This window comes from Lentzea roselyniae, from assembly GCF_039537795.1.
Classification (GTDB): domain Bacteria; phylum Actinomycetota; class Actinomycetes; order Mycobacteriales; family Pseudonocardiaceae; genus Lentzea; species Lentzea atacamensis.
Genome location: NZ_BAABBE010000005.1, coordinates 222,346 through 280,016, shown reverse-complemented (window position 1 = coordinate 280,016; position 57,671 = coordinate 222,346). Strand labels below are relative to the sequence as shown.

Annotated in this window: 50 protein-coding genes, 1 pseudogene and 1 riboswitch (1 of these 52 running past the window's edge); of the genes and pseudogenes, 24 read left to right on the top strand and 27 right to left on the bottom strand. The window is 68.8% G+C overall.

Going from position 1 to position 57,671, the window contains the following annotated elements:
- A protein-coding gene (locus ABFX45_RS11230; protein ID WP_346129455.1) for a transcriptional regulator crosses the window boundary here: on the top strand, positions 1-123 show its end. Its footprint begins 186 nt before the window's first position; 123 of the gene's 309 nt are visible here — the last part of the coding sequence; its start codon lies off the left edge, out of view; its stop codon occupies positions 121-123.
- Here the strand turns inward: ABFX45_RS11230 and ABFX45_RS11225 are convergent.
- The gene (locus ABFX45_RS11225) at positions 120-524 is read right to left on the bottom strand and encodes a hypothetical protein (protein ID WP_109639302.1); all 405 of its coding nucleotides are present in this window, start codon (positions 522-524) and stop codon (positions 120-122) included. The two genes, ABFX45_RS11230 and ABFX45_RS11225, sit on opposite strands and share 4 nt — an antisense overlap.
- A 71-nt stretch (positions 525-595) precedes the next feature.
- Here ABFX45_RS11225 and ABFX45_RS11220 point away from each other — a divergent pair, with 71 nt between their 5' ends.
- From ABFX45_RS11220 to ABFX45_RS11215, 3 genes and pseudogenes are all read left to right on the top strand, one after another.
- Positions 596-1,246: a TVP38/TMEM64 family protein gene (locus tag ABFX45_RS11220; RefSeq protein ID WP_146231716.1), complete on the top strand. Its 651-nt coding sequence runs from the start codon at positions 596-598 to the stop codon at positions 1,244-1,246.
- 660 nt (positions 1,247-1,906) lie between these two features.
- Positions 1,907-2,059 (top strand): annotated as a pseudogene (locus tag ABFX45_RS46410) (HNH endonuclease); the annotation flags it as partial.
- Positions 2,060-2,233: 174 nt separating this feature from the next.
- Positions 2,234-2,608 (top strand): winged helix-turn-helix transcriptional regulator, encoded by a 375-nt coding sequence (locus ABFX45_RS11215; protein ID WP_233439998.1) that lies wholly within the window; start codon positions 2,234-2,236, stop codon positions 2,606-2,608.
- A 1-nt stretch (position 2,609) separates the two neighbouring features.
- On the opposite strand, the gene ABFX45_RS11210 is transcribed toward ABFX45_RS11215, so the two are convergent.
- Both ABFX45_RS11210 and gcvH read right to left on the bottom strand, forming a co-directional pair.
- Complete coding sequence (locus ABFX45_RS11210; protein ID WP_346129451.1) at positions 2,610-3,974, bottom strand: L-serine ammonia-lyase; 1,365 nt, start codon at positions 3,972-3,974, stop codon at positions 2,610-2,612.
- A gap of 30 nt (positions 3,975-4,004) precedes the next feature.
- A complete protein-coding gene (gene gcvH, locus ABFX45_RS11205; protein ID WP_346129449.1) occupies positions 4,005-4,385 on the bottom strand; it encodes a glycine cleavage system protein GcvH in 381 nt (126 codons plus the stop codon).
- 64 nt (positions 4,386-4,449) lie between these two features.
- A riboswitch (glycine riboswitch) is annotated at positions 4,450-4,542 on the bottom strand.
- A gap of 137 nt (positions 4,543-4,679) precedes the next feature.
- Between gcvH and ABFX45_RS11200 the strand changes: the two genes are divergently transcribed.
- Both ABFX45_RS11200 and ald read left to right on the top strand, forming a co-directional pair.
- Positions 4,680-6,923, top strand: coding sequence for an alpha-L-fucosidase (locus tag ABFX45_RS11200; protein ID WP_346129447.1), 2,244 nt, complete (start codon positions 4,680-4,682; stop codon positions 6,921-6,923).
- 103 nt (positions 6,924-7,026) lie between these two features.
- The gene (gene ald / locus ABFX45_RS11195; RefSeq protein WP_346129445.1) at positions 7,027-8,139 is read left to right on the top strand and encodes an alanine dehydrogenase; all 1,113 of its coding nucleotides are present in this window, start codon (positions 7,027-7,029) and stop codon (positions 8,137-8,139) included.
- Between the two features lie 191 nt (positions 8,140-8,330).
- On the opposite strand, the gene ABFX45_RS11190 is transcribed toward ald, so the two are convergent.
- From ABFX45_RS11190 to ABFX45_RS11180, 3 genes are read right to left on the bottom strand one after another with little or no spacing between them, the layout of a single operon-like run.
- Positions 8,331-8,531 carry a hypothetical protein gene (locus tag ABFX45_RS11190; RefSeq protein ID WP_109639296.1) on the bottom strand — a complete coding sequence of 67 codons (201 nt, stop codon included), beginning with the start codon at positions 8,529-8,531 and terminating at the stop codon, positions 8,331-8,333.
- Entirely contained in the window at positions 8,528-9,211 is a 684-nt protein-coding gene (locus ABFX45_RS11185) for a TetR/AcrR family transcriptional regulator (protein WP_109639295.1), read from the bottom strand. The genes ABFX45_RS11190 and ABFX45_RS11185 overlap by 4 nt, the downstream gene beginning before the upstream one ends.
- Positions 9,212-9,221: 10 nt before the next feature.
- Positions 9,222-10,670: an MFS transporter gene (locus ABFX45_RS11180; protein ID WP_109639294.1), complete on the bottom strand. Its 1,449-nt coding sequence runs from the start codon at positions 10,668-10,670 to the stop codon at positions 9,222-9,224.
- A gap of 624 nt (positions 10,671-11,294) precedes the next feature.
- Between ABFX45_RS11180 and ABFX45_RS11175 the strand changes: the two genes are divergently transcribed.
- The 7 genes from ABFX45_RS11175 (at position 11,295) to ABFX45_RS11145 (ending at position 22,695) form a co-directional block, all read left to right on the top strand.
- Positions 11,295-11,735, top strand: a complete 441-nt coding sequence (locus ABFX45_RS11175; RefSeq protein WP_233439996.1) for an AraC family transcriptional regulator — start codon at positions 11,295-11,297, stop codon at positions 11,733-11,735.
- A 21-nt stretch (positions 11,736-11,756) separates the two neighbouring features.
- Positions 11,757-12,713, top strand: a complete 957-nt coding sequence (locus ABFX45_RS11170) for an ABC transporter ATP-binding protein (RefSeq protein ID WP_109639293.1) — start codon at positions 11,757-11,759, stop codon at positions 12,711-12,713.
- Complete coding sequence (locus tag ABFX45_RS11165) at positions 12,713-13,585, top strand: ABC-2 transporter permease (RefSeq protein ID WP_109639292.1); 873 nt, start codon at positions 12,713-12,715, stop codon at positions 13,583-13,585. The genes ABFX45_RS11170 and ABFX45_RS11165 overlap by 1 nt, the downstream gene beginning before the upstream one ends.
- A 56-nt stretch (positions 13,586-13,641) precedes the next feature.
- Positions 13,642-17,337, top strand: a complete 3,696-nt coding sequence (locus ABFX45_RS11160) for an ABC transporter ATP-binding protein (RefSeq protein ID WP_346129441.1) — start codon at positions 13,642-13,644, stop codon at positions 17,335-17,337.
- 247 nt (positions 17,338-17,584) lie between these two features.
- Positions 17,585-18,424 carry a hypothetical protein gene (locus ABFX45_RS11155; RefSeq protein WP_346129439.1) on the top strand — a complete coding sequence of 280 codons (840 nt, stop codon included), beginning with the start codon at positions 17,585-17,587 and terminating at the stop codon, positions 18,422-18,424.
- A gap of 328 nt (positions 18,425-18,752) precedes the next feature.
- Entirely contained in the window at positions 18,753-22,430 is a 3,678-nt protein-coding gene (locus ABFX45_RS11150; RefSeq protein WP_109639289.1) for a multifunctional oxoglutarate decarboxylase/oxoglutarate dehydrogenase thiamine pyrophosphate-binding subunit/dihydrolipoyllysine-residue succinyltransferase subunit, read from the top strand.
- A gap of 82 nt (positions 22,431-22,512) precedes the next feature.
- The gene (locus ABFX45_RS11145; protein ID WP_109639288.1) at positions 22,513-22,695 is read left to right on the top strand and encodes a DUF6104 family protein; all 183 of its coding nucleotides are present in this window, start codon (positions 22,513-22,515) and stop codon (positions 22,693-22,695) included.
- A 10-nt stretch (positions 22,696-22,705) separates the two neighbouring features.
- On the opposite strand, the gene ABFX45_RS11140 is transcribed toward ABFX45_RS11145, so the two are convergent.
- Positions 22,706-24,895, bottom strand: a complete 2,190-nt coding sequence (locus ABFX45_RS11140) for a hypothetical protein (protein ID WP_346129436.1) — start codon at positions 24,893-24,895, stop codon at positions 22,706-22,708.
- A gap of 357 nt (positions 24,896-25,252) precedes the next feature.
- Positions 25,253-26,245, bottom strand: coding sequence for an aldo/keto reductase (locus tag ABFX45_RS11135; protein WP_109639286.1), 993 nt, complete (start codon positions 26,243-26,245; stop codon positions 25,253-25,255).
- Positions 26,246-26,578: 333 nt separating this feature from the next.
- On the opposite strand from ABFX45_RS11135, the gene ABFX45_RS11130 reads away from it, so the two are divergent.
- Positions 26,579-27,754: a S8 family peptidase gene (locus ABFX45_RS11130; protein ID WP_346129434.1), complete on the top strand. Its 1,176-nt coding sequence runs from the start codon at positions 26,579-26,581 to the stop codon at positions 27,752-27,754.
- A gap of 120 nt (positions 27,755-27,874) precedes the next feature.
- On the opposite strand, the gene ABFX45_RS11125 is transcribed toward ABFX45_RS11130, so the two are convergent.
- From ABFX45_RS11125 to ABFX45_RS11090, 8 genes are all read right to left on the bottom strand, one after another.
- Complete coding sequence (locus tag ABFX45_RS11125) at positions 27,875-28,753, bottom strand: hypothetical protein (protein ID WP_146231714.1); 879 nt, start codon at positions 28,751-28,753, stop codon at positions 27,875-27,877.
- A 67-nt stretch (positions 28,754-28,820) separates the two neighbouring features.
- Positions 28,821-29,954: an imidazolonepropionase gene (gene hutI / locus ABFX45_RS11120; protein WP_346129431.1), complete on the bottom strand. Its 1,134-nt coding sequence runs from the start codon at positions 29,952-29,954 to the stop codon at positions 28,821-28,823.
- Positions 29,951-31,228 (bottom strand): formimidoylglutamate deiminase, encoded by a 1,278-nt coding sequence (locus ABFX45_RS11115; protein ID WP_346129429.1) that lies wholly within the window; start codon positions 31,226-31,228, stop codon positions 29,951-29,953. Before ABFX45_RS11115 ends, hutI begins: the two co-directional genes overlap by 4 nt.
- Positions 31,225-32,394: an allantoate amidohydrolase gene (locus ABFX45_RS11110; RefSeq protein WP_346129427.1), complete on the bottom strand. Its 1,170-nt coding sequence runs from the start codon at positions 32,392-32,394 to the stop codon at positions 31,225-31,227. The genes ABFX45_RS11115 and ABFX45_RS11110 overlap by 4 nt, the downstream gene beginning before the upstream one ends.
- Entirely contained in the window at positions 32,394-34,034 is a 1,641-nt protein-coding gene (gene hutU, locus ABFX45_RS11105; RefSeq protein ID WP_346129425.1) for a urocanate hydratase, read from the bottom strand. The genes ABFX45_RS11110 and hutU overlap by 1 nt, the downstream gene beginning before the upstream one ends.
- Positions 34,034-35,539, bottom strand: coding sequence for a histidine ammonia-lyase (hutH, locus tag ABFX45_RS11100; protein ID WP_346129423.1), 1,506 nt, complete (start codon positions 35,537-35,539; stop codon positions 34,034-34,036). The genes hutU and hutH overlap by 1 nt, the downstream gene beginning before the upstream one ends.
- A gap of 73 nt (positions 35,540-35,612) precedes the next feature.
- A complete protein-coding gene (locus ABFX45_RS11095; protein WP_346129421.1) occupies positions 35,613-36,554 on the bottom strand; it encodes a hypothetical protein in 942 nt (313 codons plus the stop codon).
- A complete protein-coding gene (locus ABFX45_RS11090; protein ID WP_109639278.1) occupies positions 36,551-37,078 on the bottom strand; it encodes a SigE family RNA polymerase sigma factor in 528 nt (175 codons plus the stop codon). Before ABFX45_RS11090 ends, ABFX45_RS11095 begins: the two co-directional genes overlap by 4 nt.
- A gap of 113 nt (positions 37,079-37,191) precedes the next feature.
- Between ABFX45_RS11090 and ABFX45_RS11085 the strand changes: the two genes are divergently transcribed.
- Genes ABFX45_RS11085 through ABFX45_RS11070 form a run of 4 tightly spaced genes read left to right on the top strand, consistent with a single transcriptional unit; the run spans position 37,192 to position 39,463 of the window.
- A complete protein-coding gene (locus ABFX45_RS11085) occupies positions 37,192-37,974 on the top strand; it encodes an IclR family transcriptional regulator (RefSeq protein ID WP_109639277.1) in 783 nt (260 codons plus the stop codon).
- Positions 37,975-38,010: 36 nt separating this feature from the next.
- Entirely contained in the window at positions 38,011-38,433 is a 423-nt protein-coding gene (locus tag ABFX45_RS11080; RefSeq protein ID WP_346129418.1) for a MarR family winged helix-turn-helix transcriptional regulator, read from the top strand.
- Between the two features lie 12 nt (positions 38,434-38,445).
- Positions 38,446-39,291: a haloalkane dehalogenase gene (locus ABFX45_RS11075; protein ID WP_346129416.1), complete on the top strand. Its 846-nt coding sequence runs from the start codon at positions 38,446-38,448 to the stop codon at positions 39,289-39,291.
- 4 nt (positions 39,292-39,295) lie between these two features.
- Positions 39,296-39,463, top strand: coding sequence for a hypothetical protein (locus ABFX45_RS11070; protein ID WP_346129414.1), 168 nt, complete (start codon positions 39,296-39,298; stop codon positions 39,461-39,463).
- Positions 39,464-39,493: 30 nt separating this feature from the next.
- On the opposite strand, the gene ABFX45_RS11065 is transcribed toward ABFX45_RS11070, so the two are convergent.
- The 4 genes from ABFX45_RS11065 to ABFX45_RS11050 are packed head-to-tail and all read right to left on the bottom strand — an operon-like array spanning position 39,494 to position 42,774.
- Positions 39,494-40,393: an ABC transporter substrate-binding protein gene (locus ABFX45_RS11065; RefSeq protein WP_346129412.1), complete on the bottom strand. Its 900-nt coding sequence runs from the start codon at positions 40,391-40,393 to the stop codon at positions 39,494-39,496.
- Positions 40,390-41,052, bottom strand: a complete 663-nt coding sequence (locus ABFX45_RS11060; protein ID WP_346129410.1) for an ABC transporter permease — start codon at positions 41,050-41,052, stop codon at positions 40,390-40,392. Before ABFX45_RS11060 ends, ABFX45_RS11065 begins: the two co-directional genes overlap by 4 nt.
- A gap of 4 nt (positions 41,053-41,056) precedes the next feature.
- Positions 41,057-41,695 carry an ABC transporter permease gene (locus ABFX45_RS11055; RefSeq protein ID WP_112226961.1) on the bottom strand — a complete coding sequence of 213 codons (639 nt, stop codon included), beginning with the start codon at positions 41,693-41,695 and terminating at the stop codon, positions 41,057-41,059.
- Positions 41,692-42,774 (bottom strand): ABC transporter ATP-binding protein, encoded by a 1,083-nt coding sequence (locus tag ABFX45_RS11050; protein ID WP_346129408.1) that lies wholly within the window; start codon positions 42,772-42,774, stop codon positions 41,692-41,694. The genes ABFX45_RS11055 and ABFX45_RS11050 overlap by 4 nt, the downstream gene beginning before the upstream one ends.
- Positions 42,775-42,907: 133 nt before the next feature.
- Here ABFX45_RS11050 and ABFX45_RS11045 point away from each other — a divergent pair, with 133 nt between their 5' ends.
- Positions 42,908-44,455, top strand: a complete 1,548-nt coding sequence (locus ABFX45_RS11045) for a bis-aminopropyl spermidine synthase family protein (protein WP_346129406.1) — start codon at positions 42,908-42,910, stop codon at positions 44,453-44,455.
- On the opposite strand, the gene ABFX45_RS11040 is transcribed toward ABFX45_RS11045, so the two are convergent.
- The 3 genes from ABFX45_RS11040 to ABFX45_RS11030 all read right to left on the bottom strand — a co-directional run bounded on the left by ABFX45_RS11040 (position 44,452) and on the right by ABFX45_RS11030 (position 50,161).
- On the bottom strand, positions 44,452-45,228 hold the full coding sequence (locus ABFX45_RS11040) for a pentapeptide repeat-containing protein (RefSeq protein ID WP_346129404.1): 777 nt from the start codon (positions 45,226-45,228) through the stop codon (positions 44,452-44,454). The two genes, ABFX45_RS11045 and ABFX45_RS11040, sit on opposite strands and share 4 nt — an antisense overlap.
- 347 nt (positions 45,229-45,575) lie before the next feature.
- Positions 45,576-48,740, bottom strand: a complete 3,165-nt coding sequence (locus ABFX45_RS11035; RefSeq protein WP_346129402.1) for a sensor domain-containing protein — start codon at positions 48,738-48,740, stop codon at positions 45,576-45,578.
- 224 nt (positions 48,741-48,964) lie between these two features.
- Entirely contained in the window at positions 48,965-50,161 is a 1,197-nt protein-coding gene (locus ABFX45_RS11030) for an NAD(P)-dependent malic enzyme (protein WP_407656986.1), read from the bottom strand.
- 332 nt (positions 50,162-50,493) lie between these two features.
- Between ABFX45_RS11030 and ABFX45_RS11025 the strand changes: the two genes are divergently transcribed.
- A complete protein-coding gene (locus ABFX45_RS11025) occupies positions 50,494-51,093 on the top strand; it encodes a dTDP-4-dehydrorhamnose 3,5-epimerase family protein (protein WP_109639269.1) in 600 nt (199 codons plus the stop codon).
- Here the strand turns inward: ABFX45_RS11025 and ABFX45_RS11020 are convergent.
- Positions 51,083-51,385, bottom strand: coding sequence for a S24 family peptidase (locus ABFX45_RS11020; RefSeq protein ID WP_267899855.1), 303 nt, complete (start codon positions 51,383-51,385; stop codon positions 51,083-51,085). The genes ABFX45_RS11025 and ABFX45_RS11020 overlap by 11 nt on opposite strands.
- A 72-nt stretch (positions 51,386-51,457) precedes the next feature.
- On the opposite strand from ABFX45_RS11020, the gene sodN reads away from it, so the two are divergent.
- Complete coding sequence (sodN, locus tag ABFX45_RS11015) at positions 51,458-51,865, top strand: superoxide dismutase, Ni (RefSeq protein ID WP_109639268.1); 408 nt, start codon at positions 51,458-51,460, stop codon at positions 51,863-51,865.
- A gap of 181 nt (positions 51,866-52,046) precedes the next feature.
- Here the strand turns inward: sodN and ABFX45_RS11010 are convergent, their stop codons facing one another.
- The 3 genes from ABFX45_RS11010 to ABFX45_RS11000 form a co-directional block, all read right to left on the bottom strand.
- Entirely contained in the window at positions 52,047-52,781 is a 735-nt protein-coding gene (locus ABFX45_RS11010; RefSeq protein WP_346129399.1) for a class I SAM-dependent methyltransferase, read from the bottom strand.
- Between the two features lie 201 nt (positions 52,782-52,982).
- Positions 52,983-55,502 carry an alpha/beta hydrolase family protein gene (locus tag ABFX45_RS11005; RefSeq protein WP_346129397.1) on the bottom strand — a complete coding sequence of 840 codons (2,520 nt, stop codon included), beginning with the start codon at positions 55,500-55,502 and terminating at the stop codon, positions 52,983-52,985.
- A 321-nt stretch (positions 55,503-55,823) separates the two neighbouring features.
- On the bottom strand, positions 55,824-55,979 hold the full coding sequence (locus ABFX45_RS11000) for a hypothetical protein (RefSeq protein WP_346129395.1): 156 nt from the start codon (positions 55,977-55,979) through the stop codon (positions 55,824-55,826).
- Positions 55,980-56,047: 68 nt separating this feature from the next.
- Here ABFX45_RS11000 and ABFX45_RS10995 point away from each other — a divergent pair, with 68 nt between their 5' ends.
- From ABFX45_RS10995 to ABFX45_RS10985, 3 genes are all read left to right on the top strand, one after another.
- Positions 56,048-56,644 carry a histidine phosphatase family protein gene (locus ABFX45_RS10995; RefSeq protein ID WP_109639265.1) on the top strand — a complete coding sequence of 199 codons (597 nt, stop codon included), beginning with the start codon at positions 56,048-56,050 and terminating at the stop codon, positions 56,642-56,644.
- Positions 56,644-57,117: a GNAT family N-acetyltransferase gene (locus tag ABFX45_RS10990; RefSeq protein ID WP_346129393.1), complete on the top strand. Its 474-nt coding sequence runs from the start codon at positions 56,644-56,646 to the stop codon at positions 57,115-57,117. Before ABFX45_RS10995 ends, ABFX45_RS10990 begins: the two co-directional genes overlap by 1 nt.
- 142 nt (positions 57,118-57,259) lie before the next feature.
- The gene (locus ABFX45_RS10985; RefSeq protein ID WP_346129391.1) at positions 57,260-57,604 is read left to right on the top strand and encodes a DUF5684 domain-containing protein; all 345 of its coding nucleotides are present in this window, start codon (positions 57,260-57,262) and stop codon (positions 57,602-57,604) included.
- Positions 57,605-57,671 lie beyond the last annotated feature (67 nt).

Below are 57,671 nucleotides of genomic sequence, written 5' to 3'. Positions count from 1 at the left end.
GAGAAGGGCTACGAGGGCAAGCGGCCCAAGACCTGGCTGCACATCACCGAAGCCGGCCGCGCCGCTCTCGCCGCGGAGATGGCGGCCTTGCGAGCACTGCTGAACCGGCACGACAACCTCTAGAACTGGCGCCGGTAGACCGAAACGTCGTCACGCCAGACGCCGAACTGGTCCGGCGCCGACTGGACGATCGTCATCTCGTTGAGGTTGCCGAGAATCCGCCACGCGCGCGCAACCGCTTGCGAGCCCGCGAAGGCGATCGTGCAGAACTTCCTCGGCTCGACGACCGTGCGCACCCGATCGACCTTGCCCACGTTCATCGGCGTGTCCTGCCACAGGTCCAATGTGTACCCGGTGCGGATGGGATCACCGGATCCCAGCACGCCTTCGATGCTGACGACGAGCCGCTCGCCCTCCAGGCGGAGGTCGTAGTGACCGCTTCGGGGAGGGGTGCCGCCGGTGTACGCGGAACGTGCCGGATCGAGCACCCAGTGCCCGAGGAACGGCACGAGGTCGTCACTCATGTGTGTCTCCTTCGCGGAACCTGCGCCACTGGCGGATTGTCCGGCGCATCGAGGTGGGCGACCATCACCCGATGAGTTATGAGACAGGCGTTCGGTGGAAGTGGATACCGTTCGTCGTGCTCGCGTTCGTGCTGTTGAGCTGGCTCGTGTTCGAGGCACTCGACCTCATCGACTTCGAGGGAGTCGTGACGCGGGTGCGCGGCATCGACCCGGTGTGGGCGGCGGTGGCGATCTTCGCCCTGCTCGTCGTGGACGTGCTGCTGCCCGTGCCGTCCACTCCGCTCATCGTGCTGGCGGGGACGGCACTCGGCCTGCCGCTGGGGCTGGCACTCGCGGTCATCGGGTCCCTGGGTTCCTCTGCCGCAGGGTACGCCCTCGGCAGGTTTGCGCGCCCGTGGTTGGTGCGCAAGGTCGTGACCATTGACGAGCTGACCGAAATGCGCCGCTGGGGCCGTCAGTTCGGCCCCTGGTTCTTCGGCGTGGCACGCGGCATTCCGATGATGGCCGAGACCGTGTCCGTGTCCGCCGGGGTGTCACGGGTGTCGTTCCGGACTTTCATGTTGTTCACCCTCACCGGAACCGTCCCGATTTGTGCCGCCTACGTGTTCGCCGGGTCGCAGGCGGAGACGGTTGAGGAGATCGTGATGATCTGCGCGGCAGGATTGCTGCTGACGGTCGGATTGTTCTACCTGCTGCGCCGGTTCGTGAAGGCGGCACCTTAGAAAATCGCTGGCGCCGTGTGGTTGTATGGATGTGCGCCCGGTGCACAGTGGAGGGTTACTTCTGGTGATCACTCGGGTTCGATTCCTGAGGCCGGCTTCGGCCGGTCTTCGCTCACTCCGGTGAGCAGTCACCTTCCGCGACTTGATCTCGGACGTCCACAACTCCACATCGACCAGAGGTGATAAATCGCCAGCGCGATGTGGTTGCACAGAAATCGCACCCCGGTGCGAGCAGAGGGTTACTTCGTCTTCAAAACGCAAATGCACCGTTGGCGAACTTGATCTCGGGGCGCACAACTTCACACGTGTCCGGTGCGAAGCAGAGGGTTACTTCCACTTCTAATGAGCGGGTCGTGGGTTCGAATCCCACCAGCCACTGCGGCTGCAGCTCAGTCTGGCAGAGCAGCATGTACCTTCCGCGACCCTGATCTCGGACACGTGTGTCGTTCGTGAGCTCCCCTTTCTTTTGCTTTGAGGGGGAAGAGCCGATGGCGAAGTTCAACATCTTTCGCGCACGTCCGGCGGGCACCAGCCCCGGTCGCCACGGTGCTGGCACCGCCCGCACCTACTCTCGGCGGCGCAAGGGGATGGTGCAGGACCCACCACGAGAGGCACCGACAGAACCGCCCTCGTAGAGGTCGCCCCGTCAGCACAGGCCACATGCGACGAGATGGCTACCACTTTCGATACGTGGGCGAAGGACGCTGGGTGGGCGAGCATCGCCTCGTAATGGAGGCGGTGCTCGGCCGCCTGCTCAGCCCCCGCGAAACCGTGCACCACAAGAACGGCATCCGCGACGACAACCGGCCCGAGAACCTGGAGTTGTGGGTTCGCAACCACCCGTCCGGCCAACGCGTCCGCGATCTCATCGCTTTCGCGCACGAGATCCTCGGCAGGTACCAGTCAACCCCAGCCGATGCGCCGAATCCGACATCGGCAGTCGACCATGCACTAACCAGTACGCTGCGCCACCTGACGGTTAGCGCTGTGACCAGGTATGCTAACGACGTGGAGTTCAACGTGTTCGCCAAGGCGTGCCCGTCACGCCCGACGCTGGAGCACGTCACCGGCAGGTGGGGCAGCCTGACGATGGGCGCGCTCGTGGACGGTCCGCTGCGGTTCAACGAGCTGCGCCGGCGGGTCGACGGGGTCAGCGAGAAGATGCTGTCCCAGACGTTGCACGCGCTGGAGCGCGACGGGCTCGTGCACCGCGACGCGCAGCCCACGAACCCACCGCGCGTCGACTACAGCCTCACGCCGCTCGGGCGCGAGACGGCCGAGCGGCTGCTCTCGTTGATCCATCTCCTGGAGGAGCGGATGCCCGAGGTGCTGGAGGCGCAGCGCGCGTACGACGCGCGCTGAGTCAGCACTCGATCACGTTGACGGCGAGGCCGCCGCGTGCGGTCTCCTTGTACTTCACCGACATGTCCTTGCCGGTGTCGCGCATGGTCTTGATGACCTTGTCGAGCGACACGAAGTGCGAGCCGTCGCCGCGCAACGCCATGCGTGCCGCGGTGATCGCCTTGATCGACGCGAGCGCGTTGCGTTCGATGCAGGGGATCTGCACCAGGCCGCCGATCGGGTCGCACGTCAGGCCGAGGTTGTGCTCCATGGCGATCTCGGCGGCGTTCTCGACCTGTTCCGGGGTGCCGCCGAGGACCTCGGCGAGACCACCGGCGGCCATCGAACACGCCGAGCCGACCTCGCCCTGGCACCCGACCTCGGCGCCGGAGATCGAGGCGTTCTCCTTGAACAGCACACCGATCGCGCCCGCGGTGAGCAGGAAGCTGACGACGCCGTCGTCGCTGGCTCCCGGCACGAACCTCGTGTAGTAGTGCAGGACCGCGGGCACGATGCCGGCCGCGCCGTTGGTCGGCGCGGTGACGACACGGCCGCCCGCCGCGTTCTCCTCGTTGACGGCCAACGCGAAGAGCGTCACCCAGTCCATGACCCGCAGCGGGTCGGTGGCGAAGTGCTCGCCCTCCAGCCGCTTGCGCATCTCGGCGGCGCGGCGGCGGACCTTGAGGCCGCCTGGCAGGACGCCGTGCTCGTTGCAGCCGCGTTCCACGCACTCCTGCATCACCTGCCAGATGTGCAGAAGTCCTCGGCGCACTTCCTCTTCCGACCGCCACGACAGCTCGTTGGCCATCATGATCTCGCTGATCGACAGGCCGGTCTCACGGGTGCGCGCGAGCAGCTGGTCGCCGGTCAGGAAGGGATGCGGCAGCGGGGTGGTGTCCGGCTTGATCCGGTCGGTGCCGCTCGCGTTCTCGTCGACGACGAACCCGCCGCCGATCGAGTAGTAGACGGCCTGCTCGACCGACTCCTCGCCCTTGTAGGCCTCGAAGCTCATCCCGTTGGGGTGCAACGGAAGCGACTTGCGGCGGTGCATGACGAGGTCGCGGTCGTGCACGAAGCCGATCTCGTGCGTGCCACCGAGCTTCAGGCGTCCACTCGCGACGATCTCCTCGACGCGGACGGCCGCGATCGCCGGGTCGACTTCTTCCGGCAGATTGCCTTCAAGGCCGAGGAAGACGGCCTTCGGGCTGCCGTGACCGTGCCCGGTCGCGCCGAGCGAGCCGAACAGCTCGACGTGCACGCGGTCCACTTCGGACACCCGTGCCCCGAGCTTCTCGACGAACATCGCCGCCGCGCGCATCGGGCCGACCGTGTGGGAGCTGGACGGCCCGATGCCGACGGAGAAAAGGTCGAAAACGCTGATCGCCACTGATCAGTCCTTCGCGGTGGTGGTCTGCAGTCAGTCTTTGGTGAGCTCGGCGTACTTGGCAGCCGTGAGCAGGTTCTCCGCCGACTCGACGCGCACCTTGAACAACCAGCCGGCGCCGTACGGCTCGTTGTTGATGATCGCCGGGTCGTCCACGACCGCGCTGTTGACCTCGATCACCTCACCGGTGACGGGCGAGAACAGGTCGCTGACCGACTTGGTGGACTCGAGCTCACCGCACGCCTCGTTCGAGACGACCTTCGCGCCGACCTCGGGGAGCTGAACGAAGACGATGTCACCGAGGGCGTCCGCGGCGTACTCGGTGATTCCGCAGGTCAACGGTTCCTGGGTACCCGGCGTCCAGTCGACCCACTCGTGCTCGACGGTGTAGAGCAGGTTCTCGGGGAACTCCACGGCGACTCCTCTGGCTTCACGGCTCGGTCAGGAAACTTGCGCCCCCTCCGCCGTGCAGAGTTGCCTACCCCGAGCGGTCTTGCTGCCTGAGAGTGTGCGGGAGCTTGCCCCTTCGGCGCCCCGACTCGCTCGTCGAGGTCTCTCCCACTCGGGTTCTGGTGCCTCACGGGCACCGCGGCCGGTCTTCAGTTCTCGGCGCGAACGCTATGTGCGTCCGCTGCCAAGTGTCAACGCGAGATGGTTGACAGCCGGGAAAGCGCTACCACAGATTGAAACCCAGACATCGGAGGTTTCATGAGGACAGCGCTCACCGTCGCTCTGCTCGCCTCGCTTCTGACCGCCTCGGTCTCCACCGCGAGCGCAGCGGACGTCCCTCAACCCATCCCTGTTCCGATCGACTCCCACTTCAACAACGACGGCATCGACACAGCCGCGGACCGGACCGGGAACTTCGACGGCTCCGGTTACGCCTTCCCTGCGGAAGCACTCCCGTCCGGGCAGGTCACAGCCGATGGCGTGCCCTATCTGTTCCCGGGCAGCACACAGTCGAAGAACAACAACGCGGTCTCACTCGGCCAGCGGATCGACCTACCCAGCGGCCGCTACCTGACCGCGCACTTCCTCGTGGAGTCGTCCTACGGCGCTGCGGGAGGCACCGCGACCGTGCACTACGCGGACGGTTCGACCAGCGCCGCCGCGCTCACCGGACCTGACTGGTACTCGGGCAGTGGTCCGATCTCCGCGCCCTACCGGTACTCCCCCGGCGGGACCGACCAGCACCCGGTGTCGATCGGCACCGGTCAGGTGTGGACAGATCCGTCGAAGGACGCCGTCGGCCTCACGCTGCCCGTGACGAACCCGGCGGTCGAGGGCAAGTCGTCGTTGCACGTGTTCGCCCTGTCGCTGCAGCCGGCGGGCAAGGGAGAGGTGCTCGCGGTCCGGTCCGCGCGCAGCACGAACAAGCTGCCGCGGCTGGGTGGCCAGACGATCGAGGCCACCGTCGTGAACCTCGGCGACCAGTGGATGTCGAACATCCGGGTGCGCGCAGAAGGCCTCGGCGTGGTGACGCTCGCGCCCGCGTCGGTGAAGCGGCTCGCGCCAGGAGAGGAGGCGCGGGTGCGGATCGGCATCCACGCCTACCGGACCGGCACCTTCGACGGGAAGGTCATCGCGACTTCCGGTCGTGTTTCCGCCTCGCAGAAGGCCAAGTTCACCCTGGGCGTAGCGGACTACCAGGCGACTGACGCGTCGTTGGGCACCCACGAGTCGCCGTACTGGTTCGACGACGCCAAGTTCGGGATCTTCATCCACTGGGGCCTGTACTCGGTGCCCGCGTGGTCGCCGCCGGGTGAGCAGTACGCGGAGTGGTACTGGCAGTGGATGCAGAACCCGAACAACGCCGTGAACCCGTACCACGCGGCGACGTACGGGATGGACTTCGCGTACGACCAGTTCATCCCGCAGTTCACCGCGGCGAAGTTCGACCCGCGCGAATGGGTCCGGCTGTTCGAGGAGGCCGGGGCGAAGTACTACGTGCTCACCTCGAAGCACCACGAGGGCTTCGCGTTGTGGGACTCGAAGGTGTCCGGACGTGACTCCGTCGACCTCGGTCCTCGCCGTGACCTGGTGAAGGAGCTGTTCGACGCGTCACGGAAGTACACGCCGGGGATGAAGAACGGGCTCTACTTCTCGATGCCCGAGTGGTTCAACCCGGACAACCCGTGGTCGGGTCACGCGCCCCGCAACCCGTGGACCGGCGCACCCGAGCCCTACACCGGCTACCAGGCCGGGCGGGACTTCGTGAAGGACTACCAGGCACCTCAGATGACCGAACTGGTCGACGGGTACGACCCCGACGTCATCTGGTGCGACATCGGCGGTGCGAACGACTCGCGGCGGGTGCTGGCCGACTACTTCAACAAGGCCAAGAACCGGGCTGTGCCGAAGGACGTGACCGTCGACGACAGGTGCGGCATCCCGACCCACGACTACACGACGCCGGAGTACGCGACGTACCCGAACACCGTGGTGAAGAAGTGGGAGGCATCACGTGGCCTCGATCCGCGTTCGTACGGGTGGAACCGGGCGACACCGGACTCGATGTACATGACCGCGGACGAGGTGGTCGACACGCTCGTCGACACGACGTCGAAGAACGGCAACTTCCTGCTGGACATCGGACCGCGGGCGGACGGTTCGATCCCGGAGATCATGCAGCAGCGCCTCCGCGAGACGGGCGCGTGGCTGAAGACCAACGGCGAGTCGATCTACGGCACGACGTACTGGTCGCGCATGGCCCAGCAGGGTTCGCTGCGGTTCACGGTGAAGCCGAACGAGGCGTTCTACATCACCTCGTTGGCCCAGCCTGGCTCACAGCTCGTGGTCGACGCTCCAGTACCGATCAAGGACGGCGACAGGGTGACGTTGCTGGGGCATGACAGGCCCCTGAAATGGACCCGATCGGGCGGGAAACTCGTGGTGGACGTGCCTGCGGGCGTTGGCCGGCACGCATGGGTGTTCAAGGTGGCTTTGTCCTAGTAGAACAACCCGACAGTGACCGGATAGTGCGATCCGCACGATGACATGACCTTCGGGCTGCCTCACATTGTGAGACAGAGGCCAGCCGAACGGAGGAGTCATCGTGCGGATCGCAGTTCCCCGCGAGATCAAGAACCACGAGTACCGCGTCGCCCTCACGCCGGCGGGTGCTCACGAGCTGACCAGCCGCGGCCACGACGTGTTCGTCGAGCAGGGCGCCGGTCTGGGTTCCGCGATCACCGACGAGGAGTACCTCGCCGCGGGCGCCAAGATCCTCGCTTCCGCCGACGACGTGTGGGCGGAAGGCGACATGGTCCTCAAGGTCAAGGAGCCGATCGCCGAGGAGTACCCCCGCCTCCGCGCCGGCCAGACCCTCTTCACGTACCTGCACCTCGCCGCCGACAAGCCGCTGACCGAGGCTCTGCTGGCCTCCGGCACCACGGCCATCGCCTACGAGACCGTGCAGCTGCCGAACCGCGCGCTGCCGCTGCTCGCCCCGATGTCCGAGGTTGCGGGCCGCCTGGCCCCGCAGGTCGGCGCGTTCTCCCTGATGAAGCCGTCCGGTGGCCGCGGCGTGCTGCCCGGTGGCGTCCCCGGCGTCGCCCCTGCCCGCGTGGTCGTGATCGGCGGCGGCGTGGCGGGCGTCAACGCCGCCACCATCGCCGTCGGCATGGGCGCGGACGTGCAGATCCTCGACACCAACGTCGACCGCCTGCGCCAGATCGACGCCCAGTTCCAGGGCCGCCTGCGCACGCTGGCGTCCAACGCGTTCTCCGTGGAACAGGCCGTCCGCGAGGCCGACCTGGTCATCGGCGCCGTGCTCGTGCCGGGTGCCGCCGCCCCGAAGCTGGTCTCGAACGCGCTGGTCGCCGACATGAAGCCGGGCTCTGTGCTCGTCGACATCGCGATCGACCAGGGCGGCTGCTTCGAGGACTCGCGTCCGACCACGCACGCCGAGCCGACCTACGAGGTCCACAACTCGGTCTTCTACTGCGTGGCGAACATGCCGGGCGCCGTGCCGCGCACCTCGACCTACGCCCTGACCAACGTGACGCTGCCCTACGCGGTCGCGCTGGCCGACAAGGGTTGGGAGAAGGCGTTGAAGGACGACCGTTCGCTCGCCCTGGGCCTCAACGTCCACGCCGGTCAGCTGACCAACGGCCCCGTGGCCGAGGCGACCGGCCTCACGCACACGCCGCTGGAGACCGTGGTCTGAAAGCCAACTGAATGAGAGAAGCCCCCGCACGCGATCATGCTGCGGGGGTTTCGTCCATCCGGCCAGCGTGACGGTCCTCGGCCGGCCGTTGAGATGCTCGAACCGGCGCAGGTACCGCTCGCACCGGTCCACGAACCCGAGATCGCCCGGAGCGAGTCGGGTCTTCGCGATCACCTCGCGCGGGTCGTAGATCAACGGCCGCACGATGCCGCGGTTCTCGTCGAAGAAGGCGCCACCACCGAGGTCGGCGGCCGCCAGCGCGATCGCGCGTTGCTCGACAGTTCCGGGACCTCGTCGGTCGCCAGCAACTCCCGCAGCACCTCCCGTGTGTGCTGCAGGAGTGCGGAAACCTCGATCGGGCGCCGGATCGGGCCGTCGATGCTCCAGCTCACGACCGGAGCACCGCGACCCTCGCCCTGATGCCGTCGATCACGCAGTCCAGCCCGAACTCGAACTGCCCCTCCAGCGACCACAGCTCCTGCTCGCCCAGCATCGCGACGTAGCGGGGATGCCTGTCCCGGTACAGGTCGGCGATCTTCGCCAGGTCCGGCGGCGCGGCATCCATCCCGCCGCGGCCGATGAAGTTCACCTCGGCCGTCGCGTATCCGACGACGTAGCTCGACACCGCCGACACCGACCGCGCCGCCGCGAACGTCGACAGGCCGGCCGACAGCATGGCTTCGAGCATCGTGTCCGCCATCGCCACCGCGTTCGGCCCGACGGAGTTGAACTCACCGATGCCTCGGATCCACCACGGGTGCCTGTGCGCGACCTGACGAAACGCGTGCATCATCTGCCGCAGCGCCGTCTCCCAGTCGGTGTCCGGTTCCGGTCGCCCGAGCTCCCCGTAGACCTCGTCGAGGCAGAGCTCGATCAACGCGTCCTTCGTCGGCACGTGCCAGTAGAGCGACATCGGTGCGGCACCGAGTGCGGCCGCGAGCTTGCGCATGGACAGCTTCTGCATGCCGTGCTCGTCCAGCATCTCCACCGCCTTGCGGACGATCGCCTCCCGGCTCAGGCCGAGAGGCTGACCGCTGCTGGGCCTGGGCTTGCTGAACCACACGCTGTCCACAGCAGCGATCCTAAGCACGCCGCAGCAACACGCTGGCCACAACACCTCCCAGGAACACGGCGATCGCGCCGATCACGAGGCTCACGCTCATGCCGGACGAGAACGCGTCGCGCACGACCGTGATGTCCGCTCCGCTGTGCAGTGCGTCGCTCAACGACCGCGACGGGATTCCGTCCGGCAGTGAGGCCGCGAACCGCGCGGACAGCAGCGCGCCCAGCACGGCGATGCCGAACGAGGAGCCCAGCTCCGTCAGCGTGCTCGACAGACCCGACGCGATACCGGCGCGCTCCGGCGGGATGGCACCCATCAGCGCGTTGACCGCAACCGGTTGCGCCACACCGACACCCACGCCGATGAGGATCAGACCGGCCAGCGTCGGCGGGTAGGTGTTGCCGATCGACAGCAGCACCACGCCGCCCGCGACGATCGTCATGCCGAGCAGCATCGCCTTGCTGGCACCCAGTTTCAGCACGAGCTGGCCCAGCGTGTTGCTGGTGACGAGCAACGCGATCGCCATCGGTGCCACGCGAAGACCGGCCTCCAACGGGCTGTAGCCGAGCACGCCCTGAAGGTGTTGCGTCAACAGGAAGAGCGAGCCCGCCATGCCGAACGACGCCAGCACTCCCGACGCCACCGCACCGGTGAACCGCCGGTCCGCGAAGAAGCCGAGGTCCAGCATCGGCTCCGCGGTGTGCCGTTCCCACAACGCGAACGCCGTCATGGTGACCAGCCCGATCGCCACGGGCACGCCGAACTGCGCCGAGCCGAACCCGTGCTCCGGCACCTCGATGACCGCGTACACCAGCGCGACCATGCCGATGATCGACAGGATCGAGCCGATGACGTCCGGCCTGCGCACGGTCGGGTCCTTGGACTCCGGCACCAGCGCCGCGACGGCCGCGATCGCGAGGATCGCCACCGGCACGTTGATGAGGAACACCGAACCCCACCAGAAGTGCTTGATGAGCGCGCCGCCGATCACCGGACCGGCCGCGAAGCCGAGGCTCGTGACCGCGGCCCAGATGCCGATGGCCTTCGGGCGTTCCTTCTCGTCGAACAACTGCATCAGCACGGCCAGCGTGCCCGGCATCAGCATCGCGGCACCGACGCCCATGAAGCCGCGTGCCGCGATCAGCGCCTCGGACGAGCCCGCGTAGGCCGCCACGGCACTGCCCGCGCCGAAGAGCGCGAGACCGGCCAGCAACGCCTTCCTGCGGCCGAACCTGTCGCTCAGCGAACCGGTCGTGAGCAGCAGACCCGCCAGCGCCAGCGAGTACGCGTTGATCATCCACTGGATGTCGGCGGTGCTCGCCCCGAGACCGGTGGAGATCGACGGGATCGCCACGTTCAGCACGGTGTTGTCGAGCACCACGACCATCACGGACAGGCAGAGCACGCCGAGCACGGCCCAGCGCTGGGGGTGCGGGTGCACCCCGACCTTCTCGGTCGTCGAAGTCATGTCCTCCCCCTTACGGTGTACGAGCAACTTACAGCGTACGAGACACCGGGACGCAACGGGTTTCACGGAGGGAGACGTGGATCGCGAAGGCGCTCAGCGTCTGAGCCTGCGGGGGTTCGGGGGGCGTCCCCCCGAAAAAGAACTGCGGGCTCTGACGAAATCGACCGAAGGCCGATGAGCGCCAGAGCCCGCCACGTAAAGGGCGGCCGCGCTCAACCAGCCTGGGGGTCACTGGGAGCGGGGCCGCCGAGAACAAATATAGCGGGCCTTGGGCGGGCGCGCCCAGCACCCCCACCGAAACGCGACCCAAAAGTTTCCCCAACTGGACCACTGCCCGTGTTCGGCTCGTCCAGCAAACGAGTGAATTCACCGGTCCGCGGTGCGGCGAGCAGGGCCGACGGCCGATGAACACGGAGTCGGGCGTCCCTCGAAGGGAGATTCCATGGCTGAACCACAGGGATGGATCCACTGCCACGACCCGTTCGGTCGGGACAGATCGATGACCGTCCTGGTCGAAAACGACCGAGTCCTCCTGGTCACGCCACCGGGCGAGACCGCTGTGATGTCCGCCACGCAGACACGCCGCCTGGGATCCTTGCTCGATCAGGCCACGGCGAAGATGTGATGGACGAGGCGCTGCGAGACGCGGTGCTGCAACGGCTGGCACTGCTGGACAAGGTCGCCGAGCACGGCGAAGCCGACGCGCTGGTCCCGCTGGCCCGCGCGGAGATCCACCGCCTGGCGGACGGCTGGCGACTGCTGCTGACGGTGCACCAGCCGGACGAGGACGGCAGGTGCAAGGCGTGTCCCGGCTGGCTGCGGCGACGGCGGTGGCCGTGCCAGGTCTGGAACATGGCGCATCAGCACCTGATCGGCGAGGGTCTGCCGCATCGGGAGCGCCGCAGGCCGTTGCGCAACCCTTTCACTCGATCGGGCACGATCGAGATCCCTGAGGAAACACCGGTCGAGCTGACCACCGAGCTGCCGCCGATCTTGAGCGACCTCCCGCCGGTGGTGCACCGCGCGCCGGTCGTGTCACGCCCGAAGCACGCCTTGCCGGACTGAGCTTCAGGCAGGATGGGCCGCATGCATGACGGCAGCGGCCTCATCGCGGTGCAGAACCTGACCAAGCAGTTCGGTCCAGTCACCGCGGTGCAGAACCTGAGCTTCACCGTGTCCCCCGGCAGTGTCACGGGCTTCCTCGGCCCGAACGGCGCGGGGAAGACGACGACCCTGCGGATGTTGCTCGGGCTCGTGAAGCCGACCAGCGGCACGGCGACGATCAACGGAAGACCGTTCCACCAGCTCGGTCAGCCCGGCCGTGTGGTGGGCGCGGTGCTGGAGGCGCAGGGGTTCCACCCCGCCCGCTCCGCCCGCGACCACCTGCGCGTGTACGCGGCGGCCATCGGCGTGCCGGACGCGCAGGCCGACCAGGTCCTCGGCCTGGTCGGCCTGGGCTCCGCGGCCGATCGCAAGGTGGGCGGGTTCTCACTCGGCATGAAGCAGCGGCTGGCGCTCGCCACCGCGCTGCTCGGCGACCCGCAGGTGCTCGTGCTGGACGAACCCGCGAACGGCCTCGACCCCGAGGGCATCGCGTGGCTGCGCACGTTCCTGCAGTCGTACGCGCGAATGGGACGCACGGTGCTGATCTCCAGCCACCTGCTGGCCGAGGTCGAGCAGACCGTCGACCAGGTCGTGATCATCTCGCGCGGGCAGACGATGTTCTACGGGCCGTTGGAGCAGTTGCGGCAGTCGCAGCAGCGGCGCGTTCTCGTCCAGCCGTCGGACATCAACGCGCTCGCGACGGCGTTGCGTGCTGAGGGTGTGCAGGCGATCGAGCAGCTGCCCGACGGCAGGCTCGCGGTGTCCGGAGTGGACTCCAGGCAGGTGGCCGACAGCGCGTTGAAGGCAGGCGTGTCGATCTACGGCATCCAGGAGGAGCAGGTCGACCTCGAGCGGCTGTTCTTCCAGCTCACCAGCGGCCAGTACGCCGGGTACGCGCCGGCTCAGACTCCGTACAAGCAGCAGGGTGGTTGGGCCTGATGGGCAACCTCGTACAGGCGGAGCTCCGCAAGACGACGACGACCGGGCTGTGGTGGGGTCTGCTGATCCCGACCGCGGTGCTGGCGCTCGGCTGGGGGCTCGCCACCGGTCTGCTCGGTCAGTTCTTCGTGGACTTCGCGTCGACCAGCGACGTCGACGAGGTGTCGGACTTTCTCGGGGTCACGCCGGACCAGTGGAAGGTGTCGCTGTTCGGCATGGCGCGGGCGATCAACATCTCGACGATCTTCCCGATGGTCTTCGGTGCGCTGGCGATCTCCGGTGAGATCAACCGGCGGACGATCACGACGACGTTCCTGACCGCGCCGTCGCGCATGCACGCGTTGCTGGCGAAGATGCTGGTCTACGTGTTGTGGGGCGCGATCTACGGCCTCGCGATCATGCTGTTCCTCGGCATCGGCGTGGTGATCACCAGCGACTCCGGGCAGCTGCCGGACGCCGGTGGCTGGGCGATGCTGACGCTGGCCTGCGTGCTGTCGTCGGTCCTGATGACGATGTTCGGCGTCGGCATCGGCGCGCTGATACCGAACGTGGCGGGCACGGTCGTGTTGCTGCTGCTGTACTTCCTGGTGATCGAGAACGTGCTGCACCTCGTGCTCGCGTACCTGGAGGTGCCGTCGATCATCGGGTTCCTTCCGAACGGGTCGATCAACGGGCTCACCGGGTCGGTCGCGGTCGACCTCTTCCTGTCGACGGCGGGTGTGGTGCCGCCGGAGGTCGAGGACGTGCTGCGGGCGATCGCCGGTGCGGGCGGGGCGCTCGACTGGTGGTGGTCGGGGCTCGTGTTCCTCGGCTGGTCCGGGATCGTGTTCGCGGGCGGCTGGGCGGTCACCCAGTCCAAGGACATCACCTGACCTGCGACTTCCCAAGATCCACTTAGCTGTCAGACCCCGTCCGTAGTCTTGGCTGCGTGACGAAGGGCTGGATCCGCCGACTGACCGCCGCCTGCTGGCAGCACCCCCGACTGGTGGTGCTGTCGGTGCTGGCAGCTGTCGTCGGCGTTGGTCTGCAGGCGGCGGGCCCGTTGCTGCTCAAGACCGCGGTCGACGACTCGACGGAGGGCCGCACCGACCGGCTGTGGGCGCTCATGGTGGCGTTGATCGCGCTGGAGCTGCTCACGTTCGGGTCGGCGTTCCTGCGGCGATATCTGGGCGGCCGGCTGGCGCTGGGCGTGCAGCACGACTTGCGGCTCGGCGTGTTCTCGGCGGTGCAGCGGCTCGACGGCGCGAAGCAGGACGAGCTGCGGACGGGGCAGATCGTGTCGCGGTCGATCACCGACCTGCAGCTGGTGCAGTCGCTGCTGATGATGGCGCCGCTGGCGGTCGGCACCGTGGTGTTCGCGGTGGCCGCCCTGGCTGCGATGCTCTACCTGTCGGTGCCGCTGACGATCATCGCGATCATCGTGCTGCCGCTGGTGGCGTGGCTCGCGGGCCGGACGCGGCTGACGTTGTTCCCCGCCACCTGGTCCGCGCAGCAGCGGGCCGCCGATCTCGCGCAGCACGTCGAGGAGACCGTCACCGGTGTCCGCGTGGTGAAGGGCTTCGGCCAGGAGGCGCGCGAGGTGGCGCGGCTGGAGAAGCACGCTCGCGCGCTGTTCGCGGAACGGATGCGCGCTGCCCGGCTGACGTCGCGGCCGCTCGCGACCGTCACCGCGCTGCCGTTGCTCGGCCAGGTCGGCGTGCTGGCGCTGGGCGGCTGGCTGGCGTTGCACGGCGAGGTCACGCTGGGCACGTTCCTGGCGTTCACGACGTACGTGGCGAACCTCGTAGGCCCGACCAGGATCCTGTCCGGCCTGGTGGTGTCCGCGCAGCTGGCGCGCGCCGGGGTGGAGCGGGTCTACGAGCTGATCGACTCGCAGCCGGACGTGCGGGACGGCCCCGACGAGGTGCCGGACGGCCCGCTCGGCATCTCGTTCTCGGACGTGACGTTCGGCTACACCCGCAGCGAGCCGGTGCTGCAGGACTTCTCGATCTCCGTGGAGCCGGGCGAGACGCTGGCGCTGGTCGGTACCGCGGGTTCCGGCAAGTCCACGGTTTCGTTGCTGCTGCCCCGTTTCTACGACGTGCACTCCGGTGCCGTCCGGGTGGGTGGCGCCGACGTCCGCACGCTGCGCCTGGAGTCGTTGCGCGGTGCGGTGGGTGTCGTCTTCGAGGAGGCTTTCCTCTTTTCCGACACGGTGTTCGCGAACATCGCGTACGGCCGCCCCACCGCGTCCCGTGAGGAAGTGGAGCGCGCCGCGAAGGCAGCGGAGGCGCACGACTTCATCGAGGCCCTGCCGCTCGGCTACGACACGGTGGTGGGCGAACGCGGACTGACCCTCTCCGGCGGTCAACGCCAGCGCGTGGCCCTCGCTCGCGCTCTCCTCTCGGACCCGCGGGTGCTGTTGCTGGACGACGCCACGTCCGCCGTGGACAACGCGACGGAAGCCGCGATCCACGCGACGCTGGCCTCGGTGACGGCGAACCGCACGACCCTGCTGGTGGCCCACAGACGCTCGACGCTGTCCCTGGCCGACCGGATCGCGGTCCTCGACGCGGGCCGCGTGGTCGACGTCGGCACCCACGAGGAGCTGACCGCTCGCTGCCCCCTCTACCGCGACCTGCTGGCGGGCCCGGACGAGGCGATCGAGTCCACCCCACCCGTGGCGACAGGCGAACTGTGGCCCACGTTGTCCCAGGAAACGCTGGACCAGCGTCTGATCGACGAAGCCAGGACCACTGCTCCCGCCGCGTCCGGCCGCCGGGGAGGCGGTGGCGGCGGCATGTCGGCACTGGCGGGCGGCCCGCCCACCCCGGAACTGCTGGCCAAGGTGCGCGCGCTGCCGCCCGCCACCGAGGCTCCGGTCCTGCACGGCGAAGACCCGCAGGCGCCCGATCCGAGCTTCCGCCTGGCGCGCCTGCTGCGCCCGGTCCGCTGGGCCTTGGCCGCCGTGGCCGCCCTGGTCGTGCTGGACGCGCTGGTGGGCATGGGCCTGCCGGCGCTGGTCCGCCTTGGCGTCGACGGCGGCGTGGTGACAGGCACCACCTCCACCCTGTGGCAGGCGGTCGCCATGGGCGTGGGCCTGGTGGTGATCGGCTGGCTGACCACGACGGGCAGCACCGTGTTCGCCGCCCGCCTGGGCGAACGCCTGCTCTACCTGCTCCGCGTCCGCAGCTACGCCCACCTGCAACGCCTGGGCCTCGACTACTACGAGCGCGAGATGGCCGGCCGCATCATGACGAGGATGACGACGGACGTCGACGCCCTCTCGACGTTCCTGCAGACCGGCCTCGTCACCGCGGTGATCAGCCTCATCACGGTCGTGGGCATCACCGCGGCCCTGGTGATCACCGACGCGTCCCTGGCCCTGATCGCCCTGTCCGTCCTGCCACTTCTGGCCGTCGCCACGGTGATCTTCCAGCGCCTCGCCTCCACCGCCTACGCCGAAGCCCGCGAGCGGGTGAGCGCCGTCAACGCCGACCTCCAGGAGAACGTCTCGGGTCTGCGCGTCTCCCAGGCCTACACCCGCGAACGCCACTCGGCGGAAGCCTTCGCCGAACGCAGCGACGCCTACCGCCGCACCCGCCTGCGCGCCCAGCGCTACATCGCCACCTACTTCCCCTTCGTGGCAATGCTCTCCGGCGTGGCCCAAGCCGTGGTCCTCGCCGTGGGCGCCCACCGGGTGGCCACCGGCACGCTGACTCCGGGCGTCCTCCTGGCCTTCCTGCTCTACCTGGGCCTGTTCTTCAGCCCGATCCAGCAACTCTCCGGCGTCTTCGACGGCTACCAGCAGGCCCGCGTGGGCCTGCGCCGAATCGGCGACCTCCTGCGCACCCCGAGCACGGTCGAACCCCCGGCAACCCCGATCCCGGTCCCGCCCCGCCTGCGCGGCGAGGTGGAACTGCGCAACGTCTCCTTCACCTACCAGGGCGCCGACCACCCGGCCCTGGACAACGTGTCCCTCCACGTCAACCCCGGTGAAACCGTCGCCCTCGTGGGCGAAACCGGCGCCGGCAAGTCCACCCTGGTGAAGCTGATCGCCCGCTTCTACGACGCCACCACCGGCTCCGTCCAGGTCGACGGCGTGGACATCCGCACCTACGACCTCTCGTCCTACCGCCAACGCCTGGGCGTAGTCCCCCAGGAGGCCCACCTGTTCGGCGGCGACGTGGCCGAGAACGTCGCCTACGGCCGCCCCACCGCCACAAAAGAAGAAATCCAGCAAGCCGTAGCAGCCGTAGGCGCCCTCCCGATGGTCGCCACCCTCCCCAACGGCTTCCACCAACCGGTGGGCGAACGCGGCAACCACCTCTCCGCGGGCCAACGCCAACTCCTGGCCCTGGCCCGCGCCGAACTGGTGAACCCGGACCTCCTCCTGCTGGACGAGGCCACCGCCGCCCTGGACCCGGCCACCGAGTCCGCCGTCCTGGCCGCCAGCGACCACCTGACGGGCACCCGCACCACCTTCGTGGTGGCCCACCGCCTGGCCACAGCGGCAAAGGCCGACCGCATAGTCGTCCTGGCCAACGGCCGCATAGTCGAACAGGGCACCCACGCCGACCTCTTGGCATCCAACGGCGCCTACGCCCGCCTGTGGCGCCACGGCACCCCGGAAGCCGCCGCCTGACCAACCGCGCGCCCAGGCGGCGATGCCGAGCCGCGCGTTGTCAACGGGCGCCCGCCAACACAAGCCGACCCCGCACCCACCCAGCACACCCACACTCGCAACGCGACCTGAGCCACCCCGCGCGCCCCACCACAAGCCGACCCCGCGCGGTCGCCAACCGTGGCCCCCACCACGAACCCTCGTCCCCGCCCCGCCCCATGACGTAGAAACCAACTCCCCGGACCAGCCAGGTCAAGGAGCCCACGTCATGCCATCCCGCCCCACCGTCCTCTACGTCTCGGACCTGACCTACCCGGCCAAGGGCAGGCGCTACTGCGACGAGGACATCCACCTGACCTCAGAGCTCCGCAAGACCTTCGACCTGGCCATCTGCCACCCGACGGACGCCGCACAACTCATGGCCGGCTTCGACACGGCCGTAATCCGCAACAGCGGCCCGGTGATCGACTACCCGGAGGCCTACCGCCACTTCCGGGAGCAGGCCAAGACCACCGGCCAACGCGTCTACAACCCGCTGACCGGCAAGGCCGACATGGCAGGCAAGCAGTACCTGGTCGACCTGACCGACGAGGGCTACCCGGTCATCCCCACGATCGACACCCTGCAACACCTGGACCGCCTCCCACAGACAGCCGAGTACGTCGTGAAGCCCAAAGCCGGCGCCGACTCCCACGGCCTGGAGTTCGTGTCCCGCGACGCCCTGCCGGCGAGGCTCGCGGACAAAGCGATCGACAACGCCGACGTCCTCATCCAGCCCAAGATCGATTTCCGGTACGAGGTGTCGTTCTACTTCGTCGACCACGACTTCCAGTACGCCCTGCACGCACCGGACCCGGCCCACCGCTGGGAGCTCACCTGGTACACCCCCACCACCGCGGATCTGGAGTTCGCGCAGACGTTCATCGACTGGAACAGCCTCGACCACGGCATCCAGCGCGTGGACGCCTGCCGCACGCAGTCGGGAGACCTGCTGCTGGTCGAGCTGGAGGACCTGAACCCGTACCTGTCGCTGGACCGGACACCGGAACGGACCAGGGAGGAGTTCGTGACAGCCATGACCGCGTCGATCGAGCGTTCACTGGCCTGACCGGGAGCCGGGCAAGATCGGCCGGCCTGGTCGGCAGGATCAATCGGCGGGATGCGGTTGTTGTACCTATCGTGAACTGATCACTGCACTCGGTGCGTATGCCCGTCCAACGGCTCAGTGGGCATTGCCCGAAAGAGAGGGGGACGTAGTGAGACGCACATCAAGAATTGCTCAACTACGGGTGACGACGGGCCCGTCCTGATCGATCCTGTGACAGAGCACTCCTTGCCAGATGCCTCCAGCGTGTGAAGGCCCGGGCCAGGGGGACTAGCCTGACTACCGCATGAGTCAACACCAAGAGCGAGATGGATAGAGGCGAGCGCCAGCCGTGTCCAGCAGCAGTCCTGCGTCACAATTCGGGCCGAACGAGTGGCTCGTCGAGGAGATGTACGAGCAGTTCCTCGCGGACCCGTCATCCGTAGACCCGGCATGGCATGACTTCTTTGCCGACTACAAGCGTGCGGGCGGCAACGGAACCGCCACGGCCAGCGCGGGTGGCTCCACGGCCACCGCCACCGTGACGCCGCCTGCCGCCGACAACGGCAAGGCAGCGCCCGCCGCGTCCAAGCCGGCCGCACAGCCCAAGCCCGCGGCCACGCTGCCGCAGACCGGCAAGCCCGCGCCCCAGCAGGCCGCGAAGGCCAAGCCGGTCACGCAGAGCGCGCAGCCCGAGCAGAAGCAGCTGCGCGGTGCCGCCGCCGCGATCGCGAAGAACATGGAGCTGTCGCTCACCGTTCCGACCGCGACCAGCGTGCGCGCCGTGCCCGCCAAGCTGCTGGCCGACAACCGCATCGTCATCAACAACCACCTGAAGCGGACGCGCGGCGGGAAGGTCTCCTTCACGCACGTCATCGGCTACGCGGTGGTGCGGGCGCTGCAGGCCTACCCGAACATGAACCGGCACTACGCCGAGGTCGACGGCAAGCCGTTCGTCGTCACGCCGGAGCACGTGAACTTCGGTCTCGCTATCGACCTGCCCGGCAAGGACGGCCAGCGCACGCTGGTGGTCGCGTCGGTCAAGGGCTGCGAGAACATGACGTTCACGCAGTTCTGGCAGGCCTACGAGGACCTGATCCGCAAGGCTCGGGCCGGCTCGCTCACGACCGACGACTTCTCCGGCACCACGATCTCGCTGACCAACCCCGGCACCATCGGCACGAACCACTCGGTGCCGCGGCTGCAGGCCGGTCAGGGCGCGATCATCGGTGTCGGCGCCATGGAGTACCCCGCGCACTTCCAGGGCACCAGCGAGCAGGCGCTCACCGACATGGGCGTCAGCAAGATCATCACGCTGACCAGCACGTACGACCACCGCATCATCCAGGGCGCGGAGTCGGGCGAGTTCCTCAAGCGCGTGCACCAGCTGCTGCTCGGCGAGGACGGCTTCTACGACGACATCTTCGCGTCGCTGCGGCTGCCCTACGAGCCCATCCGCTGGGTCGCCGACATCCCAGAGGGCGCTGTCGACAAGACCGCCCGCGTGATCGAGCTGATCGACGCGTTCCGCACCCGCGGTCACCTGATGGCGGACACGGACCCGCTGAACTACCGCCAGCGCAGCCACGCGGACCTCGACGTCCTGAGCCACGGCCTCACGCTGTGGGACCTGGACCGCGAGTTCCCGGTCGGCGGCTTCGCCGGCAAGGAGCGGATGAAGCTCCGCGACATCCTGGGCGTGCTGCGCAACTCGTACTGCCGCACGGTCGGCGTCGAGTACATGCACATCCTGGAGCCGGAAGAGCGGCAGTGGATCCAGGAGCGCGTCGAGGTTCCGCACGAGAAGCCACCGGCCACCGTGCAGAAGTACATCCTCAGCAAGCTGAACGCGGCTGAGGCGTTCGAGACGTTCCTTCAGACCAAGTACGTCGGCCAGAAGCGCTTCTCGCTGGAGGGCGGCGAGACCGTCATCCCGCTGCTCGACGCGGTGCTCGACAAGGCCGCCGAGCACGAGCTCGACGAGGTCGTCATCGGCATGCCGCACCGCGGCCGCCTGAACGTGCTCGCGAACATCGTCGGCAAGCCGATCTCGCAGATCTTCCGCGAGTTCGAGGGCAACCTCGACCCCGGCCAGGCGCACGGCTCCGGCGACGTGAAGTACCACCTCGGTGCCGAGGGCAAGTACTTCCGCATGTTCGGTGACGGCGAGACCAAGGTGTCGCTGACCGCGAACCCGTCGCACCTCGAGGCCGTCGACCCGGTGCTCGAGGGCATCGTGCGCGCCAAGCAGGACCTGATCGACCGCGGCGGCGACTTCTTCCCCGTCCTGCCGGTCGCCCTGCACGGTGACGCGGCGTTCGCGGGCCAGGGTGTCGTGGCCGAGACGCTGAACCTCGCGCTCGTCCGCGGCTACCGCACCGGTGGCACGGTCCACATCGTCGTCAACAACCAGGTCGGCTTCACCACCGCGCCGGAGCACTCGCGGTCCTCGAAGTACTCGACCGACGTCGCGAAGATGATCGGCTCGCCGGTCTTCCACGTGAACGGTGACGACCCCGAGGCCTGCTACTGGGTCGCGAAGCTGGCCGTCGACTACCGCCAGGCGTTCCACAAGGACGTCGTGATCGACATGGTCTGCTACCGCCGCCGCGGCCACAACGAGGGCGACGACCCCTCGATGACGCAGCCGGCGATGTACGACGTGATCGACCAGAAGCGCTCGGTCCGCAAGACCTACACCGAGGCCCTGATCGGCCGCGGCGACATCACGGTCGAAGAGGCCGAGAAGGCGCTGCAGGACTTCTCCAGCCAGCTGGAGCACGTCTTCAACGAGGTCCGCGAGCTCGAGAAGCACCCGGTGACGGTCAGCCCGTCGGTGGAGGCCGAGCAGCAGGTCCCGGCGAAGCTGCCCACCGGCATCACGCGTGAGGTGCTGGAGCACATCGCCGACGCCCACGTGAACCTGCCGGAGGGCTTCACGCCGCACGCGCGCGTCAAGCCGGTGCTGGAGCGCCGCGCGAAGATGGCGCGCGAGGGCGGCATCGACTGGGCGTTCGCCGAGCTGCTCGCGTTCGGCTCACTCGCGCTGGAGGGTCGCAAGATCCGCCTGGCCGGCCAGGACTCGCGCCGCGGCACGTTCGTGCAGCGCCACGCGACCCTGATCGACCGCAAGACCGGCGAGGAGTACACGCCGCTGCAGAACCTGTCGCCGGACCAGGGCAAGTTCATGGTCTACGACTCGGTGCTGTCGGAGTTCGCCGCGCTCGGCTTCGAGTACGGCTACTCGGTCGCGAACCCGCAGGCGCTGGTGCTGTGGGAGGCGCAGTTCGGTGACTTCGTCAACGGCGCGCAGCCGATCATCGACGAGTTCATCTCGTCCGGCGAGGCCAAGTGGGGTCAGCGTTCCGACGTCGTGATCCTGCTGCCGCACGGCCACGAGGGCCAGGGCCCCGACCACACGTCGGGCCGCATCGAGCGCTGGCTGCAGCTGTGCGCCGAGGGCTCCATGACCGTCGCGGTGCCGTCGACCCCGGCGAACTACTTCCACCTGCTGCGCCGCCACGCCCTCGACGGCGTCGACCGCCCGCTCGTGGTGTTCACGCCGAAGTCGATGCTGCGTCTCAAGGCCGCGGTCAGCGGGACGGACGAGTTCATCAACGACCGCTTCCAGTCCGTGATCGACGACCCGACGATCAAGGACCCGAACGCGGTCACGAAGGTCCTGCTGTGCAGCGGCAAGATCTCCTACGAGCTGCACGCCGAGCGCGAGAAGCGCGGCGGCGGCGACGTGGCGATCGTGCGCGTCGAGCAGCTCTACCCGGTCCCGGCCCGCAAGCTGACCGAGACCCTGGAGCGCTACCCGAACGCGAAGGACGTCCGCTGGGTGCAGGAGGAGCCGGCGAACCAGGGCGCCTGGCCGTTCTACGGCCTGGCCCTGCCGGAGCTGCTGCCCGAGCACCTGGGCACCGTCCGCCGCGTGTCGCGCCGTCCGATGGCCGCCCCGTCGGCCGGCTCGAGCAAGGTCCACGAGGTCGAGCAGCGCGAGATCATCACCCGCGCCTTCGAGTGATCACCGTTTGACCGAGACGAGCCGCCGGGCCCTGCACAGGGTCCGGCGGCTCGTTTTCTCAGCCCACACAGGAGTTTCTGCCATGTACCACACCGATCGCGGCATCGAAGAGCTCGAGAAGCGGCGCGGCGAGGAGGAGGTCACCCTCGCGTGGCTCGCCGACAAGCTCCGCTCGTTCGTCGACGCCAACCCGGACTTCGAGACGGCCGTCGAACGGCTCGCCACCTACCTGGCGCGCGACGACGAGGACGACTTCGAGGACTGATGAAGCCTCGTTAGCGAGTGGTGACCAGATCGCGTGGCGCGGGTGAAGGCCTGGTGGTGCTCGCAGGCTCATCGGGCCGCCTGCGGCGCTTCATCCGGTACGCCAGACCGTGCAGCAGACCCAGCAGCACTGCACCCGCGAGCAACGGGATCCCGTAGGAGAACCCGGGAGGCGAGAACCCGAGTCGCAGCGTCGCGCCGTCGCTGGACTTCGGCAGGTCGACGGTGATGATGCCCATCGGACCGCGCCGCACCGGCACGTCCTTCCCGTCAACGGAGGCGGTCACGCCCGGCCAGGCGAGCGCGGCCAGGGTGACCGTGCCCTCGCCCCGGTAGCGGATCTCCTCGTCCGGGCGTCTCGGTTGCCGGCGATCGTCGAGAACTTCGAGGCCGGGCGAGGTCCACGACACCCGGCCCTGCGGCCACGGCAGCGGCGCGGCACGGCGGAACACGGTCGCGTGCTCGTCGTGTGAGAGCACCTGCCAGCCGGCGGGCGGCTCGTCCGCTTCCCCGTTGGGCACGAAACCGTTGCGCACCACCACGTTCTGCACTCGCAGCAGGTCGGCGACCGGTACCCCGGTCTCGGGGTCGACCGCGAACAGGCGGTGGAACGCCTCGGGACAGGTAGCGCCGGACGGGTGCATGCACAGGCCGTTGTTGAGGGGCGCGTAACCCATGCCGGTGTAGGAGTTCAGGCTCGTCACCCCGGCGACCTCGTACATGCTGCCGGCAAGCATGTCGCGCCACAGACCGTCAGGATGCGTGTGCGGGTCACCCGGCGACACGTGGGACACGGTGAACGTGTTGCCCTCGTACCCCGCGAACCGGTCGCGCAGTTGCTGGACGTTGTGCGGCAACCGATAGGCGGTGAACGACGCGTTGATCGGGTACCAGGTCAGCTGTGCGAAGAGCACCACGGCGGTGCCCAGCGTCAGCACGACGGGCAGCAGTCGTTCCCGGTGCAGGGCGACGAACACCGCGGCCGCCGACAGGCCGGCGAGGATCACCGCGGCAGCGGCATGGCGCCCGGCCTGCTCCGGCGTCGCGGAGAAGGCGAGCGCGGCCTGGATGCCGATCAAGACCGCGGTACCGAACGCACGACGGCGCACCCGGTCGGCGCGCAGGCCCGCCGAGAGCGCGAGCGCCACGAACACGCACACCGGCAGGTACACGTAGTCCACGACCCGCATGGGCCAGCGGAAGAGCCACACCTGACCGGGCCCGGTGGCGAAGAGCGCGTAGCCGACGCAGAACGCGAACAGCGCCGACCTCGCCCGCAGGTTCGCGCGGACCGCGGACCACCGCAGCCACGGCAGCAGTGGCAGGACGAACCAGCCGAGGAACGCGTAGGGGACCATCAGGCGCAGGCCGTTGATCGACGCCTCGTTCGGTGTGTACGTCGGCGAGCTCAGGTTCAGCAGGTCGCCGAGCGCGGCCACCATGAAGCCGGTGTTGGTGATCGACCGGTCGCCGCGGAAGGAGACCTCGCCCGCGAGCACGAGCGGGGCGTAGACGACCACGGCGGACATCGCGATCGCCATGCCGATCAGCAGCAGTCGCACGCACGACGACCAGCTGCGCTGCACCGCCCGTTCGAAGAGCACCGAGGCCACCACCGCGGCGGCGCCCAGCGCGCCGTACGGGCTGCCGCAGGTCATCGCCATGATTCCGAAGAACACCGGGACCACCGGGTTCAGCCTGCCGTCCGCGCACTTGCGGGCCGCCCACCACAGGTGCGGGATCCAGGCGAAGGAGATCATGCTGATCGCCCACGCGGAAGCGTCGAAGTACAGCGTGAAGCCCGCGAACGGCAGCAGCACCGCGACCGTCGCCGACGGCCACTGGCGTGCGCCGTACTCGCGGCACAGCAGGTAGACGCCGAGTGCCATCAGCACCATGAACTCGATCTTGACCACTGTGGCGGCCACCGCCACGTCGGGCATCAGCGCGACCAGCACGTGGTTGGCCAGCATGATCGGGTTCCACAGGCTGAGCTGGGCCTCGGCCGCGATGTTGCCGCCGGGCCACATGTCCGGTGAAAGCGCGGGAAACCGCCCGGCCAGCAGCTCGGTGCCGATGTGGTACCAGCCGGGCACGAACACCGCGGCACTGTCATCCCAGAAGTAGAACGTCTGGATGTGGATCAACGGAAACAACGCGAGCACCGTGGTCACCACGCACACCGCGAACGGTGCGCGCACGGTACGAAAACCGTGCGAGAACACAACAGCCCCCAAGTCGAGTCCGAACATTCGATGCGCTCTCGCCCATTCGATGCGCTCTCGCTTATCGGACGTCGATCAAGCTACATGGCTTGACGCGAACGGCGGATCGTCAGTTGAACGGCTCCTTGCCGTCAACCGAGCGCCGGAGTGATACACATGCCGAGGGACGGCTCAAAACATCGGGCAGCTTTGCAAAAAATTCCCCGTCACGCGTACACATCAGAATTGACGCTTGTCCGAATTCCACTGCTACGCGAAGGTGACGAGATCGCGTTCGGCCAGGAACTGCAACGGTGTGCCGGTGAGCACCACCGGGTGCTCACCGGCAGAGCCTCACCAGGCGTAGGCCTCCGGGGCCGGCTTGGAACCGTTGGGACCGGGCGCCGGGAACAGCTCGTCCAGCTTGGCCAGCACCTCCGCGTCCAGCTTCAACTCCGCGGCGCGCAACGAGCTGTCCAGCTGCTCCGCGGTCCGCGGTCCGATGATCGGCGCCGTCACGCCGTCCTGGTGCAACAACCACGCGAGACCGACGTTCGCCGGGTCCTCGCCCAACTCCGCGCAGAGCTTCTCGTAGGCGTCGATCGTGTCGCGGTGCTTCTCCAACGCATCCGCCGCACGACCGGAGGAACTGCGCGAGCCACCGCCCTCGCGCTGCTTGCGCAGAACGCCGCCCAGCAGACCACCGTGCAGCGGTGACCACGGGATCACGCCCAGGCCGTAGTGCTTGGCCGCGGGCAGCACCTCCAGCTCCGCCCAGCGGGTCATCAGGTTGTAGATCGACTGCTCGGACACCAGGCCCAGGAACCCGCGGGTGCGGGCGGCCTCCGCGGCCTGGGCGATGTGCCAGCCCGCGAAGTTCGACGAGCCGAAGTAGATGACCTTGCCCTGCTGGCGCAGCACGGAGAAGGCTTCCCAGATCTCGTCCCACGGCGTGTCCCGGTCGACGTGGTGCATCTGGTAGAGGTCGATGTAGTCGGTTTGCAGGCGCTTCAACGAGGCGTCGGCGGCGCGGCGGATGTTCAGCGCCGAGAGCTTGTTGTCGTTGGGCCAGTCCCCCATGCTGCCGTAGAGCTTGGTCGCGATGACCGTCTTTTCGCGACGGTTGCCGCCCTGGGCGAACCAGCGGCCGATGATCTGCTCGGTGACGCCCTCGCCCTGCTTCCAGCCGTAGACGTTGGCCGTGTCGAAGAAGTTCAGGCCGTGTTCGTGGGCACGGTCCATGATCGCGTGGCTGTCGGCCTCGGACGTCTCGGGACCGAAGTTCATCGTGCCGAGGCACAGGCGGGAGACGGACAGGCCGCTGCGGCCGAGGTGGGTGTATTCCATGCCTTCCACCCTGCCTCGCCGGGCGGCACGGTGCCACGTGGAGCTGCTCCAGCTCACCACAGATTCGACAATGTTGAGGGCCAAATACTCGAAGAGAATCAGCACCTGCATTGCGCGCCATTGTTTGCAACCGTTCTCTGCACTCCTGCGACCAATGCGCACCCCGCTACGGCCAGTGACCAAACCCGGCCCACCCAGCACGGCGAGTACACAGATCGAGGCCCGCCACAGTTTTGACAGTATTGAGAACTGAAGTTTCGAACCTGTTATCCGGCCCACATCCCACGTTAGTTTCGTCGTGTTCCCCAGTTCATTCCCTGCCAGGAGGAACCCATGGCACGACTACGGCGTCATGTCGCCATCGCGGCGGCATTCGGCATCGCTTCCACGGCGATGTGGGCGCCTGCCGCGATGGCCGAGGAGGCTGTGCTGCCCGGTGCGGGCGCGCAGGCGGTCGAGGGCAGCTACATCGTGGTGCTCAAGGACGGCGCGCGCACCCCTGCCAGCGCGTTGGCGTCCCGCTACCAGGGCTCGGTCAGGCACACCTACAGCGCCGCGCTGAACGGTTTCTCCGTCACCGGGATGTCCGAGCGCCAGGCCAGGCGGCTCGCGGCCGACCCGGATGTCGAGTTCGTCGAACGCAACACCGTCGCGACGATCCAGGACACCCAGTCGAACCCGACGTGGGGCCTCGACCGGATCGACCAGGCGAATCTTCCGCTGGACCAGAAGTTCACCTACCCGAACACAGCCTCCGACGTGACGGCGTACGTTCTTGACACCGGAATCAGGAAAACGCATTCCGAATTTGAGACCCGCGCGTCAGACGGTTACGACTTCATCGACAACGACGCCGTCGCGCAGGACTGCCAGGGCCACGGCACGCACGTCGCCGGCACGGTCGCGGGCAAGACGTACGGCGTCGCGAAGAAGGCCAAGGTCGTCGGTGTCCGCGTGCTCGGCTGCGACGGCAGCGGTGCTTGGGACGGCATCATCCGCGGCATCGACTGGGTGACGGCGAACGGCAAGAAGCCCGCCGTTGTCAACATGAGCCTCGGTGGCGGCGGTTCCAACAGCTCGCTGGAGAACGCCGTGCGGCGCTCGATCACCGCGGGCTTCACGTACGTGCTCGCGGGCGGCAACAGCGGTCAGGACGCGTGCAACTTCACCCCGGCCCGCACGCCCGAGGCGATCACGGTCGGCGCGTCGGACCGCAACGACAAGCGGTCGATCTACACGTCGGGCTCGTCGAACTGGGGCAGCTGCCTGGACATCTGGGCGCCCGGCAGCGAGATCGTCTCGGCCTCGCACAGCAACGACACCGGCACCCGCTCGATGGGTGGCACGTCGATGGCCTCCCCGCACGTCGCGGGCGCGGCGGCGCTCTACCTGAACGCCAACCCGAACGCGACGCCCGCCCAGGTGCGCGACGCGCTCGTCCGCGCGGCCACGCCGAACAAGCTGACCGACATCAAAACGGGTTCACCGAACCTGCTGCTGAAGGTCTAGCAAGCACGCCGGAACCGGCCCCCTGCACCGGTGACGGCCGTCCTGCGCCCTTGACGCTCCGCCGAATGCGGCTCGGCCGGAACGTCGATCGACTGGGGGCGCGCGCGGTGGGAGTGGGAGCTAGTCCCACTCCCACCGCACTCCATAGATTCCGGGCTTCGAGTTCCGCACGTGGATGTGCGTCGACGCGGTGGTTCCGATCCACAGGTCGTTGAGCGCGGTTTCCGGCTCCTGCAACGACGGCCGGGTGAACGCGTAGCACCGCGCGGGCACGGCGTCCGGGTGGAAGTCGATCTGCAGCACGTACTCGCCGACCGGCCGCAGGAACCGTCTGTCGCAGACCTCGCTGTCCGCACCGGGCCGCATCCGCACGCGGTAGTCGACGAGAGCCGTCTCCCCCGCTCTGAGCATCCGGTCGAACAGGATCTCCGCGACGAGGAACCCCGTGGCGTCCTCGCCGCGCACCCGCCCCAGCCGGCACGGCGCACCCGTCTCGATCGACGGCACGCCGAGGTCCGCGGGGTCGGCGAGCTGGATGGCCAGGAACCTGTCGACGCCGTCGTCCAGCGCCTGCACGATGCCGGTGCAGTGCATCTCGACCTCACGCCGGTCCGGCCCGATCACCTGCCGGTCGCGCACGCTGAGGTAGGTCGACGCCGCCGGTGCCCTGTCGATCCGCGCCATGACCTCGCCGAGGTCGGTGGCCCGCGAGTCCCACATGTCCTCCAGGGACATCGCCTGCCCGACCCACCGGCCCCGCGGCCGCTTGTCGCCGAGCCGGTCGGTGAGGAAGCCCTCGCCGAGGTCGAGGAGCTCCTCCAGCGCGGTGACGACCTTCAACGACTCGGGGCGCTCCGGACGGCTGCGGCCGCGGCGCCAGTAGCTGAGCGTCGAGAGGCTCACCTGCATGCCGCGGGCGGCCAGGTGGTGCTGGATGCGTTCGAGGCTGAGACCGCTGTTGTCGACGGCTTTGGTCAGCGCCTCCGCGAAGTCCACCACGCCAGCACCGTACGGCGGCGACACCCTCCGCCAGTAGGCCCACACGGAGGGTTAGAAGCCGCCGGTCTCAAATGGCTCGTTCACCCCGTCGCCACACCGAGTGCGTCAACGGAACGCCAGGCCGATACGCCAGATGCGTGATCGAAGGCGCGTCCAGAACGTGGAGGTCAGCGCACGCACCAGGCCTGATGACGCCGACATCGTCGCGACGCAACGCTCGTGCGCCACCCGCCGTTGCCGCCCACACCGCTTCCTCGACGCTCATCCGCATCTGCAGGACCGCTGTCGTCACGCAGAACGCCATCGACGAGGTGTAGGACGAACCGGGATTGCAGTTGCTGGCGAGCGCGACCGTGGCGCCCGCATCCAGGAGCGCACGGGCCGGCGGCAGCGACTGGCGGGTCGAGAGGTCGCACGCCGGGAGCAGCGTGGCGACCGTGCCGGACGACGCCAGCGCGTCGATGTCCTGCTGCGACAGGTAGGTGCAGTGGTCGACGGACGCGGCGCCGAGCTCCACGGCCAGCCGCACGCCGGGGCCCTCGCCGAGCTGGTTGCCGTGGACGCGCAGGCCGAGGCCCTTGTCCTTGGCGGCGACGAGCACCGCCTTCGACTGGTCGTAGTCGAAGGCGCCCTTCTCGCAGAAGACGTCCGCCCAGCGCACGAGAGGCGCGACGGCGTCGAGCATCTCGCCGCGGACCAGGTCGACGTAGGTGTCCGCGTCCTCGCCGGGCGGGACGAGGTGCGCGCCGAGGAACGTGACCTCGTCGACGTGCTCGGCGGCGATGCGGGCCGAGCGCACCTCGTCGGCGACGTTCAGGCCGTAGCCGGTCTTGGTCTCCACGAACGTGGTGCCCTGCTTCAACGCCTCGGCGACGTGCTTGCGGACGACCTCCGCCAGTTCGGCGTCGGTGGCCTGCCTGGTCGCGTTGACGGTGACGGCGATACCGCCCGCGGTGTAAGGCTTTCCGGCCATGCGGGCGGCGAACTCGGCGGTGCGGTCACCCGCGAAGACCAGGTGGGTGTGGCTGTCGACCCAGCCGGGCAGCACCGCGCGGCCTTCGACGTCGATCCGTTCGTCAGCGGGCGGAGCGCTGGACGCCTGCCCCACCCAGGCGATCTGCTCACCGTCGACGATCAGCGCGTCGCCGGCCGCCTCGCTGTTCGTCGTCAGCTCACCGATGCCGGTGATCAGCACGCTCATGCCCACTGCTCCTCGATCGCGTCCGCCAGCAGCCTGCCGACGTCTCCCAGAGTCTCGTGCACGCCTCCGGAGGCGACCACCCGGCCACCGACCACGACGGTGTCCACATCGGACGCCGTCGCCGACAGGAACACCTGCTGCGGCAACGAACCCGCGGTGCGCGGTGTCGAGCAGCTGATCGCCACGAGGTCGCACGGCGCGCCCGGCTCGATGCGTCCCGCCTCCGGCCGGCCCAGTGCGGAGTGCCGGGTGGCGGTTTCGAGCAGCTCCTGCGGCGAGAACCGGCCGCGTTGGCCGGTGCGGAGGCGCTCGTTGTGTTCCAGTGCACGGGTTTCGAGCAACGGGTCGATGACCGCGTGCTGGTCGCTGCCCAGCGAGATGGGGCTCCCCGCGTCGGCGAGCTCGCGGGCCGGGCCGATGCCGTCGGCCAGGTCGGCCTCGGTGGTCGGGCAGAAGCACGCACCAGTGCCGGACTCGCCGAGCAGCGCGATGTCCTCTGGCGTCAGGTGAGTGGCGTGCACCGCCGTGGTGCGCGGCGACAGGGCTCCGGCCTCGTTCAGCAGCCCGGCCGGAGTGAGGCCGTAGGCGGCGAGGCACGCCTCGTTCTCCGCGGGCTGCTCGGAGAGGTGGACGTGCAGCGGCGCGTCCGGAAACGCCTGTGCCACCACGCGCAGTTCGTCGCGTGGGACCGCACGAACGGAGTGGATCGCGGCGCCGACCCGCATCACGTCGTCGGACTTGAGCTCACCCACCCGGCTCGCCCACGCTTCGGCCGTGCCGTCGGAGAAGCGTTGCTGCACCTCGTTGAGCGGCTGGTCGATGCCGCCCGCGAGGTAGCAGGTGTCGAGCAGGGTGAGGCGGATGCCCGCGTCCTTCGCCGCCTCGCGCAGCGCGTGGCCGAACTCGTTCGACCTGTCGTGCACGTAGTGGAACTCGCCGACGGCTGACACGCCGGCGAGCGCCATCTCACCGTAGACCGCACGGGCCAGGCGGTAGTACGACTGCGGGGTCAGCTTCGACGCGAGCGCGTACATGCCCTCGCGCCACGTCCAGAACGTGCCGCCACCGTCGTGGGTGCGACCTCTGAGCGCGCGGTGGAACGCGTGCGAGTGGGCGTTGGCGAAGCCCGGCACGACGACGCCGTACAGCCGCCGCACGCCCAGCGGAATGGTGTCCACTGTGGACACGCTCGCGATCCTGCCGTCCTCGACCCTGATCAGCACGCGTTCGGCGAGCCCGCCGGGCAGCCAGGCCCGCTCGCACCAGAAGTTCATGAGCCGAGGTGTTCGAGCGTCGAGGCCAGCGCCTTGACGCCCTCGTCGACGTCGGCCTGCTCGGCGAACTCCTCCGGCGCGTGGCTCACGCCGGTGGGGTTGCGCACGAACAGCATCGCGGTCGGCACGTGCGCGGCGAGGATGCCCGCGTCGTGCCCCGCACCGGTCGGCAACGCCGGAACACCGCCGAGCGCTCCCGCGATGTCGTCGCGCAGCCCGCTGTCGAAGTACACCGTGTCGCCGTACGACTCCTCGGTGATGACCACTTCGCACCCTTCTTCCTCAGCAGCCTTGTGGGCTGCCTCGGAGATCTCCGCGACCATGGCACGGGTACGCGCGTCATCGGTGTCGCGGGCATCCAGCCAGACGTCCACAGTGGACGCGATGACGTTGGTGCCACCGGGGTTGGGGACGAGCCTCCCCACGGTGGCACGCCCGCCGTCCCTGGCAGCCTTGCGGGCTGCCAGGACGAGTTGCGACGCCGGGAGCATCGGGTCCCTGCGGTCCTCGATCAGGGTGGCGCCGGCGTGGTTGCCCTCGCCGCTGAACGTGAAGCGCCACCGGCCGTGCGCCAGGATGCTGGACGCTACGCCGACCGGGACCGTCAGGCCGCGACCCTGCTCGACGTGGAGCTCGACGAACTGGCCGATGCGGCCCAGGGTCCTCGCGTCCTCGCCGACCAGGTCCGGGTTGTAGCCGGCGGCCTTCATGGCCTCGGCGAGCGTGATGCCGTCCGGGTCCTTGAGGTTGAGCGCCTTGCCGGCCTCGATCGCACCGGTGAGGAGGCGGGAGCCCAGGCACGCGACACCGAACCGGCCGCCCTCCTCCTCGGCGAAGACCGCGATGGCGAACGGCCTGCCGGGCGTGAACCCCTTGGCCTGCAGCAGATCGACGGCTTCCAGGGCGCTCGTGACGCCGAGCGGGCCGTCGAAGGCGCCACCGCCGGGAACGGAGTCCAGGTGGCTTCCGGTGACGAGCGCGTTGTCGCCGCGCTCGCCCCACCAGGCCCAGAGGTTGCCGTTCTGGTCGGTCTCGACGTTCAGGCCACGTTTGACGGCCTGCTCGACGAACCAGTGCCGGAGCTCCAGTTCGGGCTTGGCGTAGGCGTGGCGGGAGTAGCCACCGCGCTTGAGGTCTCGCCCCACGTCCGCGATCTGGTCGAGCATCAGCCCTCCATCGGGATGCGCACGCCCTTGGCGGAAGCCACGGTCCTGGCCTCGTCGTACCCGGCGTCGACGTGCCGGATGACACCCATCCCGGGGTCGTTGGTCAGCACGCGCTCGATCTTCTGCGCGGCCAGCTCGGTGCCGTCCGCGACCGTCACCTGACCGGCGTGGATCGAACGCCCGATGCCCACACCACCACCGTGGTGGATCGACACCCACGTCGCACCCGAGGCCGTGTTGACCAGGGCGTTGAGCAGCGGCCAGTCGGCGATCGCGTCGGACCCGTCGGCCATCGCCTCGGTCTCGCGGTACGGCGAGGCCACGGAGCCGCAGTCGAGGTGGTCGCGACCGATCACGATCGGCGCGGACAGCTCGCCGGAGGCGACCATCTCGTTGAACTTCAGGCCGGCCAGGTGCCGCTCGTCGTAGCCGAGCCAGCAGATGCGCGCGGGCAGGCCCTGGAACTCGACGCGCTCACCGGCCATCTTGATCCACCGGGCGAGCTGCTCGTTCTCCGGGAAGAGCTCCAGGATCGCCTGGTCGGTCTTGGCGATGTCGGCCGGGTCGCCGGACAGCGCCGCCCAGCGGAACGGGCCCTTGCCCTCGCAGAACAACGGCCGGATGTACGCGGGCACGAAGCCGGGGAACGCGAACGCGCGGTCGTAGCCGCCGAGCTGGGCCTCGCCGCGGATCGAGTTGCCGTAGTCGAACACCTCGGCGCCGCGATCCATGAACCCGACCATCGCCTCGACGTGCGTGGCCATCGACGCCCGCGCCCGCTCGGTGAACTCCTCCGGCTTGGAGGCGGCGTAGTCCTGCCAGTCCTCCAGGGCGACACCGATCGGCAGGTACGCCAACGGGTCGTGCGCGGAAGTCTGGTCCGTCACGATGTCGACCGCGACCTCGCGACGCAGCAGCTCGGGCAGGATCTCCGCCGCGTTGCCCACGACACCGACGGAAACGGCCTCACCGGCAGCCTTCGCGGCGAGCACGCGCTCAACAGCGGAGTCGAGATCCGCAGCCACCTCGTCCAGGTAGCGGGTCTCCAGGCGACGCTGGGCGCGGTGCGGGTCGACCTCGATGCACAGCGCGACACCCTCGTTCATCGTCACGGCGAGCGGCTGCGCGCCACCCATGCCGCCGAGTCCCGCGGTGACCGTCAACGTGCCCTTCAGCGTGCCGTTGAAGCGCTTGTTCGCGACCGCGGCGAACGTCTCGTAGGTGCCCTGCAGGATGCCCTGGGTGCCGATGTAGATCCACGAACCGGCGGTCATCTGCCCGTACATCGTGAGGCCCTCGGCCTCCAGGCGGCGGAACTCCGGCCAGTTCGCCCAGTCCGGCACCAGGTTCGAGTTCGCGATCAGCACGCGCGGCGCCCACTCGTGCGTGCGCATGACGCCGACCGGACGGCCCGACTGCACGAGCAGCGTCTCGTCGGCCTCCAGCGCGGCGAGCTCGCGGGAGATCGCCTCGAACGACGGCCAGTCGCGGGCGGCCTTGCCGGTGCCGCCGTAGACGACGAGGTCCTCGGGGCGCTCGGCGACGTCGGGGTCGAGGTTGTTGTGGAACATCCGCAGCGCGGCCTCGGTCGACCACTGCTTCGCGGTCAGCGACGTACCTCGATCAGCGCGAACAACCATTACAGGGCTCCACTTCGAATCAGGGCCTCGGCGGCGGCGATCTCCGGTGCGAGGTGGCGGTCCGGGCCGGGGCCCTGGACCGTCTCGCGGAGCTTCGCCACGGCGGCGGCCGTCGCGGGGGCGGGCTTGAGGGGCGCGCGCAGGTCGAGAGCACGCGCGGCGGTGAGCAGTTCGATGGCCAGCACGGTGGTCAGGCCGTCCACGGCCTTGCGCAGCTTGCGGGCGGCGGACCAGCCCATCGACACGTGGTCCTCCTGCATCGCGGAGGACGGGATCGAGTCGACGGACGCCGGCACGGCCAGGCGCTTGAGCTCGGAGACGATCGCCGCCTGGGTGTACTGGGCGATCATGTGGCCGGAGTCGACGCCGGGGTCGTCGGCGAGGAACGGCGGCAGGCCGTGCGAACGCGAGACGTCGAGCATGCGGTCCGTGCGGCGTTCGGCGATGGAGGCCACGTCCGCGAGCGGGATGGCGAGGAAGTCCAGCGCGTAGGCGACCGGGGCGCCGTGGAAGTTGCCGTTCGACTCGACTCGGCCGTCCGCCAGCACCACGGGGTTGTCGATCACCGACGACAGCTCGCGGTCGGCCACCGTCGCCGCGTACGCGACCGTGTCGCGGGCCGCGCCGTGCACCTGCGGGGAGCAGCGCAGCGAGTACGCGTCCTGCACGCGGGTGCAGTCGGGGCCGCGGTGCGAGGCGACGATCTCGGAGTCGCGCAGGAACGCGAGCATCCGCGCGGCGGAGACGGCCTGGCCGGGGTGCGGGCGCAGCGCGTGCAGCTCCGGTTCGAAGACCCGATCCGTGCCGAGCAGTGCCTCGACGCTCATCGCGGCGGTGAGGTCGGCGATGTCGAGCAGCCTGGTGAGGTCCGCGATCGCCAACGACAGCATGCCGAGCATGCCGTCGGTGCCGTTGATCAGCGCGAGGCCTTCCTTCTCCGCCAGCTGCACAGGTTCGATGCCGGCTTCGGCGAGTGCCTCGGCTGCGGGGACGAGCTCGTCGCGGGCGTTGCGGACCATGCCCTCGCCCATCAACGCGAGCGCGCTGGCCGACAGCGGGGCCAGGTCGCCGGAGCAGCCCAGCGAGCCGAACTCGTGCACCACCGGGGTGATGCCCGCGTTCAGCATGCCCGCCACGGCGTCCACAGTGGACAGGCGGACGCCGGTGTGGCCGGTCGCGAGGGTGCGCAGCCGCAGCAGCATCAGCGCCCGGACGACCTCGCGCTCGACCTCGGGACCGGAACCGGCGGCGTGCGAGCGGATCAGCGACCGCTGCAGCTGGGCACGGCGGTCCGGCGGGATGTGCCGGACGGCGAGCGCGCCGAACCCGGTCGAGACGCCGTAGGTGGGGCGTTCGGCCGTGGCGAGCTGTTCGATGTGGCCGCGGGCGGTGGTGACCGCCTCACGGGCCGCCTCGGTGATCGCCACCGGGGCTCCGTCGCGGGCGACGGCGTGCACGTCCTCGAGGGTCAGTGGCTTGGGACCCAGCTCCACCGGTTGTCGCATGCAGACATCACAGCGCTCCGGGGCCGACTCAGCGACCCCGGAGCGCTCGATCGTGTCTGGGATGCCAGACGTCCTAATTCTTGCGGATCCAGCCGGTGTCGAGGTCCGGTGCGATCTCGACGTCGTTGACCGTCGCCACCAGGTCGTCGACCGTCTTGCCCTGCTCGGTGCTCATCGCGGCGATCCAGAGACCGCCCTCCTGGACCAGCACCTGGCGGCCGTCGAGAAGGACGCCCTGCTTGCCGCGGACCGTCACCGGGGCGGTCTGCTTGCCGCTGAGGTCAGGCGCGCGGGAGAACACCGTCACGTCGACGGGAGCAGGCGAAAGCTGCGCGGTCCAGTCGTCGGGACTGGTGCCGTGGAATGCGTTGGCGTGCTTGTCCTTCACCTTGAACGGTGCCTGGTAGACCGCGTTCGAGTCCGCACGGACGGAGTCAGCGACGCGCAGAGCGGTCTCCCTCAGCCCGTCCAGGCCGCTCACCTGGACGACCAGCGTGACCTGCGCCTTCCACTCGACGACCGCTTGGCCGGCGAACTCCTTGACGCGGGCCTTCAGCCCTCGGACCGTGGCGTCCTGCCATCCGTCCGGGCCGTCCGCGTGGTTCGTGCCGCTGCTGAGCTGCACCCGCGGCCCATCACCGCTCAGGGGGTTCGCGGTGGCGTCCGACAGCATCCAGACGCGCGTGGTGCCGTCGTCGTCCGCGGCGCGAAGGGTCTCGACGAACCCGTCCGGCAGCCAGTGCGGCGCGTACTTGAGCGCGACGTTCTGGCCGTTGCCCGACATGAGCACGGCGGCCGCGTCGTTACCGCGCGGCGGCGTGTACTTGTCGCTGGCGATGACGCCCGCGAAGATCAGGACTGCGACGGCGGCCATTCCGGCGGTCGCGATGAGGAAGACGTTGCGGTGGTGCCTTTTGCGCTTGCGCCGCAGGGCGTTGAGCGTCGGCCCCGGGTGCGGAGTGCGTTCGGCGACCTTGCCGAGCGCCTCCTTGATGAGCTGTTCGGTGTCGTTCACGACAGGCCCTCCCCGAGCCGCAACCCGACACCTGCGGGCTCCGGCGTGTGGTCCAGGCGGAGTGTGGCCAGCGCACGCGAGATGTGGCTGCGCACGGTTCCCTCGGCACAACCGAGCATCTGTGCGATCTCCGAGTCCTCGTAGTTCTCGTAGTAGCGGAGCACGATCGCGGCCCGCTGTTTGCGGGGCAGCTTGGCGATCCGCTGCAACATGGCTTCGCGCTCGTCGAAGTGGTGCGTCGTGTCTCCGACGGGCGGTGTGACGGACTCCAGCGTCGTCATGCAGAGAGCGACGTCCTTGGCGGCCCTGCGTCTGCGCCACGAGAGGTACTCGTTGGTCACCATGCGCTTGACGTAGGCGTGAGGAAGGTCGACTGAACCGATGCGATCCCACTTCTGCTGCGCGCGCAGCAGCACTTCCTGGACCACGTCCTGGGCCAGGTGCGGGTCACACGTGAGCACGGTGGCGTAGCGCAGCAACGGGGTCACCTGTTCTGCTACGAAGTCATCGAAACTCGGTGTCAATCCCGACCCCCTTCAAAACCGTCACACCACTCCAACGCACGTGCGGCCTGTTCTGTTGAGTGTGCACTGATGGACGAACGGCGTGGGCTGGATCACGTGGGAAAATCACTGTTGTGGGCAGCAGCAGTGACGTTCCCGCGCTGCGGCGAGGGCTCGCGGTCCTTCGGCTGCTGGCGGGCAGACCAGGTCCGGTCTCCGCGGCGTCGGTGGCGCGCGAGCTGAATCTGCCCAGGTCAACGACCTATCACCTGCTGTCGGAGCTGACCGAGGCCGGCTTCGCGACGCACTTCCCGGAGGAAAAGCGGTACGGCCTGGGCGTCGCGTCGTTCGAGCTCGGGTCCGCGTACCTGCGCCACGATCCGCTGGAACGGCTGGCCCGCCCGCTGCTGCGCAAGCTCGCCGATCGGATGGAGAAGGTCGCTCATCTGGGTGTGCTGCACGGCGCAGAAGCGCTGTACCTGGTGCGCGAGCAGCCGCGGCAGCCGCAGACGATCGTGTCCGACGTCGGCGTGCGCCTGCCAGCGCATCTGACCGCTTCCGGCCGCGCGATGCTGGCACACGTACCCCCGGCACAGGTCAGGGCGCTGTTCCCGTCGGTCGCGTCGTTCGTCGACCGGACCGGGCGCGGACCGCACAACCTGCCGGCGCTGCGCCGGTTGCTGACCGCGGAGCGCCGGCAGGGCTGGGCGGTCGAGGACGGGTTCGTGACGGTCGGGTTCGCGTCCGTGGCCGCGCCGGTGTTCGACCACGGCGAGCGGCCGATCGCGGCCATCACGCTGACGTTCCGGCACGTCTGCGACACACCGTGCGGGCAGGCGTGGCCAGAGCTCGCCAAGGAGGTCCGCAAGGCCGCCGAGGAGCTCACGGCACGCATCGGCGGTCACGCCGCCACTTAGTAGCCATGTACATAGTAGCCATGTACTGTATCTGTCATGAGCAGTGCAGAACCGACGCCTGGGCACCTTGTGTGGCGGTTGGCGATGAAGTGGCGGACCGCCGTTGACCGCGCGTTGGGTCCCCTCGGCCTGACACACGCGCAGTACGTCGTGCTGGCGTCGTTGCTGGCCCTGGACCGGCCGTCGCAACGCGAACTGGCCGACCACACCGGACTTGAACCCCTGTACGTCTCGAAGCTGGCGCGCGCGCTCGAAGCGTCGGGCTTGATCTCGCGCACCCGCGACACCGTGGACACCCGGACCGTGCGGCTGGAGCTGACCGAGCGCGGACGCTCGACGGTCGAGCCCGCCGTGGCCCTGGTCAGCTCGTTGCTGGACCGCCTGCTCGCGCCCCTCGGTGAGCGCACCGGCGCCTTCTCCCGCGAGCTGACCGAGCTGCTCGCCGTCCCCCTCGACTAAGGACTTCCTGTCATGCCCGTCGTCCCTGTTCTCGACTCGACCATGCACTACGAGCAGTCCGATGACGCGCCGTTCGTGTTCCTGCACGGCAACCCCGGCTCGTCGTTCAGCTGGCGCAACGTGCTGCCGGAGTTGGGCGGCCTGGCTCCCGACCTGATCGGCATGGGCCGCTCCGGCAAGCCGGACATCTCGTACTCGTTCGCCGATCACGCCCGCTATCTCGACGCGTGGTTCGACGCCCTCGGCCTGGACCGCGTGGTGCTGGTGGGCCACGACTGGGGTGGCGCGCTGGCGTTCGACTGGGCTGCCAGGAATCCGTCGCGTGTCGCGGGTATCGCGTTCTTCGAGACGATCGTGAAGCCGATGAACGGCTCCGAACTGCCGCTGCCCGCACAGGAACGGGTGCGCAAGTTCCGCACGCCGGGGCTGGGTGAGTCGCTGGTTCTGGAGGGTGACGGGTTCGTGCGGCAGGCGTACACCGGTGGCGTGCTCACGCCGGTGCCCGAGGCGGACCTGGCGGCACACCTGGCGCCGTTTCCCGACGCGGCGAGCAGGCGGCCCGTGCTCGCGTGGGCGCGGCAGATGCCGTTCGACGGCGCGCCGGCCGAGCTGATCGGGCGCATCGAGGCCTACGACGCGTGGCTTGCTGTTTCCGAGGTGCCGAAGCTTCTGCTGACCTTCGAAAACGCGCCGACGTTGCTCATCGGGCCGGAACTTCGGGCGTGGTGCGAGGAGAACATCGCCGCGCTGGAGGTCGCCGCCGTTGGTCCGGCGGGGCATCATGCACACGAGGATCGGCCGAAGGAGATCGCAGCGGAGATCGCTGCTTGGGCGGAGCGCCACGGCCTGGTCGCATAGCGGCGTGGAAGGGCGCCGCACCGTGCTGCACGAACTGGATGGCGTCGAAACCATCTACACGCGCACCAGCAGCCAGAACGAACACATGCTCCGCGTGAACCACTCGCTCGGCTACACCGACCTCTACACGTACATGGCCGTGCAAAAGAAGATCGCTGACCTGCAGCCCTGAGACGGCCGCAGGTCAGCGATCAGCACGCGGTCAGATGCCCGACGAGGCGAGCCATTCCTTGGCGACCTTGTCGGGCTCCGGCTTCTCCGGCGCCGCGAGCTTCTGGTTCAGCTCCAGCAAGGTCTTCGTGTCGAGCTTCTTCGAGATCGCGTTGAGGGTGTCGCGGACCTGCTGCGACGCCTTCTTCTCGTTGATGAGCGGCAACACGTTCTGCGCGGCGAAGACGTTCTTCGGGTCTTCCAGCACCACGAACTCGTTGGCCTTGATGGCGTAGTCCGTAGTGAAGAGGTCGGCCGCCTGGACGGTGTTGTCCTTCAGACCCGCGACGGTCAGCGGGCCGCCGACGTCGAGCGCCTTGAACTCCTTGAACTCGCAGTTGTACTTGGCCTTCAGACCGGGCAGGCCGTCGGGGCGGTTCTGGAACTCCGGCGGGCCGCCGAAGACGAACTCCTTGCAGTACGGCACGAGGTCGTCGATCGTCTTGAGGCTGTACTGGGCGGCCACCTGCTTGGTGACGACGACCGCGTCCTTGTCCTCGGCCGAGGACTTCTCGAGCACGATGAGGCCCTGCGGCAGCGCCTTCTTCAGCGCCGCGTAGACCTCGTCGGAGCCGACCTCGGGTGCTTCCTTGTTGACGTGCTTGAGAAGCACGCCCGAGTACTCGGGGATCAGGTCGATCGAGCCGTCCTGCACGCCCTTGAAGTACAGCTCGCGGTTGCCGATGTTCATCTTCTTGGAGACCTTGATCCCCTTGCCCGCCAACGCTTCGGCGTAGATCTCGGCGAGCAGGCGCGACTCCGGGAAGTTCGCGGAGCCCACGACGATCGTGTCCGTCGGGGCCGGGTCGTTGCCGCCGCCGTTCGACAGCGGGTCACCACCGCACGCCGACAAAACCATGACCGCGGCAACGGCCGTGGCGATGCGCTTCATCTCTTTCCTCCGGTTCCCACTGGACGCAGCCCTGGAGAGACCGTCAGCCGTTGCAGGCCGGCGAACCCCAGGTCGACGAGAACGGCTAGCAGTGCCACGAGCACCGCGCCGGCGAGCATCTGTCCGAACTCCTGCAGAGCGAGGCCGTCGAAGACGAGCCTGCCGAGACCACCGGCGCCGGTGTAGGCGGCGATGGTGGCGGTCGCGACCACCTGCAGCGCGGCGCCGCGGAAACCGCCGTAGATCAACGGACGCGCGTTCGGGATCTCCACCCTCAGCAGCACACCCGACTCGCGCATGCCGATACCCCGTGCCGCGTCTACCGTCACCGGATCGACCGCGCGGATGCCGGCGTAGGTGCCCGCCATGATCGGCGGGATCGCCAGCAGCACCAGGGCGACGTACACCGGGAAGTCGCCGAGGCCCGCCCACAGCACCACGAGGATCAGCACCGCCGTGGTCGGCAGGGCCCTCAGGGCGTTGGAGAGTCCGACGACGACGAACCCGCCCCTGCCGGTGTGGCCGACGAACGCGCCGAGCGGGATCGCGATCGCCGCGGCGATCAGCAGGGTGACGAACGTGTAGAGCAGGTGTTCCAGCAACCGCACCGGAATCCCGGTCGTGCCGGACCAGTGCGCGGGGTCGAAGAGCCAGCCCATCAGGTCACCTCCCCGCCCGTGCCCACGGCGTGAGCACCCGTCCGAGCAGCAACAGCAGACCGTCCGCGAGCACCGCCAGCACGACAGTGCCGATGAGACCCGCGAGGACCTTCTCGGTGTGGTCGGTCTGGTAGCCCTCGGTGAAGAGCTGGCCGTAGCCGCCGAGGCCGACGAGCGCGCCGACGCTCACCATGCTGATGTTCGACACCGTCGCGACGCGCAGGCCCGCGATCGTGACCGGCAGCGCCAGCGGGAAGTCGACGGTGAGGAACCGGCGCAGCGGCCGGAACCCCATCGCGTTCGCGGCGGCGGTGACGTGACCGGGCACGGACGAGAGCGCGTCCGCGACCGAGCGGACCATCAGCGCGATCGTGTAGATCACCAGCGGCACGATGACGTTGATCTCGTCGAGGATCTTCACGCCGAGCAGCACCGGGGTGATCACGATCAGCGCGATGGACGGGATCGTGAACAGGATGTTGGCCAGCGGGAAGAGGATCGCGCGGGCCGTCTGCGACCGGCTCGCGAGCCACCCCAGCGGGATGGACAGCACGAACCCGATCAGCACCGGCACGAACGAGAGCCGGAGGTGCACCTCGGTGACTTCCCAGAACCTTTCCCAGTTCTCGAAAATCCAGGTCACTTCGGGACCTCACCCGCCGCGCGGGCCTTCGCGAGCGCCCTGATGACGTCGTCGGCCCGCACCACACCCATCACGGCACCGCTGTCGTCGACCATCACGCCGAGCGCCGACGGCGAGCTGAGCGCCGCGTCGAGCGCACCGCGCAACGTGCTGCCGTCGTACAGCGAGCCGCCGGAGATCAGGTTCTTCTCGCTGACCTCGATCTCACCGTCCACACCGGACAGCCAGCCCTTGGGCCGGTTCTCGTCGTCGACGACGAGGGTCCAGTCCGCGACGTCGATGCGCTGCCCGAGCTTGACCGTGTTGATCGGTTGCACGGGTACGTCGGCGTGCAGGAACGTGAGCGTGCGGTAGCCGCGGTCCCTGCCGACGAACGAGGCCACGAAGCCGTTGGCGGGCGCGGCCAGCAGCTCCGTCGGCCGCGCGTACTGCGCCAGGTGCCCGCCCGTCTGGAACACGGCGACGCGCTCGCCGAGCTTGAGCGCCTCGTCGATGTCGTGGGTGACGAACACGATCGTCTTGTCGAGTTCCGCTTGCAGGCGAAGGAGTTCGTTCTGCAGGTCCTCGCGCACGACCGGGTCGACCGCGCTGAACGGCTCGTCCATCAACAGCACCGGCGGGTCCGCCGCGAGCGCACGGGCGACGCCGACACGCTGCTGCTGACCGCCCGAGAGCTGGGCGGGGTAGCGCTTGCCGAAGTTGGCGTCGAGTCCGACGATCTCGAGCAGCTCCGCCGCGCGGGTGCGGGCCTTTCGTCTGTCCCAACCGGACAGCAACGGCACCGTCGCGACGTTGTCCAGCACGGTCCGGTGCGGGAAGAGCCCCGCCTGCTGGATCACGTACCCGATGCCGCGCCGCAGCGTCGGCGGGTCGACGGTCAGCACGTCCTTGCCGTCCACCAGGATCGTGCCCGACGTGGGGTCGATCATGCGGTTGACCATGCGCAACGAGGTCGTCTTACCGCAGCCGGAAGGACCGACGAACACCGTGATGGTGCCCGCCTCGACCGTGAGGTCGAGCTCGTCGACGGCGATGGTCCCGTCCTCGAACCGCTTGGTGACGGCCCGGAACTCGATCACCCTTCGGATCCCTCCGGTCGTGACGGTCTGCCCGATTCGGACCGCCCTGGATGCAGATCAGTGTGACCTTAACTCGTTCGGCGTACCCCGGCACAGCGTTCCACGATGTGACAAGCCGTATGGTTTACCGCTTGTGACGATCGACCAGGTTCGCCAGTTGGTGACGGAGCGCGGCATCCACGCCCGCAAGCTCCGCGAGGTGTTGTCCCTGCTCAGCGAGGACTGGCACCCGCTGGCCGAACTCGTGCGCCTGCCCGCGGTCCCCCGCCGCACGGTCCAGGACCTGCTCAAGGCACTCGGCGACGACGCGGAATCTTCAGAGGATCGTTACCGCATCGCGCCCGGTGTCGTCGCTTCCTACCGCGCGGAGTTCGGCGTTCCCGGTGTCCGCGACCACACGGACGTGTTGCGCCAGATCCTGGTCGACATCGCCGACGTCCCTCCGCCGCTGTCCTCGTTGGACCACGTGCAGGCCACCGCCGAGACCGCGCTGAACCGCGCGGTCTGGCTGGACTCCACCTACGACCTCGCGGGCAAGCGTTTGCTGTGCCTCGGCGACCACGACCTGACGTCGCTGGCCGTCGCGGCGGTCAACCCGCACGTGTCGATCACGGTCGTGGACCTGGACGAGCGGCTGCTGGAGTTCATCGACTCGCGGGCGTCCGCGCGGAAGCTCGACGTGCGAACGTTGCACTGCGACATGCGTTTCGGGCTGCCGTCGTCGGTGCTGGAGTCCTCCGACCTGGTGTTCAGCGACCCGCCCTACACGCCGGAGGGCATGGGGTTGTTCGCCGGGCGGGCGATCGAGGCGCTGGCCGACATCTCCGCCGGCCGGCTGCTGCTGGCCTACGGGTTCTCCGACCGGACGCCCGCGCTGGGGTTGAAGGTGCAGCAGGAACTGCAGAAGCTCGGGCTGGTGTTCGAGGCGATCCTGCCCGCGTTCCACCGGTTCGACGGTGCGCAGGCGATCGGATCCGCCGCGGACTTGTACGTCTGCCGGCCGACCGGGCGCCGTGCGGTCTCCGGTGGCACGAGGATCTACACGCACGGCGCGCAGTCCGTGGAGTCGTCGGGCCCGTCCAAGGAAGCGCTCACCGCCCTGTCGGAACTCGCGCCGCGGCCGGAGTCCTCGCCGCCGCCGAAGCCGCGGCAGGCAGGGTGGGCCGAGCCGGTCGGCAAGGGCGCGGCCTCGTTGGCCGTTGACCTGTCGGCGGATCCCGGTCCTTGGCTGTTGCGGACGCTGCTGGCTTCCTCGCCGGCGCGCCTGGCCTGCCTGGTGCCGAACAACCATCCGGCGGTGTCCTCGGAGGCCGGGCAGAAGGAGCTGCAGTCGCTGGTGCGGACGCGGTTCTCGCTCAAGTTCCTGCGCAACAACCCGGACAGCAAGACGACGATCGTCGTCGCCGACCAGGTGCTCGCCGGGACGTTGTCGGTCGGGGACCGGGTGGTGCGCGAGATTCTCATGAAGGCGCACGGGAAGTTGCGCAACGTGTGGCGGGAGGCGTTGATCAACGGATCGTCCGGGCTGCTGACCAAGAACCAGGCCAGGGAGATCGTCGACAACGCCGGGGTCACCGAGGAGGACCTGGAGCTGCGGCTGATCGATCTGCCCAAGCACCGGGTCGCGGCGGTGCTGAAGGCGGCGGAGAGCAGCGCGCAGTACCTGGAGCCGCCCGCCTAGACCTGGACGAGCTTCCGCCATTCCCCGCCAGGACCGGCTGCTTCGCCGAGAGTCCAGCCGTCAGGCCACATCGACCTCTTGCCGAGGTAGGTGGTCGCGGTCGGGGAGCCGATCGAGTCGTCCAGGTCGAGGCGGGCGTGGAACTGCGCCTTCTGGAAGTCGACGGCGCCGTGGAACCACGACTTGTCGAACCACGCGGCACGCTCGAAGGACGCCTTCTGGAAGTCGACCTCCTCAAACCTCACCGCCCGGAAAAACGCGTTCCAGCCGAACGAGACACTGCCGAACGTGCAGAAGTCATCGAATCGCGCGTCGTCGAAGGTCGCATCCGTGGCGAAGTCGACCGAGTGGAAGCTCACGTATCCCTTGCTGCGGGCTCTCATGAAGTTCGCATCGACCTCGAACCGCACTCTGTTGAACTCGGCACCATCGCCGAACACCAAGTCGTCGAACTGCACGCCGCTCGGGAAGCTCGCGTAACGGAAGCCGGCCTCGCCGATGAACTTCGCACCCGTGAAGATCGCGGGCCCGAAGCGACAGCCGCTCATGTTGAAGTCGATCAGCATTGCACCCGCGAGGTTCAACTCGTAGAGCTCCGGCCAGTGACGCGGGTTGTTCCGCTCGTGGTCCTCCGGATCGAGGTAAGGGCGGATGCGCGCGGCGAGCAGGCCTTGGGCGGTGCGCCGCACCGCCCGTTCGCCGGCTGGCAGCACGGACTCCCGTTCGTCGGTCGCGAACGGCATGCGCAGGTAGGCGCACAGGAGGTCGATCACCAGCTGACGGTGCTGCGGGTTGGTCCGCGGCTTTCGTGTAGGACTCCATGATCCGCCGTTCCTCGGCGTCGAGGTCCCGCGCCTGCACCTCCGCCCGTCGCAGGTCGAGCTCGAGCTCCTGAGCGCGCTGCCGCCGTGCCGCCAGGTACAACGCGAACAGCCCACCACCACCGACCGCGATGGCCGAGGCGACCTTCACCGCCTCCAGATGAGCGGTCGCCCGCTTGTCCACATCCGCGAACCGCAGTGAGTCGACCCACACCCACAGCACGACAAGAGCCGCAGCAGACACGAGAAGAACCGCCACCGCGACAACCGGAACAGTCCAGCGCGGCAGCGGCGGGCGGCTATCCGGCACGCGGGATGTGCAGCGGACCGAGGGCGAGCACCGCGCGGAACTCCTTCGGCGGCACCGGACGTGAGAACAGCCACCCCTGATACGCGTCCACGCCGACACCGCGCAACACGTGGAACTGCGTCGCCGTCTCCACACCCTCGGCGACGCACTTGCGTCCCATCGCCCGAGCCATGTCCACCACCGCGCGGGCAACGGCGAAGTCCGAGGAGTCGTTGCCCACACCGGAAACGAACCGCCGGTCCACCTTGATGATCTGCGCCGGCAGGTCCTTCAGCCGGGCCAGCGACGAGTAGCCGGTGCCGAAGTCGTCGACGGCGAACTGCACGCCGCGCTGCACCAGTTCGTCCATCGACTGCCGCACGCGCGACGGCAGGTCGACCAGGGCGGTCTCGACCAGTTCCAGGACCACGCGGTCCCAGGGCACGCCGGACTCCAGGATCGCGTTCGACACGATGTCCACGAACTCCGGGTCACCCGGCACCAGACCCGCCAGGTTCACCGCCACCGACACGGGACGGCCGTCGGGCGCGGGCCAGGTCGCGGCCTCCTTCAACGCCGTCCGCAGCACCCACCGGTCGAGCTCGCGCATCAGGTCGCCCTGTTCGGCGACCGGCAGGAACACGTCCGGCGGCAGCAGACCGCGGTCGGGGTGCGGCCAGCGCACCAGGGCCTCCGCGGTCAGCACCGCGCCGTCGACGCCGACGACCGGCTGGAAGTGCAACGCCAGACCGTCGTGCTGCAACGCGTCGCGCAGCTGGCCTTCGAGGTGCACCTGGCGGTCCGCGGAAGCGATCAGCGCGGCCGAGGCCAGCGACACGCGCCCGGCACCGTTGCGCTTGGCCTCGAACATCGCCGCGTCGGCGAAGCGGAGCAGGTCCGCACCGTTCGCCCGCGACCCGTTCGGCACCGCGGCACCGATCGAGGCGGAGACCCGGACGAGCTGCCCGTGCACCGGAACGGCCGTGCGCAACAACGACGCCACGCGGGTCGCGAGAGCGTCGACGCCACCGACCGAGTCGATGTCCTCGCAGATGATCACGTACTCGTCGCCGGACAGACGCGCGGCCGTGCAGCCGTCCGGCAGGCCGCCCTCCAGCCGGCGTGCCAGAGCCACCAGCAGCTCGTCGCCGGCGTCGTGGCCGAGGGAGTCGTTGACGCGCTTGAAGTTGTCGATGTCGCAGAAGAACACGGCGACCTTGGACCGGCCCGGGCCGTCCAGCAGCTTGCCGAGCATCTCCTTCACCAGCGCGCGGTTCGGGAGGCCGGTCAGCTCGTCGTGCGTTGCCTGGTGGCGCAGGGCTTCCGCGGTGCGGCGGCGCTCGGTGATGTCGAGGAACACGATCAACCAGAAGCGGCGGCCGTCGTCCTGCACCGACAGCGCGATGTGCAGTTCGCAGTAGACCTTCTCGCCGTCGGGGCGGACGAGGATGCGCTGCGGGATCTTCTGCGTGCGCTCGGCTGCCCACTGCAGGCCCGGGGAGGTGTCCTCGGGGTGGGTGAGCTGCTCCGCGGTCATGCCGCGGAGTTGCTCCAGTTCCATGCCGAGGAGGTCGCACAACGCGTCGTTGGCGTCGACCAGGCGCTCGGCCTCGTCGAACAGGCCGATGCCGACGGGCGTGACCGACACCAGGTCGGTGAAGCGCTGCGAGGAACGCTTCATGCGGGCCTCGGCCGCGCGCTGTTCGGTGACGTCCTGGGCGGTGCCGACCGCGAGCTGCTTGCCGCGCGGGTCGTGGACGATCATGCCGTGGCAGCGGAAGATCCGGGTTGAGCCGTCGTGACGGACCACACGGTGCTCGAACTGCATCGCGATCTCGTCCACGATCAGCTGGCGGCACAGGTCGTCGACCCAGCCGCGGTCCTCCGGGTGCACCAGGTCGAGGTACGCCTGGTAGCTGCCGTCGAGTTCCGCGGGCAGGCCGAAGAGCTCGCGCAGCATGTCCGACCACACGACCTCGCCGGTCGCCGGGTTCCACTCCCACATGCCGAGGCGGGCCGCCTGCTGCGCGTCCGCCAGTCTTCTGCGGTCGTCGCGCATCTGGCGTTCCAGCGCACGGGCTTCGGTGACGTCCTGGATGGTGCCGTGGTAGCGCTCCACCCGTCCGGAGGACGAGATCTCGGCGCGGGCGCGGCAGATGTAGACGCGGTCGCCGATCTCGCTGCGCACCTCGACCTCGATCGGGGCGTCGTCACGGGTGTGCAGCAGCCGGTGGCGGAGGTCCTTGACGGCTTCCCTGTCGTCCGGGTGCACGCCGCTCAGCAGGTCGTCGTCCGGGGTCATGCCCAGCTCGGCGTACATCTCCATCAACACTTCGCTGCGGTGCACCGCGCGCGTGCCGGTCTCGTAGGCCCAGCTGCCGATGCGGGCGATGCGCTGGGCTTCGAGCAGCCGCGCGCGTTCCTGGGCGAGCTCGGTGGCCGCGCGCTTGGACTCGGTGATGTCGCGGATGTAGCCGGTGATCTTGTCGAGGCGGCCGTCGTCGTCCAGTCTCGCCTCGGCGACACCGCGGATCCACCGCAGCTGGCCGTCCGGGCGCACGATCCGGTACTCGATGTCGATCGGGTCGCCGGTGATCTCGCGGCCCTGCCAGTACGACTCGACCATGTCGTAGTCGTCCGGGTGCACCACGTCGAGGACGGCCTGGGCGCCGGGCACGACCGCACCGCGTTCGACGCCGAGAAGTTCGTAGTGGGTGTCCGACCAGACGGTCAGACCGGTCTCGGGGTCGTACTCCCACGAGCCCAGCTCCGCGACCCGCTGAACTTTGCGCAGCCGGCGCTGTTCGTCGCGCAACGCGTCCGCGGCGGCGGCGAGATCGGAGACGTCGATCAGGAGGACGGCCTGCAGTCCCGTCCCCGGGACGGCGTGCCGTGCCACGCGCACCGGTAGTTCCGTGCCGTCGCAGCGCAACAACCGCAGGTCAGACTGGTTGCCCAGGAGCAGCTCGCCGAGCGGGTGCCCGACGAGGTCGTCGGCTCCCTGTGCGCCGGCCAGCTCCACGACGGCCGGATTGGCCTGCATGACGACGCCCTTGATGTCGACGAGCAACGACGGCGCGTCGGGCAGGGTCAACCCGTCCAGCGTCACCGGAGGCTTGGCAGCCGTCCGTGCACGGCCGTTCACCACCGTCGCGCGTCCTACCCATTTGGGCACCGGCCCACCCTCTCCCGCATCCGCCGCCCGCGGCAATTCGGGTGGGCACGACAACGGCACCCGAACGGCGGCAAACACGAACCCTCTCCTCGGGTGAACACCCGAGGAGAGGGACGGTAGCGCTTCAGAGCGTCATCGCCCACCCCTTGACGGGTTAACGAAAAACCACGTTCGTGGTTCCGGTACCCACCAACTTGCAAAGGGTGGCAAATGTTCGGGCTGGATCAGGCGACTCCGTCGGCCTTCGCGGCCACGGCCACAGCCGCCGCGACCTCGGGTCCGACCCGCGGGTCCAGTGCGGACGGAACAATTCGGTCTGGGCCCAAATCATCTTTCGCAACGGCCAGAATGGCATCGGCGGCCGCGAGCTTCATGCCCTCGGTGATCCGCCGCGCACCCGCGTCGAGCGCCCCGCGGAAAATGCCGGGGAACGCGAGCACGTTGTTGATCTGGTTCGGGAAGTCGCTGCGGCCGGTCGCCACGATCGCGGCGTGCCTGGCGGCGACCTCCGGGTGCACCTCGGGGTCCGGGTTGGACAGAGCGAACACGATCGAGTCGCTCGCCATGCTCGCGATCAGGTCCTCGGAAACCTTCGACGAAGACACGCCGATGAAGACGTCCGCGCCACGCAGAGCCACGTCGATGCCGCCGTCGAGGTTGCCGGAGTTGGTGACCGCCGCGATCTCCTCCTTGACCGGGTTCAGACCGGCGCGACCGGTGCGGACGATGCCGCGCGAGTCGAGGAGGGTGATGTCACCGGCACCGGCGGCGATGAGGATCTTGGCGATCGCGATGCCCGCGGCGCCCGCACCGGAGATGACCACCCGCTGGTCACCGATGTGCTTGCCGAGCACCGTGTTCGCGCCGTTGAGCGCGGCGAGCGAGACGACGGCGGTGCCGTGCTGGTCGTCGTGCATGACCGGGCAGTCGAGCGCCTCGATCAGCTTCTGCTCCAGCTCGAAGCACCGCGGGGCGGACACGTCCTCGAGGTTGACCGCGCCGAACGACGGGCGCAGCCGGACCAGGGTCTCGACGATCTCGTCCACGTCCGTCGTGTTGAGCACGAGCGGGATGGAGTCGAGGCCGCCGAACGTCTTGAACAGCGCGGACTTGCCCTCCATGACGGGCAGGGACGCGCTGGGGCCGATGTCACCGAGGCCGAGCACCGCGGTGCCGTCGCTGACGACGACGACCAGGCGGTGCGCCCAGGTGTACTTCGCGGCGAGGCTCGCGTCCTGGGCGATGGCCCTGCTCACTCGGGCGACACCGGGGGTGTAGGCGATGGACAGCGCTTTCGGGTCAGCGAGCGAGGCGGTCGCGCCGACCTCGAGCTTCCCGCCCAGGTGCGCGTTGAAGATCTCCTCGTCCGTCAGCTGCGTCGGATCGGAGTTCTCGGTACGGGCTTCGTTCACTGCTGTCACGGGGTCCCTCCTGCGGTGCGGGCGGCGTAGTAGCCCAACGTGGGCTCATCACCAAACGGCGCACCGGCCCAGCGTTGTCACGCCGGGTGCACGGGGCCTGGAAACTCGGTCGAGGCCCTCCGACGAGTTGCGCCGGAGAACCTCCCGAGTGCTGCGGGTGACGGAAGTGTGGCAGGGTCGCGCTCCGCTGTCTGCGGCGGGGATCACACTTTTTCCGCAGGTCAGAGGGCATGTAGCAAGACGTCCGTCCGGTTTTCTGCACCGACCGGTCGGTTTATGCAGGCAGGAAGCACCCGATCGGTCAAGAAACTTTGACGCCTTAGAGTGACGGCATGCAGGCGAGTTCGCTGAAAATTGACGGCGCGTTCGAGTTCATCCCCCGGACATTCCCCGACGACCGCGGCGTGTTCGTCTCGCCGTACCAGGAGGCCGCCTTCACCGAGGCGGTCGGACACCCCCTCCGAGTCGCCCAGACGAACCACAGCGTCTCCCGCGCGGGGACCATCCGCGGCATCCACTACGCGGACGTCCCGCCGTCCCAGGCCAAGTACGTCTTCTGCCCGCGCGGCTCGTTCATCGACGTGATCGTCGACATCCGCGTCGGCTCCCCGACGTTCGGCCAGTGGGAGGCCGTGCTGGTCGACTCCAAGAAGTGCAACGCCGTCTACCTGGCCGAGGGGCTGGGCCACGCGATGATCGCGTTGGAGGACGACACGACGATGAACTACCTGTGCTCCACGGTCTACAACCCGTCCGGCGAGCACGGCCTGACCCCCCTCGACCCCGCGCTGGACCTCCCGTGGCCGCGCGAGCTCGAATTCCTGCTCTCGGAGAAGGACACGGCCGCGCCGACGCTGGCCGAGGCCTACGAGGCGGGCGTGCTGCCGCGCTACGAGGACTGCCTGGCGCTGTACGCGTCCCTCAAAGCCTGAGCCTGGGTCTCGGCCACAGTCGGGCTTTGACGACTCCGAGCACCTCGGCCGGCCCGAGTTGCTCGGAGTCGGTGCTCGCAAAGGGGTTGTCGCCCACCACGTGCCACCCGCCGTCCACTGGGTGAGAGGCCCGCTTGATGGACAGTTGCTCCGGCCGGTGCGCCCATTTGACGAGCACGACGTCACCCGCTTTGGCCCGCGCACCCCATCTGACCAGCACGATGTCGTCGTTGCGCAGCGCGGGGACCATCGACGGCCCTTTCACGAGCACGGTGGAGAGGCGCGGTCTCAACGATCACCCTTCGGTCAGCCGGAGTAGGGTCTTCTTGTCGGAGCATCCACTGTTTTCATTCTGGGAGGAACGATGCGACTCGTGTCGCGCATTCTCCGCCCGCGCGTCGAGGCAACCGCGCACTGCGACCTGCCCTGCGGCGTCTACGACCCGGCACAGGCCCGCATCGAGGCCGAGTCGATCAAGGCGGTGCAGGAGAAGTACCAGGCGAACGAGGACCCGGAGTTCCGGGAGCGTGCCGTCCTGATCAAGGAGCAGCGCAGCGAGCTCGTCAAGCACCACCTGTGGGTGCTGTGGACGGACTACTTCAAGCCGCCGCACTTCGAGAAGTACCCCGAGCTGCACGACCTCTTCAACCGCGCCACCAAGGCCGCGGGTGCGGCGGGCACCAAGGGCTCGATGGACCCGGCGTCGGGTCAGGCGCTTCTCGACCTGATCGCGCAGATCGACAAGATTTTCTGGGAGACCAAGCAGGGCTGAGGCCCTAGCCTTGTAAACGACGCTGACCAGCGAAAACCTCGTTCGTCGGTCAGCGTCGTTTGTCGTCTCTCAGGGTTGTTCCACGGCCCAAGGCGTTGAGCTGTCCGTGGGTGCGGCAGCCGTGCCCAGCTCCGGCGAAGGTGAGCGCCTGACGCGCGTCCACTGCTCCGCCTTGCCAAGGTCAGGCGGCCTCCAGGACGAAGAACACGAAGCTCAGGAAGGCCCCGGACGGGAACTTCGCCATCTCATCGGGAAAGAGCTCATGGGCCTCTGGCGCCGGAGGCGGCTCGCTGATGACGGCCGTGCGGAAGCCTGCCGCGGTGAAGGCGTCGGTCATCGCGTGCAGAGGCCGGTGCCAGTAGGTGAGCGTGGCCTTCTGGCCGTTGAAGTCGTACTCGTCGGTCCACTTGGTGGTCGCGAAGTAGTTGGCCTTGCGATCCAGGAACGGGAGCATGATGGGGTGGTTGACGGCCACGATCAGCCGGCCACCGGGCTTCAGCACTCGCCGCAGCTCGGCCAGCGGTGCGGTCCAGTCCTCCAGGTAGTGCAGGACCAGGGCGGCGACGCAGTCGTCGAACGCGCCATCGGGGTACGGCAGCGGCTGGCTGATGTCGGCTACCCGCAGGTCCGTGTCGTCGCCGAGGCGCTGCCGGGCCAGCTCCACCATTTTCGTGCTGCGGTCGAAGCCTGCCACGATGGCGCCCTTGTCGCGCAGCGCCTTGGACACGGGGCCGGAGCCGCACCCGGCGTCCAGGATCCGCCGGCCGGTCACATCGCCGGCCAGGTTCACGATCGCGGGCCGGGTGTAGTAGGCGTTGAGGAGGCTGGTCTCGTTCACGGCCGTGTACCCCTCGGCAAAGAGGTCATAGTCGTTCTCCACGGCCACGTGGGTGGAACTCCGGGAATCGGCAGGCATGCCCCCATACTGCCGAGTGATCAATCAGGGACGCCAGGAGATCACCACGGCCATCGGCCGTCCACTCAGCGGCGCGGCGCGGACAGCCCCGGTTGCCTCGCCGGCGCCGCACCTCTGGTGGAACGAGCGCCGAAGATCCGGGAAAGAAACGGTGCCGCCTCCTGAACCGGAAGCGGCACCGTTCACTTGCAACGCAAGGGATTACGCGGCGTCAGCCACCTTGCCGGTCACCTCGAACCCGACCCCGGTGGGCGAGCGCCCCTCGAACTTCAGCTTGACCTGCTCCTCACCCTCGGCCTCGGTGTCGGTCACAGTCGGCACGACGACCTCCACGCTCGTCTGCCCCGGCGGAACGGACACCCACAGCTGAAGCCCGGTGGAGGACAACGGCCGCGAGGGCAGCGCTTCCTCGCCCGAGTTCTGGAAGAACCACTCGGCATCAACGTCCGTTGTGGACAGTTCCCCAACGCCAGGTGCCAGCGGCAGTCCGACCAGGGTGAAGCTCGAGTCCGCGGCCTCCGACAAGGTCAGCTTCCAGCGCAGCGCACCGCCCTCGCTCACGCTGTCGGCGACCGGGGTCACCGTCAGCTTCGGGGCCGGGTCGTCGTCGCGCACCAGCAGGGCGCCGAACGCGGCGCCGATCACGGCGTTGTCGATCGCCACGACGCCGACGGGATAGCGGGTGCTGGGACCCCACTTCGTGTTGGCGGTGTAGGTGATCGGCACGTCCACGCGGTGCTCGCCCGGCTTCAGCGTCACGAGCTTGGTGACCGGGGTGTTCGTCGTGTCGTTGTAGAAGAGCCGGACGGTTCGGGTGCCGGTGGCGGTGGCGGTGACGGCGACGTTGTGCGTCACCGTGCCCGAGTTGCCCTCGTCCACCGAGGTCACGGTGGCGTCGACGCGACCGAGACGGGCCGGCACGACCGGGACGAGACCCTTGTCCCAGCCGTGGGCGTCGATGAGCAACGCCTCGCCCGAGGCGGACTCGGGGACCAGTTCCAGTGCGGTCGCCTTGCCCACGCCCGCGGGCAGCGGGACGCGGACTTCCTGAGCCCACAACGCACTGAGACGCGCGGTGCCGGGAAGACCGGTCACCGACACCGTGCCCAGCGAGCGCTTCTGTCCACTTTGGTCGGTCACGGAGATGGCGAAACGCGCGGCCGGGGCGTTTGCCGGAACGGCCAAGCGCAGCGCGAGTTCCTTCGAACCGTGCAGCGACACCGGCGCGGCCGGGCTGACCACGGCCGCCTGGCCCGCAGCCGTCCACTTGAGCGCGATCGACTGGCGCTCCGGCTGGGACGAGGCGAAGCGGAAGCGGACGAGGTGCGGCGAGCGGACTGCACCGCACGCGGCCGCCGGATCCGTGGAGACCTGGGCGCACACCCTTGCGCTGCCGGAAGCCTGTGTGTCCAGCGAAGGCACGACGAACGGCTTGCGGTCGCCGCCGACGGCGTGCGAGAGGACGCGCGCAGGGTCGGCGGACGGGGCGCGGACGCCGGAGCCGTCGAGCAGCGGCAGGACCGACTCGTCGCGGGCGAGGAACAGGTGTGCCGACGCCGCGATGTAGGTGGCGCCCGCGGTCTGCTGCTGCTCCGCGGTCAGGCGGGTGGCGGTTCCCGGCGCGCACACGGCGTCCGGCTGCTCGCCCGGCCAGAAGTCGTCGAACGCCGGCGCTTCGGCCTGGCCGGGCGTCCATTCGCTGTTGAAGTAGTTGTGGTTGGCGCCGACCATGTACAGCGCGCTGTGCAACGCGGCACCACGGCTGACGCCGCGGGTCTGGTCCACGAACATCTGACCCTGCAGGTCGGACACGTCACCGTCGCAGCCGGGCAGGAACGTCACGGACGGCACGTCGGGCTGCGGGTTGTGGCCGAAGATCGTCGGGCCGATCAGCACGTCACCGCGGATGTTCCAGCGCACCGGGCCGCTGAAGCCGGTGTCGCCTGGCGGCGGGTTGAGGCTGTCGGTCGCGGCGCGGTTGACGCCCTCGCCACCGCGGGAGTGGCCGACGAGCAGCACCTTCGACATGTCAGCCGGCGGCGCGGACTTCACGGCGGCGGGCGCGGACGAACGCGCTGCGCCTGCCCAGTCCGCCCACTTCGTCAGGTGGTGGCGCACCAGGGAGGAACGCCCCTGCGCGCCCGCGTCGATGGTCGCGGCGTCCTGGGCGTTGATGCCGTTGGCGGAGATCGAGACGGTCACGTAGCCCTGCGAAGCGAGCAGCTGCTGCGCCTTCAGGTAACCGCGGTGGCTCGGCACGGCGCTCAGCCCGGCAGGGCAGGGCCAGCTCATGCCGATCTGGTTGGGATTCGTCTTGCTGTAGCAGGTGAAGTGCCTGCCGTGCAGGAACAGCACCAGCGGCCGCTTGCCGGGAGCGTCCTTGGGCGCGACGACGACGGCGTCCATCTCGATCGGTGCCGCGTACTCGGGCAGCTTGATCGGGTCGAGTGCGTACTCGCCCGTGCTCGTGGCGTACGGGCCCGGCTTGCCGGGATCGGCCGGTGCCTGCGGCAGCAACGCGGGGAGCTCCGGCGCGGCGAGGCTCGCCGGTGGCGCGGGCTCCGCGACGTCCAGCCGGCGCCCCGCCGACCGCACCTGCAGCGCGGCGGGATTCGCCGGCTTGGCGTCCAGCGTGAACGTGCGGAGGTCCGCCGACTCCCTGGCGGTGCCGAGGAGCCGGTCACCTTCCCAGAACTCGACGCCCGCGTCCGTCGGTGGCATCGGAGCTGGAGCTGTCCACCGGATCACGTCGCCGGCGACGCTCCATCCCGGTGCGGGCGACGGCGGTTCCGGCGCGGCTGAAGCCGGCAACGACGGTAGGACCGCGACGAGCAAAGCAGATGTGAAAAGCGCGACTGTGCGGCGCATGCGTGGGTCCCCCTCTGAAGGACGATCCACTCCGTTCTAGCGACGCCGCACAGCACGCGGCACATGGTTTCGCCTGGAATCCGCCAATCAAAACGACAACCCGACCTGAGTATTACGCCGTCCGGCCCAGCAGGCGGGGATCACCCTCGCTCATCAGCGGAGCTCGGCACGAGGTCAGTGGTCCCTGACGTCACGCTCGTTCTGGCGCAGCTTGTTCCAGGTGGAGGTCAGTTCGGCTCTGATGCGAGCGACGCGAACCCCGAAGGCCTCGCGGATCTCTTGGGCATCTACTTCGTCGGGGGCGCCGTGGTCGGGGTGATCGGCGGTCATGGCGGCCGGGATACCTCGCAGGGGCACTGCCCCAAACGTGGTTCCCGTCACTCCCTAGGATCGAACAGGTGAGCACCCACCTCTACCTGCTGCGTCACGGCCAGACCGAGTGGTCCGAGAGCGGCAGGCACACGGGACGCACTGACATCGAGCTGACGCCAGAGGGCGAGCAGCAGGCACGCCGCGCGGGCGCCACGCTCGCCCGGCTGCGGGGTACGGACCGGGCGCCCGCGCTCGTGCTGACGAGCCCGCGGCAACGTGCGACCAGAACCGCCGAGCTGGCCGGGCTCGAGATCACCGCGACGACCGAGAACCTCGCGGAGTGGGACTACGGCGACTACGAGGGCATCACCACGCCGCAGATCCGCGAGCGCGTGCCGGGGTGGACGGTGTGGTCGCACCCGATGCCGAACGGCGAGACGCACGCCGAGGTCCAGGAACGGGCCCGCACCGTGCTCGCCGAGGTGCGCAAGATCCTGCCCGGCGGCGACGTGGTGCTCGTGGGACACGGCCACTTCAGCCGAGTGCTGATCGCGGCGTGGCTGGGACTGGCGCCCGACCAGGGCGTCCACTTCGGACTGGATCCGGCCGGCACCTGCCAGCTGGGCGACGAGCGGGGCGACCCGCAGGTGCGCAGGCTCAACGTGCCTGCCTGGGAGGTGTGATGATCCGGCGGGTGGAACCGCGTGACGTCGACGCGGTCGTGAAGCTCGTGCACGAGCTGGCGCTGTACGAACGGGCGCCGGAGCAGTGCCACCTCACCTCGGAACAGTTGCACACCGCGCTGTTCAACGAGACCCCGGCGCTGTTCGGCCATGTGGCCGAAGTGGACGGTCAGGTCGTCGGGATGGCGTTGTGGTTCCTCAACTTCTCGACGTGGGACGGCGTGCACGGCATCTACCTCGAGGACCTCTACGTCACGCCCGAGCAACGCGGCAACGGACTGGGCAAGAAGCTTCTGGAAACACTTGCCCAGGAGTGCGTCGCCAAGGGCTACACGCGTCTGCAGTGGTCGGTGCTCAACTGGAACGAACCTAGTATCCAGTTCTACAAATCTCTTGGTGCCATCCCAATGGACGAGTGGACAGTGATGCGAGTAGCCGATGAAGCGCTGCAAAAGCTCGGTTCTTCACTCTGAAGGTTGACAGAAGGTCTCGAAAGGCTCACGAAACAGCCATTCCACACAGGACGAGTGCACGGTGCTGGCAGCGTCCCCGCACGCCGATCCCCCGGCACAAGTAAGCGTGGAAAGAAGGAAGACCGTGTACGAAGACTCCGGAATGAGCACCGGACCCCTGATCTTCAGCTTGGCTTTCGCCCTGCTCGTCATCGCCGGCATGTGGGCCACGTTCAGCAAGGCCGGCAAGCCTGGCTGGGCCGCCATCATCCCGTTCTACAACATCTACGTGTGGCTGAAGGTCGCCGGCCGTCCTGGCTGGTGGCTGATCCTGCTGCTCATCCCGATCGTGAACTTCGTGATCTCGATCATCGTGTCGCTGGACGTCGCGAAGTCGTTCGGCAAGAGCGGCGTGTTCGGGTTCTTCGGCCTGTGGCTGTTCGGCTTCGTCGGCTACCCGATGCTCGGCTTCGGCAGCGCGCAGTACCGCGGCCCGGCCGCAGCTTGATCACAGCTCGACCAGGCCGGGTCTGTACTTCGGGCCCGGCCTTCACTATGGTCAGCGATGAAACCGT

Excerpts from the sequence above, each read along its gene's own strand:
- ABFX45_RS11225 (WP_109639302.1), bottom strand. The coding sequence starts at position 524 with ATGAGTGACGACCTCGTGCCGTTCCTCGGGCACTGGGTGCTCGATCCG.
- ABFX45_RS11220 (WP_146231716.1), top strand. The coding sequence starts at position 596 with ATGAGTTATGAGACAGGCGTTCGGTGGAAGTGGATACCGTTCGTCGTG.
- ABFX45_RS11200 (WP_346129447.1), top strand. The coding sequence starts at position 4,680 with ATGAGGACAGCGCTCACCGTCGCTCTGCTCGCCTCGCTTCTGACCGCC.
- ABFX45_RS11180 (WP_109639294.1), bottom strand. The coding sequence starts at position 10,670 with ATGACTTCGACGACCGAGAAGGTCGGGGTGCACCCGCACCCCCAGCGC.
- ABFX45_RS11175 (WP_233439996.1), top strand. The coding sequence starts at position 11,295 with ATGGACGAGGCGCTGCGAGACGCGGTGCTGCAACGGCTGGCACTGCTG.
- ABFX45_RS11170 (WP_109639293.1), top strand. The coding sequence starts at position 11,757 with ATGCATGACGGCAGCGGCCTCATCGCGGTGCAGAACCTGACCAAGCAG.
- ABFX45_RS11165 (WP_109639292.1), top strand. The coding sequence starts at position 12,713 with ATGGGCAACCTCGTACAGGCGGAGCTCCGCAAGACGACGACGACCGGG.
- ABFX45_RS11155 (WP_346129439.1), top strand. The coding sequence starts at position 17,585 with ATGCCATCCCGCCCCACCGTCCTCTACGTCTCGGACCTGACCTACCCG.
- ABFX45_RS11145 (WP_109639288.1), top strand. The coding sequence starts at position 22,513 with ATGTACCACACCGATCGCGGCATCGAAGAGCTCGAGAAGCGGCGCGGC.
- ABFX45_RS11135 (WP_109639286.1), bottom strand. The coding sequence starts at position 26,245 with ATGGAATACACCCACCTCGGCCGCAGCGGCCTGTCCGTCTCCCGCCTG.
- ABFX45_RS11130 (WP_346129434.1), top strand. The coding sequence starts at position 26,579 with ATGGCACGACTACGGCGTCATGTCGCCATCGCGGCGGCATTCGGCATC.
- hutI (WP_346129431.1), bottom strand. The coding sequence starts at position 29,954 with ATGAGCGTGCTGATCACCGGCATCGGTGAGCTGACGACGAACAGCGAG.
- ABFX45_RS11115 (WP_346129429.1), bottom strand. The coding sequence starts at position 31,228 with ATGAACTTCTGGTGCGAGCGGGCCTGGCTGCCCGGCGGGCTCGCCGAA.
- ABFX45_RS11110 (WP_346129427.1), bottom strand. The coding sequence starts at position 32,394 with ATGCTCGACCAGATCGCGGACGTGGGGCGAGACCTCAAGCGCGGTGGC.
- hutU (WP_346129425.1), bottom strand. The coding sequence starts at position 34,034 with ATGGTTGTTCGCGCTGATCGAGGTACGTCGCTGACCGCGAAGCAGTGG.
- hutH (WP_346129423.1), bottom strand. The coding sequence starts at position 35,539 with ATGCGACAACCGGTGGAGCTGGGTCCCAAGCCACTGACCCTCGAGGAC.
- ABFX45_RS11080 (WP_346129418.1), top strand. The coding sequence starts at position 38,011 with ATGAGCAGTGCAGAACCGACGCCTGGGCACCTTGTGTGGCGGTTGGCG.
- ABFX45_RS11075 (WP_346129416.1), top strand. The coding sequence starts at position 38,446 with ATGCCCGTCGTCCCTGTTCTCGACTCGACCATGCACTACGAGCAGTCC.
- ABFX45_RS11065 (WP_346129412.1), bottom strand. The coding sequence starts at position 40,393 with ATGAAGCGCATCGCCACGGCCGTTGCCGCGGTCATGGTTTTGTCGGCG.
- ABFX45_RS11060 (WP_346129410.1), bottom strand. The coding sequence starts at position 41,052 with ATGGGCTGGCTCTTCGACCCCGCGCACTGGTCCGGCACGACCGGGATT.
- ABFX45_RS11025 (WP_109639269.1), top strand. The coding sequence starts at position 50,494 with ATGCAGGCGAGTTCGCTGAAAATTGACGGCGCGTTCGAGTTCATCCCC.
- sodN (WP_109639268.1), top strand. The coding sequence starts at position 51,458 with ATGCGACTCGTGTCGCGCATTCTCCGCCCGCGCGTCGAGGCAACCGCG.
- ABFX45_RS11010 (WP_346129399.1), bottom strand. The coding sequence starts at position 52,781 with ATGCCTGCCGATTCCCGGAGTTCCACCCACGTGGCCGTGGAGAACGAC.
- ABFX45_RS11005 (WP_346129397.1), bottom strand. The coding sequence starts at position 55,502 with ATGCCACCGACGGACGCGGGCGTCGAGTTCTGGGAAGGTGACCGGCTC.
- ABFX45_RS11000 (WP_346129395.1), bottom strand. The coding sequence starts at position 55,979 with ATGACCGCCGATCACCCCGACCACGGCGCCCCCGACGAAGTAGATGCC.
- ABFX45_RS10990 (WP_346129393.1), top strand. The coding sequence starts at position 56,644 with ATGATCCGGCGGGTGGAACCGCGTGACGTCGACGCGGTCGTGAAGCTC.
- ABFX45_RS10985 (WP_346129391.1), top strand. The coding sequence starts at position 57,260 with ATGAGCACCGGACCCCTGATCTTCAGCTTGGCTTTCGCCCTGCTCGTC.